Origin of the sequence: Paenibacillus catalpae, assembly GCF_900112695.1 — a bacterium.
Taxonomy (GTDB): Bacteria; Bacillota; Bacilli; order Paenibacillales; family Paenibacillaceae; genus Pristimantibacillus; species Pristimantibacillus catalpae.
Map to the genome: position 1 here is coordinate 879,567 of NZ_FOMT01000003.1, position 57,671 is coordinate 937,237.

Annotated in this window: 46 protein-coding genes and 2 pseudogenes (2 of these 48 cut by a window edge); 25 read left to right on the forward strand and 23 right to left on the reverse strand. The window is 47.2% G+C overall.

Annotated elements, in window-relative coordinates; all coding sequences use genetic code 11:
- Positions 1–164, reverse strand: the beginning of a protein-coding gene (locus BM200_RS17530; RefSeq protein ID WP_091187759.1) for a MerR family transcriptional regulator. It extends 211 nt beyond the left edge of the window; the window shows 164 of its 375 coding nt (coding positions 1–164); the start codon lies at positions 162–164; the stop codon falls past the left edge of the window.
- Positions 165–338: 174 nt separating this feature from the next.
- On the opposite strand from BM200_RS17530, the gene BM200_RS17535 reads away from it, so the two are divergent.
- Entirely contained in the window at positions 339–878 is a 540-nt protein-coding gene (locus BM200_RS17535; protein WP_091187761.1) for a GNAT family N-acetyltransferase, read from the forward strand.
- 45 nt (positions 879–923) lie between these two features.
- On the opposite strand, the gene trhO (BM200_RS17540) is transcribed toward BM200_RS17535, so the two are convergent.
- From trhO (BM200_RS17540) to BM200_RS17555, 4 genes are all read right to left on the reverse strand, one after another.
- Complete coding sequence (trhO, locus tag BM200_RS17540) at positions 924–1,808, reverse strand: oxygen-dependent tRNA uridine(34) hydroxylase TrhO (protein WP_091187763.1); 885 nt, start codon at positions 1,806–1,808, stop codon at positions 924–926.
- A gap of 4 nt (positions 1,809–1,812) precedes the next feature.
- Complete coding sequence (locus tag BM200_RS17545; protein WP_091187764.1) at positions 1,813–2,067, reverse strand: DUF1450 domain-containing protein; 255 nt, start codon at positions 2,065–2,067, stop codon at positions 1,813–1,815.
- Positions 2,068–2,073: 6 nt separating this feature from the next.
- Entirely contained in the window at positions 2,074–2,997 is a 924-nt protein-coding gene (gene trhO, locus BM200_RS17550) for an oxygen-dependent tRNA uridine(34) hydroxylase TrhO (RefSeq protein WP_091187766.1), read from the reverse strand.
- Positions 2,998–3,111: 114 nt separating this feature from the next.
- Complete coding sequence (locus tag BM200_RS17555; protein ID WP_091187768.1) at positions 3,112–4,005, reverse strand: LysR family transcriptional regulator; 894 nt, start codon at positions 4,003–4,005, stop codon at positions 3,112–3,114.
- Positions 4,006–4,112: 107 nt separating this feature from the next.
- Between BM200_RS17555 and aroC the strand changes: the two genes are divergently transcribed.
- The 3 genes from aroC (at position 4,113) to BM200_RS30650 (ending at position 9,930) form a co-directional block, all read left to right on the forward strand.
- Entirely contained in the window at positions 4,113–5,168 is a 1,056-nt protein-coding gene (aroC, locus tag BM200_RS17560) for a chorismate synthase (protein ID WP_091187770.1), read from the forward strand.
- Between the two features lie 90 nt (positions 5,169–5,258).
- Positions 5,259–5,942, forward strand: coding sequence for a TerC family protein (locus BM200_RS17565; protein WP_091187772.1), 684 nt, complete (start codon positions 5,259–5,261; stop codon positions 5,940–5,942).
- 295 nt (positions 5,943–6,237) lie between these two features.
- Positions 6,238–9,930, forward strand: coding sequence for a rhamnogalacturonan lyase family protein (locus BM200_RS30650; protein ID WP_091187774.1), 3,693 nt, complete (start codon positions 6,238–6,240; stop codon positions 9,928–9,930).
- Between the two features lie 50 nt (positions 9,931–9,980).
- On the opposite strand, the gene acnA is transcribed toward BM200_RS30650, so the two are convergent.
- Positions 9,981–12,689, reverse strand: coding sequence for an aconitate hydratase AcnA (gene acnA, locus BM200_RS17575; RefSeq protein WP_091187776.1), 2,709 nt, complete (start codon positions 12,687–12,689; stop codon positions 9,981–9,983).
- Positions 12,690–12,959: 270 nt separating this feature from the next.
- On the opposite strand from acnA, the gene BM200_RS17580 reads away from it, so the two are divergent.
- Entirely contained in the window at positions 12,960–13,973 is a 1,014-nt protein-coding gene (locus BM200_RS17580; protein ID WP_091187777.1) for an LLM class flavin-dependent oxidoreductase, read from the forward strand.
- A 217-nt stretch (positions 13,974–14,190) separates the two neighbouring features.
- Here BM200_RS17580 and fabV read toward each other — a convergent pair whose 3' ends face one another.
- Together fabV and BM200_RS17590 are read right to left on the reverse strand one after the other, a co-directional pair.
- Complete coding sequence (fabV, locus tag BM200_RS17585; RefSeq protein WP_091187778.1) at positions 14,191–15,381, reverse strand: enoyl-ACP reductase FabV; 1,191 nt, start codon at positions 15,379–15,381, stop codon at positions 14,191–14,193.
- Positions 15,382–15,593: 212 nt separating this feature from the next.
- The gene (locus BM200_RS17590) at positions 15,594–15,800 is read right to left on the reverse strand and encodes an alpha/beta-type small acid-soluble spore protein (RefSeq protein WP_091187780.1); all 207 of its coding nucleotides are present in this window, start codon (positions 15,798–15,800) and stop codon (positions 15,594–15,596) included.
- Positions 15,801–16,294: 494 nt separating this feature from the next.
- On the opposite strand from BM200_RS17590, the gene BM200_RS17595 reads away from it, so the two are divergent.
- Together BM200_RS17595 and BM200_RS17600 are read left to right on the forward strand one after the other, a co-directional pair.
- Entirely contained in the window at positions 16,295–16,594 is a 300-nt protein-coding gene (locus BM200_RS17595; RefSeq protein WP_091187782.1) for a phasin family protein, read from the forward strand.
- 14 nt (positions 16,595–16,608) lie between these two features.
- Positions 16,609–18,276, forward strand: a complete 1,668-nt coding sequence (locus BM200_RS17600) for an ABC1 kinase family protein (RefSeq protein WP_091187784.1) — start codon at positions 16,609–16,611, stop codon at positions 18,274–18,276.
- A gap of 254 nt (positions 18,277–18,530) precedes the next feature.
- On the opposite strand, the gene BM200_RS17605 is transcribed toward BM200_RS17600, so the two are convergent.
- From BM200_RS17605 to BM200_RS17640, 8 genes are all read right to left on the reverse strand, one after another.
- Positions 18,531–20,219, reverse strand: coding sequence for a CotH kinase family protein (locus BM200_RS17605; protein ID WP_091187786.1), 1,689 nt, complete (start codon positions 20,217–20,219; stop codon positions 18,531–18,533).
- Between the two features lie 20 nt (positions 20,220–20,239).
- Complete coding sequence (locus BM200_RS17610; protein WP_091187787.1) at positions 20,240–20,947, reverse strand: DUF4956 domain-containing protein; 708 nt, start codon at positions 20,945–20,947, stop codon at positions 20,240–20,242.
- 4 nt (positions 20,948–20,951) lie between these two features.
- Entirely contained in the window at positions 20,952–21,662 is a 711-nt protein-coding gene (locus BM200_RS17615; RefSeq protein WP_425434576.1) for a polyphosphate polymerase domain-containing protein, read from the reverse strand.
- Between the two features lie 175 nt (positions 21,663–21,837).
- Positions 21,838–23,304 carry a sensor histidine kinase gene (locus BM200_RS17620; RefSeq protein WP_091187790.1) on the reverse strand — a complete coding sequence of 489 codons (1,467 nt, stop codon included), beginning with the start codon at positions 23,302–23,304 and terminating at the stop codon, positions 21,838–21,840.
- A complete protein-coding gene (locus tag BM200_RS17625) occupies positions 23,301–23,978 on the reverse strand; it encodes a response regulator transcription factor (protein WP_175532909.1) in 678 nt (225 codons plus the stop codon). Before BM200_RS17625 ends, BM200_RS17620 begins: the two co-directional genes overlap by 4 nt.
- A gap of 129 nt (positions 23,979–24,107) precedes the next feature.
- Positions 24,108–24,800 (reverse strand): metal-dependent hydrolase, encoded by a 693-nt coding sequence (locus BM200_RS17630; protein ID WP_091187793.1) that lies wholly within the window; start codon positions 24,798–24,800, stop codon positions 24,108–24,110.
- A gap of 12 nt (positions 24,801–24,812) precedes the next feature.
- Positions 24,813–25,697: a VOC family protein gene (locus tag BM200_RS17635; RefSeq protein ID WP_091187795.1), complete on the reverse strand. Its 885-nt coding sequence runs from the start codon at positions 25,695–25,697 to the stop codon at positions 24,813–24,815.
- Positions 25,698–25,915: 218 nt separating this feature from the next.
- Positions 25,916–26,692 carry a Cof-type HAD-IIB family hydrolase gene (locus BM200_RS17640; protein ID WP_091187797.1) on the reverse strand — a complete coding sequence of 259 codons (777 nt, stop codon included), beginning with the start codon at positions 26,690–26,692 and terminating at the stop codon, positions 25,916–25,918.
- 216 nt (positions 26,693–26,908) lie between these two features.
- Between BM200_RS17640 and BM200_RS17645 the strand changes: the two genes are divergently transcribed.
- The gene (locus BM200_RS17645) at positions 26,909–27,838 is read left to right on the forward strand and encodes a manganese-dependent inorganic pyrophosphatase (protein WP_091187799.1); all 930 of its coding nucleotides are present in this window, start codon (positions 26,909–26,911) and stop codon (positions 27,836–27,838) included.
- 202 nt (positions 27,839–28,040) lie between these two features.
- Here the strand turns inward: BM200_RS17645 and BM200_RS17650 are convergent, their stop codons facing one another.
- Together BM200_RS17650 and BM200_RS17655 are read right to left on the reverse strand one after the other, a co-directional pair.
- Positions 28,041–28,544: a GNAT family N-acetyltransferase gene (locus BM200_RS17650; protein WP_091187800.1), complete on the reverse strand. Its 504-nt coding sequence runs from the start codon at positions 28,542–28,544 to the stop codon at positions 28,041–28,043.
- 112 nt (positions 28,545–28,656) lie between these two features.
- Entirely contained in the window at positions 28,657–29,145 is a 489-nt protein-coding gene (locus tag BM200_RS17655; protein ID WP_245773067.1) for a C40 family peptidase, read from the reverse strand.
- Between the two features lie 292 nt (positions 29,146–29,437).
- On the opposite strand from BM200_RS17655, the gene BM200_RS17660 reads away from it, so the two are divergent.
- From BM200_RS17660 to BM200_RS30440, 5 genes are all read left to right on the forward strand, one after another.
- Positions 29,438–29,914: a MarR family winged helix-turn-helix transcriptional regulator gene (locus tag BM200_RS17660; RefSeq protein ID WP_091187802.1), complete on the forward strand. Its 477-nt coding sequence runs from the start codon at positions 29,438–29,440 to the stop codon at positions 29,912–29,914.
- A gap of 3 nt (positions 29,915–29,917) precedes the next feature.
- Positions 29,918–31,645, forward strand: coding sequence for an ABC transporter ATP-binding protein (locus BM200_RS17665; RefSeq protein ID WP_091187804.1), 1,728 nt, complete (start codon positions 29,918–29,920; stop codon positions 31,643–31,645).
- Positions 31,646–31,698: 53 nt separating this feature from the next.
- On the forward strand, positions 31,699–33,519 hold the full coding sequence (locus BM200_RS17670) for an ABC transporter ATP-binding protein (protein ID WP_091187963.1): 1,821 nt from the start codon (positions 31,699–31,701) through the stop codon (positions 33,517–33,519).
- A gap of 779 nt (positions 33,520–34,298) precedes the next feature.
- The gene (locus BM200_RS17675; protein WP_091187806.1) at positions 34,299–35,585 is read left to right on the forward strand and encodes an IS110 family RNA-guided transposase; all 1,287 of its coding nucleotides are present in this window, start codon (positions 34,299–34,301) and stop codon (positions 35,583–35,585) included.
- Between the two features lie 505 nt (positions 35,586–36,090).
- Positions 36,091–36,747 (forward strand): hypothetical protein, encoded by a 657-nt coding sequence (locus BM200_RS30440; protein WP_245773068.1) that lies wholly within the window; start codon positions 36,091–36,093, stop codon positions 36,745–36,747.
- Between the two features lie 71 nt (positions 36,748–36,818).
- On the opposite strand, the gene BM200_RS17685 is transcribed toward BM200_RS30440, so the two are convergent.
- The 3 genes and pseudogenes from BM200_RS17685 to BM200_RS17695 all read right to left on the reverse strand — a co-directional run bounded on the left by BM200_RS17685 (position 36,819) and on the right by BM200_RS17695 (position 38,714).
- Positions 36,819–37,202 (reverse strand): hypothetical protein, encoded by a 384-nt coding sequence (locus tag BM200_RS17685; protein WP_091187808.1) that lies wholly within the window; start codon positions 37,200–37,202, stop codon positions 36,819–36,821.
- Between the two features lie 248 nt (positions 37,203–37,450).
- Positions 37,451–37,693: pseudogene (locus BM200_RS17690) on the reverse strand (VOC family protein); the annotation flags it as partial.
- A gap of 127 nt (positions 37,694–37,820) precedes the next feature.
- Positions 37,821–38,714, reverse strand: a complete 894-nt coding sequence (locus BM200_RS17695) for a LysR family transcriptional regulator (protein WP_091187810.1) — start codon at positions 38,712–38,714, stop codon at positions 37,821–37,823.
- A 101-nt stretch (positions 38,715–38,815) separates the two neighbouring features.
- Between BM200_RS17695 and BM200_RS17700 the strand changes: the two genes are divergently transcribed.
- Together BM200_RS17700 and BM200_RS17705 are read left to right on the forward strand one after the other, a co-directional pair.
- Positions 38,816–39,718 carry a DMT family transporter gene (locus BM200_RS17700; protein ID WP_091187812.1) on the forward strand — a complete coding sequence of 301 codons (903 nt, stop codon included), beginning with the start codon at positions 38,816–38,818 and terminating at the stop codon, positions 39,716–39,718.
- A 263-nt stretch (positions 39,719–39,981) separates the two neighbouring features.
- The gene (locus BM200_RS17705; protein ID WP_091187814.1) at positions 39,982–40,458 is read left to right on the forward strand and encodes an NUDIX domain-containing protein; all 477 of its coding nucleotides are present in this window, start codon (positions 39,982–39,984) and stop codon (positions 40,456–40,458) included.
- A gap of 2,438 nt (positions 40,459–42,896) precedes the next feature.
- On the opposite strand, the pseudogene BM200_RS17720 reads toward BM200_RS17705, so the two are convergent.
- Both BM200_RS17720 and BM200_RS17725 read right to left on the reverse strand, forming a co-directional pair.
- Positions 42,897–44,169 (reverse strand): annotated as a pseudogene (locus tag BM200_RS17720) (IS110 family RNA-guided transposase).
- A gap of 241 nt (positions 44,170–44,410) precedes the next feature.
- Complete coding sequence (locus tag BM200_RS17725; RefSeq protein WP_091187818.1) at positions 44,411–45,856, reverse strand: MFS transporter; 1,446 nt, start codon at positions 45,854–45,856, stop codon at positions 44,411–44,413.
- Positions 45,857–45,957: 101 nt separating this feature from the next.
- On the opposite strand from BM200_RS17725, the gene BM200_RS17730 reads away from it, so the two are divergent.
- The 10 genes from BM200_RS17730 to BM200_RS17785 all read left to right on the forward strand — a co-directional run.
- On the forward strand, positions 45,958–46,281 hold the full coding sequence (locus BM200_RS17730) for an ArsR/SmtB family transcription factor (protein ID WP_091187819.1): 324 nt from the start codon (positions 45,958–45,960) through the stop codon (positions 46,279–46,281).
- 757 nt (positions 46,282–47,038) lie between these two features.
- Positions 47,039–48,591, forward strand: a protein-coding gene (locus tag BM200_RS30840) for an IS3 family transposase (protein ID WP_425434577.1) whose coding sequence is annotated in 2 segments (ribosomal slippage) — positions 47,039–47,669 and positions 47,669–48,591 — 1,554 coding nt in all. Because the reading frame shifts where the segments join, the coding sequence is not laid out codon by codon here.
- Positions 48,592–49,226: 635 nt separating this feature from the next.
- Positions 49,227–49,838 (forward strand): flavin reductase family protein, encoded by a 612-nt coding sequence (locus tag BM200_RS17750; protein WP_091187826.1) that lies wholly within the window; start codon positions 49,227–49,229, stop codon positions 49,836–49,838.
- Positions 49,839–50,165: 327 nt separating this feature from the next.
- Positions 50,166–50,444: an SDR family NAD(P)-dependent oxidoreductase gene (locus BM200_RS17755; RefSeq protein WP_091187827.1), complete on the forward strand. Its 279-nt coding sequence runs from the start codon at positions 50,166–50,168 to the stop codon at positions 50,442–50,444.
- Between the two features lie 181 nt (positions 50,445–50,625).
- Complete coding sequence (locus tag BM200_RS17760; RefSeq protein WP_091187828.1) at positions 50,626–52,398, forward strand: SgrR family transcriptional regulator; 1,773 nt, start codon at positions 50,626–50,628, stop codon at positions 52,396–52,398.
- Between the two features lie 552 nt (positions 52,399–52,950).
- Positions 52,951–53,883, forward strand: coding sequence for an ABC transporter ATP-binding protein (locus BM200_RS17765; RefSeq protein ID WP_091187830.1), 933 nt, complete (start codon positions 52,951–52,953; stop codon positions 53,881–53,883).
- A 20-nt stretch (positions 53,884–53,903) separates the two neighbouring features.
- Positions 53,904–55,019, forward strand: a complete 1,116-nt coding sequence (locus tag BM200_RS17770) for an ABC transporter permease (RefSeq protein WP_091187832.1) — start codon at positions 53,904–53,906, stop codon at positions 55,017–55,019.
- The gene (locus BM200_RS17775; RefSeq protein ID WP_091187834.1) at positions 55,016–56,113 is read left to right on the forward strand and encodes an ABC transporter permease; all 1,098 of its coding nucleotides are present in this window, start codon (positions 55,016–55,018) and stop codon (positions 56,111–56,113) included. The genes BM200_RS17770 and BM200_RS17775 overlap by 4 nt, the downstream gene beginning before the upstream one ends.
- 45 nt (positions 56,114–56,158) lie before the next feature.
- A complete protein-coding gene (locus BM200_RS17780) occupies positions 56,159–57,259 on the forward strand; it encodes a sensor histidine kinase (protein WP_091187836.1) in 1,101 nt (366 codons plus the stop codon).
- Positions 57,237–57,671, forward strand: partial view of a response regulator transcription factor gene (locus BM200_RS17785; RefSeq protein ID WP_091187838.1) — the 5' portion only. 186 nt of this gene lie beyond the right edge of the window; the window shows 435 of its 621 coding nt (coding positions 1–435); it begins with the start codon at positions 57,237–57,239; its stop codon lies beyond the right edge, outside the window. Before BM200_RS17780 ends, BM200_RS17785 begins: the two co-directional genes overlap by 23 nt.

Sequence of the window (57,671 nt, forward strand, 5' to 3'; positions counted from 1 at the left end):
CAGCCAACCGTTACAAGGAGTGAGATTTGATCCTCCGAGAATAATCGCCTTCCCGCTTCATCACGTTTGATTAACGGAAGTAAGCCTTTTTTTTCGTAAAAACGCAACGTTGATTCCGGAATATTTAATTTAGCCGCAGCTTCACCAATCGAATAATAGGTCATCTGGAGTCCTCCAATATGTTGTCGACGAAATTATCATACGACTTAAACCTTGGTTTAAGTCAAGCGGATTGGACAAATAAATTTTACATAATCATCATGCAGATTTTATAAACCACGCCATGTCCTTTTATATACTTATTTCGTCGGATTAAATGGACTAGGGTGGTAGAGCCAATGTTGAAAAAACGTGATCTGCATGAATGTCATTCCCTGTACAACTTGATGATTGACCCTGCGGTGTATCCTTACGTTCGTTACAAATATCAATCTTATGAGCAATACTTATTTACGACCAAACAGCTAATCGTTGAAGAAGAGCAGAAGACGTGCATCTCCAGAACGATTCTTAATGAAATGGGACATCCTATCGGCACCATTGAGTTATATAACATTGTGAATAGAACAGGCTTCCTGGCCACCTGGATTGGCATTCCTTACTTCGGACAGGGCTATAACCAAAGGGCGAAGGAATCCTTTTTTGCGGAGCTGTTCCTGGAGCATGAGATTGAAACGGTATATCTGAAAATCCGGAAACAAAATATACGATCGAAGAAGGCGGTTGAAAAATTACCGTATGCCCGATTGGCCAATGATCTCAGCCAGGAAGTGTATCAGTTAATCAATCAAACGGAAGAGATTTATGATTTGTATCAGGTGGAGCGGGCATGCTTCCTGGAGAATAGTGCCGGCTTGCAGCAGGATGTTGCCACCTAACAAAAAAACGCCACAGGGAGATGTAAATCCCGTGGCGTTTCCTATTTAGTGCCCTTTGCACTCCTCTGAACAATGGCGCTGGTGCTCCGCTTCGCATTCCTCACAGCAGATGTGGCGCTTGTCGCAGGTCACATTCGCGCAGTTCACGTAACGGTCTTCCGGTTTGCCGCAATGATGGCATTTGCCGATAATAACATCTTCCTCTGTCCGGTTAATCGGAACCGAAATCCGGTCGTCAAATACATAACATTTGCCGTCCCATAAATGGCCCTTCACTTCTTCGTCCTTGCCGTAGGTGACAATACCGCCCTCTAGCTGGGCAACATCCGAAAAGCCTTCCTCGAGGAGCACCGCTGTCAGCGTCTCACAGCGGATACCGCCCGTACAATACGTAAGGATCGGCTTATTCTTCGCATCTTCCGGCAGGTTCTTGCGGATCCATTCCGGGAACTCGCGGAACGACTCGACCGTAGGGCGAATCGCACCGCGGAAATGTCCGATATCGTATTCATAATCGTTACGTCCGTCTACGATAATGACATCATCGCGCTGCAGCTGCTCGTGAAATTCCTTTGGAGACAGCCGTTTGCCGGTCCGTACATTTGGATCCATCTTTTTGTTATAGCGCAGGGTAACAAGCTCGTTCTTATGGCGGACGAACAGCTTCTTGAACACATGCCCGTCAGCGTCATCGATCTTGTAGATGATATCCTTGAAGAGCGGATGCTCATTCATATACGCCCTATAAGCATCGGTCTGTTCCACTGTTCCGGAGCATGTACCGTTAATGCCTTGGTCGGAAATGAGAATGCGGCCCTTAACGCCAAGCTGCTTACAGAATCGAAGATGCTCGGCCGTTACTTGCTCAGGGTTCTCCACATGCACATATTTATAATAGAGCAGAATGCGGTAAGGTTTATTTTCGGTCATTGGCTTACTCTCCAAAAAACTGTTTGATTTCCTCTTGCACAGCTTCTTCTACCTGCTTGAGGCATTCTTCCTTGGTGCTTGCATAGATGCGTGTCTCATTTACCATGGCATATGGTCTTGCCCGGCACAAATTGCACATATTCAAACAATCCGTGCGCATAACGGCCGCTTCAGGGAATTTCTCTTCCAGCTCCTCGAGAGGCAGAAGTGCCATTTCGTTGCGGGTGCACACCTCAACAACAACTAACCCTAGTCCCATCGCTGATCACCGGCCCGACAAAACTTTTAATTGTCGTTTCGGCTCGTCGTTCACCTTGCACTCTGGCGAGCAGTAGCTCTCATGTTCAGCTTCACATTCAGGGCAGCAAATATGCTTGCGGTGGCAAAGATCGTCCGCGCAGTTGATGTAGCGGTCTTCCGCCTTGCCGCAGTGATAACACTTGCCGACGATAATATCTTCATCGGTCCGGTTGATCGGCACGGAAATACGCTCATCAAATACATAACATTTGCCGTCCCATAGATGACCTTTTACTTCTTCGTCTTTGCCGTAAGTGACGATGCCGCCGTCAAGCTGGGCAACATCCGAGAAGCCCTCTTCAAGAAGTACGGCCGTTAATGTCTCACAGCGGATGCCGCCTGTGCAGTAGGTCAGGACAGGCTTGCCCTTCGCATCTTCCGGCAGGTTCTTGCGGATCCATTCCGGAAACTCGCGGAAAGATTCGACCGTTGGGCGGATCGCGCCGCGGAAATGGCCGATATCATATTCATAATCGTTTCGGCCGTCGATAATAATAACGTCATCGCGCTGCAGTTGCTCATGAAATTCCTTCGGTGACAAATGCTTGCCCGTGCGCACATTAGGATCCAGCTTCTTGTCGTAACGAAGAGTAACGAGCTCTTTCTTATGACGGACGAATATTTTCTTGAATACATGGCCTTCGGATTCGTCAATTTTGTAGACCATATCGGCAAACAGCGGATTCTCGCGCATATGCGCCATATAAGCATCGGTCTGTTCAATCGTACCGGAGCAAGTGCCGTTAATGCCCTGCTCGGAGATTATAATGCGGCCTTTTACGCCAAGATCCTTACAGAATTGAAGATGCTCTGCGGTAAGCTCGGCAGGGTTATCGATATGGACATATTTATAGTACAAAAGGATACGATAAGGTTTGTTTTCGCTCATTTCTAACGCTCCATTTTATTAAGATTATCATTATATGTTAAAACTCTTAAATCACTTAGTCAACAGCGATTCGAAGGCATTCTGTTGACAATTCATCCCTATATTCTGGTCTTCTCATTGGTTCGTTACCTCTTTCAGGAAAATAGACGAACTGGCCGGTAAAGTCGCGTCTTTCCGGGTGACTACGCCTATGGCACGAGTAGGAAGGGACTCCGTTAACCGAACCTCGAATAATGTTCCGTCATCGAGCTCCTGCTGGGCAAACCGGCGGGTAATAAAAGCCGTGCCGTAACCGCGCTGCGCGAACTCGATGATCATCTCGGTACTCGTCAGCTCAATGTCCGGTTCTTTATATATGCCATGACCGGCAAGCCACTGCTCGACAAAGAGCCGGGTACTGCTGCCTGACGTGGGCAATAATAAAGGAAGCTCAAGCAGCTGCCGGACGGAGACCGGTTCAGAAGCCAATTCCTTAAAGGCCTGACCAACAAGGAAACAGTCTTGAATCGCCATAAGCGGCTTTATCGCCAGCTCCTGGTCGTCAAACGGCAAATGGACAAAACCTAAATCGATATTTTCTTCCTTCAGCTGTTTCGAGATTTCATTGGTCTTGCTTTGCTGAAGACGGATCCGTACCTGCGGGTGCTCCGCGTGAAAATGCTCGATATGAGGCAGCAGAATATGTTTAATAATCGGTCCGCTGGCTCCTATCCGAAGCTCGCCGCCATGCAGGTTGGCCAGCTCAAGCAGCTTCCGTTCTCCGCGTTCAATAAGCTGGAACGACTGTTCGATATAATCAAACAGCGCTTTGCCTGCAATGGTAAGCTTTACTCCCTTGGAGCCTCGGTCAAACAATTTGGCGCCAAGCGAATCCTCAAGCTGCTTGATGGCATAGCTAACAGACGGCTGGGTGATGTGAAGAATTTGAGCCGCCTTCGTAAAATTACCTGTTCGAGCCGTATATAAGAAGATCCGGTAGCTTTCTAAGTTATTCAGTCCGTTTGGCATAAACCCTCTCTATTGCAAGGCTATTGAATTGTGATTTCATTTATCGCACATTTGAAATTATAATGAATTTATAGAAGATAGTCAAAAGAGAAAGGTTGGTTTTTCATATGTCAGGAAGCAGCTTTGGCACTCATTTCAAAATGACAACGTTTGGCGAATCGCATGGCGAGGCAGTAGGGGTTATTATTGACGGGGTTACACCGGGAGTTGAGCTTACGGAAGCGGATATCCAGGTGCAGATGGACCGCCGCAAGCCGGGTCAATCCTCCGTTACGACGCCGCGTAAGGAATATGACATTATCCGCATTCTGTCTGGTGTATTCGAAGGGAAAACAACAGGCGCGCCGCTTGCCGTAATGCTGAATAATACAGATATGAAATCGAAAGATTATGAGTCGAACCGCCGTTTGTTCCGTCCGGGCCATGCGGATTTCACATACGTGCAAAAATACGGACACCGCGACCACCGCGGCAGCGGACGCGCTTCGGGTCGCGAGACAGCGGGCCGTGTAGCGGCGGGCGCTATCGCGCGCAAGCTGCTGGAACGCCGCGGGGTGTCGATCGTGGCTTACACAAAAGAAGCGGGCGGTGTTAAATGCGAGACGTTTGACGAAACCGTTATTGAGAAAAATCCGATGCGTGCGGCCGATCTGAATGCAGCGGAGAGAATGGTAAACCGCGTAGAAGAGCTGGCTGCAGCGGGCAATAGCTGCGGCGGCGTAGTGGAATGCATTATCCGCGGCGTGAAGCCGGGTATCGGTGAGCCGGCATTCGATAAGTTGGATGCGGAGCTCGCGAAAGCAATGCTGTCGATCGGCGCGGTAAAAGGCATCGAGTTTGGCGCAGGCTTTGCGGCAACAACGATGCTGGGCAGCGAGCATAACGACGGTATGGACGCTAATGGCTTCATGACTAACAATGCCGGCGGTATCGTGGGCGGTATCAGCACGGGGCAAGATATTGTTTTCCGTATCGCGGTGAAGCCAACCTCGTCAATTTCGCTTCCTCAACAAACCGTTGATGAAGACGGCGTTGAGCATACGATTCAAACGATTGGCCGTCATGATCCATGTATCTGCCCTCGAGTAGTACCGGTTGTTGAAGCGATGGCTTGCATGGTACTTGAAGATTTGTACAAACGCCATACCGCTCTTCATGATTAATTTTAACAACAAATACTACATCCCTCGCGAAAAATAAACTATAATGATGGATATTATGGTTTATCATGCAAGAAAGAAGGGGAATTGGACTTGACGCCTTTTGAATTTCTAACAACTTTGTTGTCCATTGTATTTATTGATCTGATTTTGGCTGGCGATAACGCAATTGTGATCGGGATGGCAGCAAAGCGGCTTCCGAAGGATACGCAAAAGAAAGCCATCCTGTACGGAACGGTCGGAGCCGTTGTGCTCCGGATTGTGGCAACTGTGCTTGTTGTCTATCTGCTCGAAATTCCATGGCTGCTTGTGGCAGGAGGGCTTATGCTTCTCTGGATCGCGTACAAGCTCCTTGTGCAGGAAGAGGACCATGGAAATGTCAAAGCGGGTAATACGCTATGGGGTTCCGTATGGACCATTGTTGTTGCGGATGCAGCGATGGGGTTGGATAACGTCATTGCAGTTGCGGGAGCCGCGCATGGTCATACGCTGCTCGTCGTGATTGGTCTGATCATCAGTATCCCAATCGTTGTATGGGGAAGCACCTTGTTTATCAAGCTGTTGACCAAGTTCCCTTGGATCATCTATGCCGGCTCAGCCGTGCTGGCGTATACGGCTGCCAAGATGGTTACTCATGAACCGGTCTGGCAGGAGTGGTTCGAAGCTAATCAGGCTGTCAAATGGCTTGTAATCGCCATTGCAGTCGCAGCCGTGCTTGGCGCAGGCTTGTGGACGAATGAATGGAAGAAGAAGCATCCAACAGCGGCACATGAGTAAGGAATAAAGGGTTGTCCCAGAGAAGATATGGGACAACCCTTTTTTTGTCGTTCCTGAACTATCCGTACAGTCATTATCAAAAAAGCACTGATTTTTAAAGGTTTAGACCGGAAAATTGAGTAGAGATTTCCAAAAGAATCCCATATGATAGGGCTGGTCCAAATATTCGACGAGAAGAAAGCGCAGAGTGAAGTTCATGTAACAGACAGCAGACATCGGATAAGAAAGGAGGAGCTTGACCGGGATCCGTCTTTACCAATGACACTTAAGTTACTATGAATGGAGGCTAATAGGGATGCATCTTCTACGTAATAAACCGGCTTATGTTAAGTTGTTAATCGCTTTAATGGTCTTTACTTTATTACTCCCCTTGAACATCAACACGACTCCAGCATTTGCAGCTGACTCAGCTGTGGTTAATGAGGATTTCTCTACCTATCCTTTAGGTCCGCTCACAATTGGAAGCGGTAACAATTGGACGAAGGAAGGGACTGCTCCGGTAGTCGAGGTCGTTAATGATTCAACTGCTAATCAGAATTATGCCGCGATCAGCCATGATTTGACCGGCTCCTCTTATTTCGGACAACGGTTTGCGCCTCAGACCGGGGGCATGATCCTGCAGTTTGACCTCAATATGCCAACCAGCAAAGGCGGTACCTTCTGGGTGATGGAAGGGAAGGTTAATGCCACAAACGCAGCCGTCACGCGTATGGTGATGGATGGCGGAGCGTTTAAATTGCATAACGGCCCAACCCTCGTCACTTACGACACGACACACTGGTATCGTTTTACGATGATCTATAATATCCCTCAGAAAAAGTATGCTTTAACTATTCTTGATTTGACTACAGGCGATACAGTCACCTCGAATGAAAGCTTCTACAGTGCCAGAGAACGGATCAGCAGCTTCGGCTTCTTCACCAACGCCGGCGGAGGCCGTTACAATCTGGCTAATGTCAAAGTAACGGCGCTTGATCTCGCTCTTCAGAATATCAGGCTTAGCGCTGGAGACTTTATTCCTTCCTTCTCCTTTGATCCAACAATTAACAACTACAATATTGAGCTGCCCTATTCCTCGGATAACCTGACGGTTACGCCAACGGCGAGCAATGCAGATGGCGTCAGTCTGAAGGTCGGCGATTCAACGGTTGAAAGCGGTTCCTCCGTTACGGTCCCGATAAGCGGCTCCTCGTCATCCGTTGCTGTAAAGGTTGCTTCCAACGCCTATCCGGATGTGGCCCGTACGTACGCGATTAACGTTAATAAACTGGACAAGGCTCCGATAGTTACGGATCTGGCCGCGGAAGGGCGTGACGGCAAGGTGCTGATCGGCTGGAAGGCGCCGATTGATCCTGCCTACCAAGGGGTTAATATTTATACCGTAACTGAAGACGGTTCGGAAACGCTTGCCGCGGCAGCGCCAAAAGGAACTTACATGGCTGCTGTGGACGGTCTCAATAATGGCACTGAATATACGTTTTACGTCAAGGGTGTTTATGAGTATGAAGGCGAAGAGCCTTCGGAATCCGCTCCCGTAACCATTGCTGCAAAGCCGCAGCTGCTGCCTGCCCGTCAAATGGAGGATTTAGGGCGTGGTCTCGTTGCGATTGGGCAGGACGGCCATGTTTTCCTCTCTTGGCGCCTGCTTGGAACAGAGCCGGATAATCTCGGCTTTAACGTGTATCGTGACCGGGTGAAAATCAATTCCGCTCCCGTTATGAACAGCACGAACTATATCGATGAAGAAGGAACCGCCGATTCCTCATATTATGTCCGGGCTGTAGTGAACGGTGCGGAGCAGGGGCCATCCGAGACGGCACGGCCTTGGAATACCAATTATTTAAATGTGCCGCTTGATAAGCCTGCCGATGGAGTAACAAGTGCGGGTGAAGCTTATGCGTACCGTGCGAACGACGCATCCGTAGGCGATCTGGATGGAGACGGTGATTACGAGGTTGTCCTGAAATGGGATCCTAGCAATTCGAAGGACAACTCCCAATCCGGTATTACCGGCAATACGTATCTGGATGCTTATCAAATGGACGGAACGCGTTTGTGGAGGATCGACATGGGTCCAAACATCCGTTCCGGAGCGCATTATTTACATCCGATGGTCTATGATCTGGATGGAGACGGCAAAGCGGAGATTGCCGCGCGCACAGCTGACGGAACGATTGACGGGACGGGAGCCGTGATTGGCGACGCGTCAGCGGATTACCGAAATTCGGGCGGTTACGTGCTCGAAGGGCCGGAGTATTTCACGATTTTTGAAGGAACAACAGGTAAAGCGCTGGCTACCGAAGATTATGATCCGCCAAGAGGCAATATCGGAGACTGGGGAGATACGTACGGCAACCGGATTGACCGTTTTGGCGCAGCCATTGCTTATTTAGATGGTCAACGTCCAAGTCTTATTTTGCAGCGGGGCTACTATACCCGAATGGTATTAGTTGCGTACAACTGGAGAGACGGGGAACTAAGCAAGCTGTGGAAATACGATTCCCCGGCTAAGGCGTACGGACAAGGTAATCATCAGTTAAGCGTCGCGGACGTGGATAACGATGGCAAGGATGAAGTGATTACTGGTAATTCGGCAATTAATGAAGACGGGACTTTACTTTGGAGTACGAATTTGGGTCATGGCGATGCGATGCATCTGGGTGATTTGAATCCTTCTCATCTCGGGCTTGAGCTGTGGACGATGCACGAAGAGACCGGCGCCCCATATTCCGCCACCATGATCGATGCGCGGACAGGGAAGCCTTTATACGGACAGCCTCAGGTAGGTGCCGATACCGGCAGGGGCTTGTCGGCTGACGTGGATCCAAGATACGAAGGCGAGGAGTCCTGGGCAATTGACGCGACGAAGTCGGGAGCAACGGAAAGCAACTTGAACGGGTTTATGTTTAATAGCGAAGGGGAGAAAATTTCGACTCTCATACCAACGTCCAACTTTGCGATTTGGTGGGACGGCGATTTGAGCCGCGAGCTGCTGGATCATGATTGGAATGGGGCAACAGGCAACGGCGTTCCGAAAATTGACAAGTGGGATTATGAGAGCAATCAGCTCGTTCGGCTTGAAACGTTTAATGGAACGTCCTCCAATAATGGAACGAAAGGAAATCCGTCTCTGCAAGCCGACCTTATCGGCGATTGGAGAGAAGAAGTAGTTGTACGAACGGAGGACAGCAGCTCGCTTCGCATCTATTCAACGACGGATGTAACCGATCAAAAGCTTCGCACCCTGATGCATGATCCTATATACCGATTGGGCATCGCTTGGCAAAACACGGGCTACAATCAGCCGCCGCATACCGGCTTTTATCTGGGTAACGGAATGGAAACGCCGGAAGCGCCAAATATTTATGTAGTAGATACAACGGCGCCGGCAACAACGGATAATGCTCCTAGTGGATGGATGAACCATGATGTAACGGTTCAATTAACGGCTAACGATGCGGTATCCGGCGTTGCAGCCACTTACTATGCGCTCGATGGAGGCGCGAAACAGAAGGGAACGTCGATTCAGGTTACCGAGGATGGCGTTCATACCCTTGTTTATTGGAGCGAGGATCACGAAGGCAACGTAGAGGCTGCACATACGGTTACCATTCAAATGGATAAGACAGCCCCTGTTTTGAGCGTGACACTTGATAAAACGGAGCTGTGGCCAGCGAATCATAAGCTGGTTAATGTGAATGCAGGAGTAGAGGGTACTGATCATACGTCGGGCATTGCTTCCATTGTATTGACCTCGATTACAAGTAATGAACCACTTGCCGAAGGAGCAAACGCGGATATTCAGGGCGCCGATTTCGGCACCCTTGATCTGTTGTTCAACCTGCGGGCGGAGCATTCGGGGGAAGGAGATGGACGCACTTACACGATCACGTACACAGCAGTCGACAAAGCCGGTAATGTGACGGAAAACTCCGTTATCGTTGCAGTGCCTCATGATCAGTCTGACAAGAAAAAAATAGCAGGATAACAAAAAAGGTGAGCCGCTGAGGGCTCACCTTTTTCTATAGAAGGGATGAATTAGTTCTTAATCATTTGACGCAGAACTGTTTGCAGGATACCGCCGTTACGGTAGTAGTCAACGTCCACAAGGGAGTCGAGACGTACGATAACTTTGAATTCCAGCTGCGAACCGTCTGCGCGAGTTGCGATTACGGATACTTTGTCGCCAGGCTGAACTTCGTTCGACAGACCTACGATATCGAAGGTTTCGAAGCCAGTCAGACCAAGCGCTTGCCAGCCTTCGCCAGCTTGGAATTGAAGCGGAAGAACGCCCATGCCAACCAGGTTGGAACGGTGAATACGTTCGAAGCTCTCTGTAATTACGGCTTTAACGCCCAGGAGGAACGTACCTTTAGCAGCCCAGTCACGGGAGCTGCCTGTACCGTACTCTTTGCCGCCGAGTACAACCAGGTTTGTTTTGTCCGCTTGGTATTTCATCGAAGCTTCGTATACGGAAGTCACTTCGCCGGTAGGCTGGTAAGTCGAGAAGCCGCCTTCTGTGCCTGGAGCCATGTGGTTACGGATACGGATATTCGCGAATGTACCGCGAACCATAACTTCGTGATGACCGCGGCGGGAACCGTAGGAGTTGAAGTCTTTCTTCTCAACGCCGTTAGCGATCAGGTATTTACCGCCTGGAGCATCTGGACGGATGCTGCCTGCAGGGGAGATATGGTCAGTTGTAACCGAGTCGCCGAGAGCAAGCAGAGTTTTCGCTGCTTTAATGTCTTCAACGTCACGGATGCCGTCAGCAAGGCTGTCGAAGAACGGCGGGTTAGCGATGTAAGTGGATTTCGGATCCCACTCGTAAAGCTCGCCTTCCGGTACTGGAATTGCGTTCCAACGTTCGTTTTGCGTATATACGTTTTCGTATTTCGCGCGGAACATTTCCGGAGACAGCGAAGTGCTCATCGCGTCAGCGATTTCTTGGTTTGTTGGCCAGATGTCTTTCAGGAAGACAGGCTCCCCTTGCGGATCGAAGCCGATTGGCTCGCTTGCAAAGTCGATGTTAACTGTACCAGCAAGTGCGTAAGCAACAACCAGTGGCGGCGATGCCAGGTAGTTCGCTTTGATTTGCGCGTGAATACGGCCTTCAAAGTTACGGTTACCGGACAGTACGGCAGCAACAGTCATGTCGTTGTCAGCGATTGCTTGGCTAACGTCTTCTGGCAATGGACCGGAGTTACCGATACATGTAGCACAGCCGTAACCTGCAACGTGGAAGCCCAGAGCTTCAAGCGATTCAAGCAGACCGGCTTTTACGAGGTAATCCGTAACAACCAGGGAACCTGGAGTCAGCGAGCTCTTCACGTATTCCGGTTTCACGAGACCGCGAGCGACAGCTTTCTTCGCTACAAGACCTGCGCCAACCATTACGCTAGGGTTAGAAGTGTTCGTGCAGCTAGTGATAGCGGCGAGAACGACTGCGCCGGCTTTCATTTGGCTCACTTTGCCGTTAGCGTGGTTAATCGTAACGACTTCTTCTGTTTTCTCGTCAGACAGGCCATAGCCGCCTTTGTCGACTGGCTTGCGGACGATTTCGTTCCAAGCTTCTTTCATCGAAGTCAGCTCGATACGGTCTTGCGGACGTTTAGGACCAGCAAGGGATGGAACAACCGTCGACAGGTCGAGTTCAACAACTTCAGTGAAGACAGGGTCCGGCGTAGCGTCCGTACGGAACATGTTTTGAGCTTTGTAGTAAGCTTCAACCAGTTCGATTTGCTCTTCCGTGCGGCCAGTAGCGCGCAGGAAGTCGAGTGTAGTTGCGTCAACCGGGAAGAAACCGATTGTTGCGCCGTACTCAGGAGCCATGTTGGCAACTGTTGCACGGTCAGGAAGGCTGATGTTGGACAAGCCGGATCCGAAGAACTCAACGAATTTGCCGACAACGCCTTTTTTACGAAGCATTTGAGTGATAGTCAGGGCAAGGTCAGTCGCCGTAGCGCCTTCTGCCAGGCTGCCAGTCAATTTGAAGCCGATAACTTCAGGTGTTACGAAGTACAGCGGTTGGCCCAGCATGCCTGCTTCCGCTTCGATACCGCCAACGCCCCAGCCAACGATACCAAGACCGTTGATCATAGTCGTATGGGAGTCCGTACCTACAAGGGAATCAGGGAATACGAAAGTTTCGCCGTCAACCGTTTTTGTAGCAGCAACGGATGCCAGATACTCGAGGTTAACTTGGTGAACGATACCTGTATCCGGCGGTACAGCACGGAAATTATCGAATGCCGTTTGTGCCCAACGGAAGAAGCGGTAGCGCTCTGCGTTCCGTTCGAACTCGATGCGTTGGTTGATTTCAAGCGCGTCCGGGGAACCGAATGCGTCAACCATTACCGAGTGGTCGATTACGAGATCGACGGGTACAAGCGGGTTGATTTTTTTAGGGTCGCCGCCGGCTTTTTTAACCGTTTCGCGCATAGCTGCAAGGTCAACGACTACCGGTACACCGGTCAAGTCCTGCAGAACGATACGGGAAGGGATGAAAGGAATTTCTTTGTCATCGCGGTTAGCCGCCCAGTCAGCGAGTTGTTTTACATGCTCTTTTGTAATAGCACGGCCGTCAAATTGACGAACAGCGCCTTCGAGCAATACTTTGATCGAAAATGGAAGTTTGGAAATGTCGCCTAGTCCTTGGTTTTCAAGTCCTTGCAGGCTGTAGTAAGCATACGACTTGCCGCCGACTTCCAGGCTGGACCGTACGGAATAGTGGTCTTGATTTGCCATGTTCGGGTATTCCTCCTTGAATGGTGTTGACGATTTTGTTGTTTCATTCTGTGAAACTCTATTTCAAAAATCGTTATGACTCTATTATAGCTCGAGTTTTGGGGTTCGTAAAGCGGATTGAGACAGACATTGGCGGAATTTCACGGGTTTTCGTATGGAGTGGAAGGAAGAAGATTAATTGTTTTCCAGTAGTCACTTACTAATGTATAGCAGATGAAATAGAACTTCGTTATAATGGACAAGATGTCATTGTGAAAAGGAGAGTTAAACATGACCACAACGAAAAAGCTTGGCAACGTCAAGCTGTCTATATTAGATCTCGCGCCAATTGTTGAAGGCTCGACTGCTTCGGATGCCCTGCGCAACAGTCTGGATCTTGCCCGGCATGCCGAGAAATGGGGCTATACCCGATATTGGGTAGCCGAGCATCATAGTATGCCGGGTATTGCGAGCTCGGCCACCTCGCTTGTTATCGGACATATCGCCGGAGGCACTTCGACGATTCGGGTAGGCTCAGGCGGAATCATGCTGCCTAACCACGCGCCGCTTGTTATTGCGGAGCAGTTCGGCACTTTGGAGTCACTTTATCCCGGACGGATTGATCTTGGTCTTGGCCGCGCACCGGGCAGCGATCGTCAGACGATGATGGCGCTGCGCCGTGACTTGTATGGCGGGGAAGATTTCCCCGCGATGCTGGAGGAGCTTCGCGGCTATTTCCGCGGACCGGAATCGGAGCAGGCGGTACGAGCGGTGCCGGGTGAGGGCTTGGATGTGCCGATCTGGCTGCTTGGCTCCAGCGATTTCAGTGCACGGCTGGCAGGGCAGCTGGGCTTGCCGTTTGGCTTCGCCAGCCATTTCTCGCCGGACTTTACGCTGCCGGCACTCGATATTTACCGCAGCAGCTTCAAACCTTCGGCTTATCTGGATAAGCCTTATGCGATGGTTGGTGTGAATGCCATCGCTGCCGATACGGATGAGCATGCCGAGTGGCTCGGTACAACGCTGGAACAGCAATTCCTGAATCTGATTCGCGGCGGCGTACCAAGAAAAATTCAGCCCCCGGCTGATCTGGAAGGGTTCGCGAATCCGTATGAGCTGACGGCTGTACGCAATCAGCTGCGTACGGCAATGAAAGGAAGTCCGCAGACGGTAGAAACAAAGCTCAATGCATTCATTGAGCAGACACAAGCAGATGAAGTGATCATTAACTGTGCGATCTATGATCATGAGGAGCGGCTGAAATCCTACGAGCTGATTGCCAAGCTCGGGTTGAGCGGCAATTAGGAGTAAGCGGAGGTCACCGTGTGATTAAAGATGTACGGCATCGTTAAGCAGCATGAAAAGAGCATGTTGATCGGTCTTAACGATGCGCGACCTTCGTTAAGAGGCGGGGAGTCGCGAAGTATTCGCCAAATGGCCGAATTTTTCATCCTCGCTGATGCGGAGAAACACAAGAAAGCCTGAGTAGGCGAGCCTGCTCAGGCTTTTCATTTTATACCGCTTAGCGGAGGTTTGGAATTTCGACTTCCGGGCTTGTGTCTGCTTCATAATCGATACCGTCGGTTTCGAAGCCGAACAGTTGGAAGAATTCGCGGCGGTAGCCTTCGAGATCAGACAGCTCATATACGTTCTCCGTCGTAATCTCGCCCCACAGCTTGTCTACTTCAGCTTGCACGTCCGCGCGCATTTCCCAGTCATCCATGCGGATGAGGCCTTTTTCGTCAACTGGCGTTGGACCGTCGACATACAGGCGGGTTGCGAACATACGGTACATTTGCTCGATACAGCCTTCATGAATGCCTTTTTCCTTCATTACCTTGAAGAGGGCCGAGATGTACAATGGAACAACCGGAATCGCAGAACTCGACTGCGTAACCAAAGCTTTGGCAACCGCTACATAAGCGCGTCCGCCAGTAGGTGACAGCTGCTCGGTCAGGCGGTGAGCCGTAGCTTCCAGGTCGTTTTTCGCGCGGCCAATTGTGCCATCGCGGTAAACAGCATGCGTGATCTCCGGACCAACATACGAGTAAGCAAGGGTTGTTGCGCCCTCAGCCAATACGCCTGCGGCCTGCAACTCGTCGATCCACATTTGCCAGTCTTCGCCGCCCATAACGGTAATCGTCTGGCTGATTTCTTCTTCCGTAGCCGGTTCGATCGTAGCTTCTGTAACAACGCCGTTGTGGAAGTTAACCGTTTTGTTCGTATACGTTTGGCCAATCGGCTTAATAACCGAGTTAAACACTTCGCCAGTCTTCGGATGAACGCGGCGCGGTGCAGCTACGCTGTACACAACCAGATCAACCGAGCCGAGTTCTGTCCGAATCAGATCGATTGTTCTTGCTTTCGTCTCGTCGGAGAAAGCATCGCCGGAGAGGCTGAACGATTTCAAGCCGGCTTCTGCAGCTGCTTTCTCGAAAGCAGCGGAATTGTACCAGCCTGGTTTTGCCGTACGGGAGCCTTCGGCTCCTTTGCTGGTGAATACGCCAACCGTGTTGGCGCCTGCACCAAACGATGCCACGATACGCGATGCCAGTCCATAGCCGGTAGACGCGCCAATAACAAGCACGTTGCGGGGGCCTTCGAGTTTTGGCTGAGATTGTACATATTCCACTTGGCGCGCTACTTGCTCTGCGCATCCCGCCGGATGGGCGGTTGTGCAAATAAAGCCGCGAGATTTCGGTTTAATGATCATATGGTAAAATCCTTTCTTCATTAAAATCATAAGTATCAGGTTCTATCGCAATAAAACAAGCCATTTCTCATTTTACCGATTTTTAGCTCTAAAGGGAAGTTCACGCACAAAGGAATTCACAAAAAATAGGGCCAAGCCCATAGTAGCAGCTTATGCTGCAGGGTCAGCCCTTGTTGTTTAAGTATTTGGTGCAGCTCGAAGCTATGGCTCGGCTAGAAACGGCCGGCCATTTGCTGTTCGGCAATTTGAACAAGCCGTTTTGTAATCGATCCGCCGATAGAGCCTACCTCGCGAGTAGTCATATGACCGTAGTAACCGTCAGCGGGAAGCGTAATGCCAAGCTCCTGCGCGATCTCGTACTTTAATTGTTCGAGCGCGGCGCGAGCTCCAGGGATTAACAATGAGTTGCGGTTCGCCATTGGTTTTTTGCCTCCTTAAAAGAATCGTCACACGAAAGGTTAGGATTAGACTGTTCATGATGATTCTTGCATCGTAAGCATAAGCTTAAAGAATCGTCACACGAATGGTTAGGATTAGACTGTTCATGATGATTCTTGCATCGTAAGCATAAGCTCAAAAGAATCGTCACACGAATGGTTAGGATTAGACTGTTCATGATGATTCTTGCATCGTAAGCATAGGCTTAAAGAATCGTCACACGAAAGGTTAGCATCAGACTGTTCATGATGATTCTTGCATCGTAAGCATAAGCTTAAAGAATCGTCACACGAAAGGTTAGCATCAGACTGTTCATGATGATTCTTGACGTTATTATGCGAAGTGAAATAAAGGATTATTCGTTAATTTCTCCTTATTTTACCGATGATGGATGGTTTAAATGTCCGTGCATGACTGTAATTCGGCCAAGTTGCATAAACTGGATATATTCCATACTGTAGGAGACGTGATGCAGATGAAGGATCTGTTCGGAAGAGCCGTATCGTTTGGACTTGGGTTTGCGGTCACAAGTAAGGAGCAGGTTGAGAAGCTGGCGGAGGAATGGGTGCGAAAAGGGGAGATCACCAAAGCCGAGTCATCCGCTTATGTCGATGAATTGCTTCAAAAGGGCGAGGAAACGCGTAATAAAATAGAAGAGATGATCCGGGAACGCGTACAGTCGATCATCGGTGAAAGATACGTAACAAGGGAGCAGTACGAGCAGCTTGAGCAGCGGGTGGCGGCGCTGGAACATAAAGAAACACCTGCGGATTGAACTGAGGCGGATGTATGAGCGTAAGATCAAAATTCCGGCATTTGCAGCGTTATCGGGAGATTGCGGTCGCTTTTGTCCGTAACGGATTCGGGTTTATCGCCAAGGACTTGGGGCTGCCGGAAACGGGGCTGCTGCTGTATGGCGGTGAAAGACAAGGAATTCGAAGGCGCGGAGTGGGCGAGCGGCTTCGCATGTTTCTGGAGGAGCTTGGTCCGACCTTCGTAAAGCTTGGCCAAATGGCAAGTATCCGGCCCGACCTCATTCCTGCCGGAATTATCGCCGAGCTGGAGCGGTTGCAGGATCATGTTCAGCCTTTCTCGTATGCGGAAGCGGTACATATTATTGAAGATGAGCTTGGTTCGCCGATTGGCCGTTTATTTGCCGAATTTAGTGAAGAACCGCTGGCTTCCGCCTCGATCGGGCAGGTGTACCGGGCAAAGCTGATCGACGGCACTTTAGTGGCGGTTAAAGTGCAGCGTCCCTATATTCAGAAAATTATTGAGACGGATTTGGATATCTTGTCGGAGCTGGCGCGGGTAGCGGAGCATCGTTTGGAATGGGCGCGCAGCTATCGTCTTCGGGATATGATTGATGAGATTGCAAGAGCTCTCCGGTCTGAGCTTGATTATGGGCTTGAAGCCCGCAATGCGGAGCGGTTTGCCGCTCAGAGCGGCAAGCTTGACGGAATAATCATTCCCGCGGTTTATTGGGAGTATTCGAGCAAGCTGGTTCTGACGATGGATTATGTGGAAGGCATTAAGCTGTCTGACCGCGAGCGCCTCGACCAAGATGGCTATGATCACAAGAAACTTGCCGAACGGTATGCCAAGGCGATTTTTCACCAGGTGCTGGTGGACGGCTTCTTCCATGGGGATCCGCATCCGGGCAATGTGCTGGCTCTGCCTGACGGAAACCTGGCCTTTCTTGATTTTGGTATGGTCGGGCGGCTATCCCCGGATATGAAAAAGCATTTTGCTACCTTTGTTATTGGTCTGCGTAACCAAAGCACAAGCACGATTATCCGGGCGATTAACGGAATGGGCTTTATCCCCGATGATACTGACAGGAAGGCACTCCGGGCAGATGTGGATCAGATGAGGGAGAAATATTACAAGGTCCCGCTAAGCCAGGTGAAGATAGGCGAATCCGTGAACGAGCTGTTTGCGCTAGCTTTCCGCCATGGGATACGTATTCCGTCTGAGCTGACGCTGCTCGGGAAAACGTTCCTTACGATGGAAGGCGTGGTGACGGCGCTTGATCCAGCGTTTAGCGTATTTGATGTTGCCGAGCCGTTTGGCCGCAAGCTGGTAATTGAGAAGCTGGATCCGCGAAGGCTCGCACGCAAATGGGTGGATGATATTCCGGACTATCTGGAGCTGTTATCGGATGTTCCCCTCAGTCTGCGGAGTGTACTGAATACGATGCGCAAGGGCAGGCTGGGTCTGGATCTGGCGATCCCCGAGTTAAATGCGGTATTGAAAAAAATGGATCAGATCAGCAACCGGCTAAGCCTCAGCATTGTGCTGCTGTCGTTCAGTATCATTATGGTTGGCCTCATTATTGGCTCGTCGATGGGGCATCAGAGTACGGTGCTGTGGAATATACCGGCGATAGAGATCGGATTTGGGATTGCATCGATTCTGTTTGTATGGCTGATAGTGGCGATCATTCGGAGTCGGTAAATTACTAATTTCATTAGGGAATAACGGAATGTATCTCCTTGCTGTCCAACCGAATGTGAAACAGTTTATTATTCTGTCACACATTCGGTGGGGTTGCCAGTACTTTACATGAACAATTTATAAAAGTAGTAAAGTATATGACAAAGGCAAGCGCTGCGCTCCTCCACGAGATACATTGCCTCCATTCCATATCAATTTTTTGGGGAAGCCGTAAAAGGAGCAGGGGAAATTCCCTGCTCCTTTGCTTTTAAAGATTATAGTCTTCTGCTGTTGTAATACTTGATGAACAGACAGGACAGGAGAAGGATGATGATAGCTATGCCCGCTGTTATGGCTTCCCGGGAGTTATCCTGCTGGTCAGCCTGGGTACCCATTCCCATGCCGCCAAAGCCTCCGCCGCCCGGGAACCCATCCGGTGGCTGAACCATACCGCCAAATCCGCCGTCTTGGAAGTCTCCCGGCGGTTGTCCCATGTCGCCGCCCGGAAAGCCCATGCCGTCGCCACCTAGGAAGTCGTCAGGAGCTGCGCCTTGCTGCTGCGCGCCAGCGCCGTTGCCGCTTTGAGCCGCAACCGACACTGCGCCCTGCTGCTGCGCACCCGCGCCTTGCTGGCGGTTGCCGCCGCGCATGCCGCCACCGAAGCCGCTGCCGGAGCCGTCGCCGGAAGAGGCAATGGTGCCAGCGAGCTGCTTGGAAATATTGCTTACGGTGCTCGCATTGGTCGAGATCAGCGACTTAAGGCCAGCTTCATACTGCTCGTACGTATAAAACGAGGAAGGGTCTGCTTTGACATACGAGGCGATCATCGTGTTAAGCTCATTTACTCTTGCCTGGAATTTGGAATCGGACAAGTAGCCGTCGACCATCGTTTGAAGCATCTCATGGTACTTCTCTTTGTACTCGTCAACGGCGAGCAGCTTCGCGACCAGCGGCCGGTCGGCCACCGCGCTTTGGGTCGGCTCGTCGATCAACAGGCTGCTCGAGTTGGAATTGCCGCCTCCCATCATTTTTCCCATGCCTCCAAAGGCCATATTATAGTCCCAAGGCAGAATCGAGAAGACGCCGTCATCCTCGTACAAATAATAATTTTGCTTGTTGCCGCCAATGTAGCTGTCCATATTGTTCGTTGCAGCGTTTAAGGCAATATACCCTAAGGCATCATCGACATTGATATACTTCTCCAGATCGGTGCCGTTATTTAGCTCATTCAGCATATCGATCAGAATATCGTTATTGGAAGACTTGGACTTTTGCGCAAGACCCGGGTAAGAATCCAGCTTGTCATCAATCCAGAGCAGGTCGCTGCCCGTCCCCATGATCCCTTTGTATAGAGCACCATAGGCATTGCCGAAATTGCGGTTCAGATATTCATCCCCGACTTGTTCAACCGCGAGATAGAAGCCCCATGGCTCATCATTCACATATACATTTACGAACGAAAACTTTGGAGTCGGCAGGCCCATTTGCTCCGCCAGTTCATACGTAAGAAATTCCCGCATATAGGAAGCATCGCTGTAATTGTTGTTCAGGTTGATTTTGCTGATGCCGCCGAGCGTCTGGTTCACATACTCGTCAAAAGATAACTTGAAGCTGTATCGGTCAGAATCATCCATCTGCACAACGCTGAATAGGCTTAGATTGCCTTTGGCGCGAATGCCGACATTGTCGAAATGCTCCCCGTTATAATCCACGGATGCCGCATGGTATTCCTCCGCGCTGGCATTATCAATTATGTTCTGGAATTCATCCTTATCCATCGTAATTTTGACGTCAATAACCTTATCTTTCGGAAATACGTTCTCGTCTAAAAACTGCTCCTTCTTGGAGACAGCTTTGTTCTCGCCATTTTCTCCGTCATTATCAGATGCCGGCTTGGTGCCGCATCCGGTTATGCCAATGATCAGGATGATGGAGAAGAGCGATACTATAAACTTTGCTTTCATCTTAAGCACCATCCCGTCTATTACGATACATAGTCCCCGCTATAGCTGATCAGAACGGCATTGCGCACGCCGTCAATCTGGGACAGCTCATTCACAAAACGTCCCTCTTGATCGTTCAGGCGTACTTCAAGAGTAACTTCAATATTGCCTGCGGTAACGGTTTTTTGCTTCACGTTATAACGTTTGACCAGCTTGCCTACTTGATCATGAACGGCTTTCTCGGTCTGATCATCAGCGCAATGCACCACAAGCAGGAAAGGGGTTTCGACCTTGCCTCCCTTGACGAAGAGGAACAGAACAAGGCCAATAACAACAGAGCCAACGACCGCGAGAGTGAAGAAGCCTGCACCGGTTACGATACCTGCTGCTGCTGCCCAGAACAGGAAGATCAGGTCAGTCGGGTCTTTAATTGGAGTACGGAAACGAACGATCGAAAGCGCACCAACCATACCGAGGGACAGAACCAGGTTCGAGTTGACCGCAAGAATAACGACGGAAGTAATGATCGTCATCCCGATCAAGGACACGTTAAAGCTCTTGGAATACAGGACGCCGCTGAAAATTCTTTTATACAGCGTGTAAATAAAAAGTCCGATCAGAAAAGCGATACCTAGCGTAAGCAGCATTTTCCATATATCGATGCTGGTATTGAAGTTGTCGAGGACCGAGCTTTTGAAAAGGTCGGAAAACGTATTGGTGGTATCATTTGGGTTTGTTGTTGTATCCATTGGTTTAATAATCCTCCCACGAGTTATATTTCAGAAATTTGCGGCAAATGACGTACTTTGACGCCGACTGCCGGTTCAGGCCTTCAAGCTGCAGCACCGTCTGGATGTGGCCCGGAATATACTCATCGTATTTCACTTCCAGAATAATGAGATCTTCGTCAATCGCCTTAACCGGCGCCAGTTCGGGATCAAAAATATCTACCGCATGCAGACCCGTCCGCAGATCCTTATCGAACGTAATCCGGACGTTGCCGTTATGACAGACGTAAGGCTCCCGGACATAATCCACAATGACCTTCGGACGTAGCAGATTGTCATGCATTTCGTTATAAATCTCCATAAACAGCGGCTTGTCCGGTACATTAAGCACTTCATAATCGCCTGCCATGATCCGGTTGTACATCTCTCTGGTGAGAGGCGCCTTCAGCTTGGCAATATAGTCCATACGTTTGAGCTTTTTCTCGAAATGAATCACTTTATCTTTGCCGTTATAAATACGGATCCGGTATTTCTTCCGGTCACGGTAGCCGCCTAATTTGTCATGCAGAGCGGAATTACTGATATCATCAAAATACAAACTCCGGATATGGTATTCACCTGTCGGGCCGGCATGCTCATCAGGCAACATCAAATTTCTTAACCGCTGACGGATCGTGAAGTATTGCAGATGATTAATGAAAAATTTCAGCTCATGCCTGAATTTGATTTTGCTCATTATTACACCTCATTTCTCTCTCGTGTTCGTTTACATTATCTTAACAAAACTTATTGTATAGGCTGATTCTGATGACAATCTTAACGCTGGCTGAAAGAATGCTGAATGTCTGGATGGGCATAGAAAAAAGGCTATCCCTCATCTGTGGCATGAGTAGATAGCCCTTAACAAATAGTTAGGCGAGCGGCAGTCTGATCCGAAACGTACTGCCTGATCCTTGAACGCTGTTAACCTGGATAGAGCCTTGATGTATCTCTACCAGTGATTTGGTTATGGCAAGACCAAGACCTGCACCGCCGCTTTTGCGTGTGCGTGACGATTCGCTCCGGTAGAAGCGCTCGAACAGGTGGGGGAGATGCTCTTCTCCGATGCCGGATCCGTTGTCTGTCACGGTTATAACGGCTTCCTCATCCTCCGTATACAGTTTAAGAGACAGTACGCCGGCTGTCGGATCGGTATGCTGAACAGCATTAAGGAACAGATTCAGTACAGCCTGCTTGAGTTGATCGGGATGTCCGGACACCTGGATATCCGAAGAGTATATGTTCAGGCTACATTTTCGCTCCCCTCCCAGCAGACGTAGCTGGGGCTCCATCTCTAGTAATAGCTGGTCTAATCGGATATCGACCCGTTCGGGTGCCGGAGCTTGATCCAGCTTGGCGAGCAGCAGCAGATCCTCGACAAGCTTATTAATGCGTTTCGATTCCAGCTGCATGCTGGTTAAGGCTGAGCGAAGTTGATCGGGATTTGCGGCTGCGCCTCGAAGCAATACCTCAATAAAACCGTGAATAGACGTAAGCGGCGTCCGCAATTCATGGGAAGCATCCGCGATAAACTGTCTCATGCGCTCGGTGGTTTGCCGTTCTGCCTCAAAGGAATGGTCGAGACGCTCCAGCATCCCGTTAAAGGCGAATGCCAGCTGATCCATTTCCTGCTGTCCCTGATTCACAGGCAGTCTCTCGCTGAGGTTTGCGGCATCGGTCTGACTAACCGTCTGAACCATGCGGGACAACGGTTTGAGCGTACGTTGAAGAAGCGGGATGTAGAAGGAAAGACCGGCGGCCAGTGCAAGCACAGACAATCCGATAAAGATGGCAAGCTGGGTCATCAGGATCTGCTGCAGGGAAGCGGTATCCGTTCCGGCCTGTATAATCCCGTCCGGGCGGCCGGGAGGTCCCGTTACATGAAAGACAACAAGCTGCTGCGTGCCTTCGCTGTCCGTCATGATCCGGTAAGCTCCATGCTTATTGGGCCGCTGAATCATCTCCTTATATTGACTTGCAGATAAGGAGGGTGCCTTCAGTCCGTCCTTATTGGACAGATCCGTGAATTCCCCCTGGGAATTAATCGATGCAAGGGACAAGCCCGGCTGATAATAAAAAGGTGATGGAACAGGAGGCTGTCCTGGCGGAACAAAACCGGGCTTTCCGCCATCACCGTCCATGAGGCCGCCCTTGAACCATTCATAGGGCAGAGAGATCAATTGCGCTTCCAGCGCTTCTGCTTTATTTTTATACTGGAAATCCTTCATCAGCATATATTGCAAAATCCCGATCATAAGCAGAAGAGCAGCCAGCACAAACAGGGAACGCTGAAGAAGCTGAAATCGGAGGGAGCGGGGGGACCAGACGGATAGCCTCATGGCAGATCCATCCGGTACCCGACTCCACGGAGTGTACGGATAAGCCGGTGCTCCTTGTCGCCAAGCTTGTCCCGCAGTGAGCGGATATACACCTCAACGATATTTTCTTCTCCGCCAAACCGGTAGCCCCATACACTGTCCAGAATTTGCGCTTTGCTCAGAACAATGCCGTTATTCAGGACAATGTACTTTAGCAGCGCATATTCGGTAGGGGAGAGCTCTAATGTCTGCTCCTGGTAAATCAGTTCCTTCTTCAAATCGTTAATACGGAAAGGGCCATATGACGCCTCTCCCAGCAGACTTGGGAACTGGTTGCGAAGCCGGGCTTTAATCCGGGCAAACAGCTCTTCGAAGCTGAAGGGCTTTACTACATAATCATCGGCACCAAGGCTTAAGCCTTTCACCCGGTCCTCGATCTCATCCTTCGCGGTAAGCATAATGACAGCAACGTTCGCTCCGGTGTCTTTGACCGCCTGGCATACTTCGTAGCCGTTCATCTCCGGCATCATGACGTCCAGAATAAGAACATGGGGCTGAAATTCCTTAGCAAGCTGCAAAGCAGCTGCACCGTCCTGCGCCGTACGGATGTCGAACCCTTCATTTAACAGTCCCAGCTCAAGAAACTGTATAATATGCGGTTCATCATCGGCCAGCAATAATCGGATTCCGTTCATAATTGTGTTGCACCTCTTTTGTATTTCAAATCATTGTCTACTTATTATTAACGTTTTTAGCAGCATTTTCATTAATGGAAAATAAAAAAGCTGCCTTCCGTAACGGGAAGACAGCTGATGTGCTTTTGATTAGATAGACAGCTTCTGGCCTGGCTCGAGAAGCTGGCCTTTTAAGCCTTTTGCCTCCAAAGCTTGAACGAAGGCTTCCGCATCCTGGCGGATAATCGGGAACGAATTGTAATGGACCGGAATAGTCAGCTTGGCGCCAAACCATTCGGCTGCCTGAAGCGCGTCTTCAGGACCCATGGTGTAGTGATCGCCAATCGGAATAAGAGCCACGTCAATGTTATGGCGGTCGCCAATCATCTTCATATCGCCAAACAAAGCTGTGTCGCCGGCATGAAGGATCGTCTTGCCGTCCACCGTAACAATATAACCGCCCGGCATACCGCCATAGATAATACGCTGCTCTTCCGCGATCGTAATGCCCGAGCTGTGGAAGGCTTGAATCATCTTCGCTTTGGCGAAGCCCAGATCAACCGTGCCGCCGATGTTCATGCCAATGGTCTCAAGACCTTTCCAGGACATGTAGGTGGCCAGCTCTACGTTGGCGACTACAGGAGCATTATTCGCGCGGGCGATTGGCTCCGCATCAAGAATATGATCCATGTGGGCATGCGTCAGAAGGACGGAGTTTACTCTAATATCTTCCGGCTTGGTTACAGCCAGTTCATTACCTCTGAGGAACGGGTCGATAACAAGCGAGTTGTCACCTGAGGTAATTTGGACACAGGAATGCCCGTGAAAAATAATATCGGTCATTATAGCAGCTCCTTAACTGTTTTGTTGGACAAGTCTCGTGGTAAGTTTAATGCGTACGCTGGACGGATCGGTGACGTAGGCAGCGCCGTCCTGCTGCTGAACAGAAATGCCTGCGGCAAGAAGCCGTTCAAGGACCGAGGAAAGCTCGGCGGAATCAGGGAAGATGATGGTGAAGTAATCAAGACCCGTAGATTGAGGGGATGGAGCGGGGGCTCCGATTCCGGCCCATACATTAAGCCCGATATGGTGATGATAACCTCCGGCCGATATGAACAGTGCTCGCATCTGGGTGTAGTCCCCGACAATATCAAAGCCAAGCAAGCCGTTGTAGAATGCCCGTGATTCCGGAATGCCCACGGTATGCAGGTGGACATGACCCATAACGGTCTCAGGCGGCAGACCTTTCGTTATATCTTCTTCGCCAGCCTCCTGCAATAGACCTTCCCAATCGATTGGATCTGTCGCCATCACATAATCGCCGTTCGCATCACGTTTCCATTCGGAGCGTGGCCGGTCAGCATAGATTTCAATCCCGTTGTTATCAGGGTCGGAGATGTACAAGGCTTCGCTGACCAGATGATCCGCTTGACCGATAGGGATGCGGTGGGCAACCAGCCGTTTTAGGGCCAAACCCAGCTCTTTGCGGTTAGGAAGCAGCAAGGCGTAATGGTACAGCCCGGTTGTTCTTCTCCGCTCCGGTGCAATGATGGCATCCGGTATTTGCTCAAGCAGAACGAGAGCTGTCTTGCCATCAGCAGTCAAAACGGCTGTAAGGTCGGTCTGCTCCAGAATCTTCAGGCCTACAACCTCGGTATAGAAGCGTAATGATTGCGCAAGGCTGCTGATATTAAGCTTTACAGCGCCAAGGACGGTATCTGGATGGATGCTTATGGACATGATGAAGCCCTCCTTCTCTTGGTTACTTTTCGTAAATTAATATAGATAATATATTTAGTGTTGTCAAGTTATGGGTTCGTGAAGGCGGTGACTAGCGTGGGGGCCGGCAACTGGTTAATGCGTCATATGTACCTGAGTTAGTTTGGGATATTCTAGCTATTACGATACAACTGCCTGAAAAAAATAAAACCCGCGGAATCCGCGGGCTGCTCAATGAATTATTTAATAAGGCCGGCATGCACGAGACCGTTGCGGATCCCGCTGTCGCTGACATCAGTAGTAATGTAATTCGCGTATGGCTTCAGCTCTTCAACGGAGTTGCCCATTGCGATGCCGAGGCCAACAACCTCCAGCATTTCTTTATCGTTCAAGCCGTCGCCAAAAGCGACAGCTTCTTCCGGCGCAATGTTTAACAGCTTAAGCAAGGCTTTGATGCCTTGTGCCTTGGAGCCGTCGTTTGTAAGAACGTCCATTGCGGTATCGTGCCAGCGGATAAAGCGCAGACCCGGATTCGCCGATGCGTATAGATGTTCTTCGTCAGCGGTACAATGCAGGAAGATCTGATAGACGTCTTCGTTCTGCCAGAAGTTCGGATCAAAGCCTGGTTGCGCAACGCGCAAGGAAGCTACGGAATTAAACACATGCGGATGAGATTCGGTATTTCGGTAGAAAGAATCATGACCTTCGAACACAAGAGTGTGGCTGTTTGTAGAAGCATGGTTAACCAAGATTTCCACGTCTTCACGCGGAATAGGGCGCCGGTAGATCGCTTCTCCTTTGTACACCACATACGCGCCGTTTAGGCTGACATAAGAATCAATACCAAGCTGCTCGGCAATCGGAGCGAAAAAGTATGGCGCTCTGCCTGTAGCGATAACAGCAGGTACGCCGCTTGCTTGCAGGTCGCGGATCGCATCGATCGTATCCTGCGGTATTTGTTTTTCTTCATCCAATAACGTGCCGTCGATGTCAAAGAAAGCAATTTTATATGGCATAAGCTTACCTCTCCCATTCCTATTTACGGTTTCATCTTTATATGGACGTACTATACCATCGATTTCCGTTGTTAGGCAAGCTTCAAAGGCTGGAAGGTTCAACAACTTGATGTGAACATTTTGCATTAATCGGTGTAAAGAAGTAGGAGTTAAACGCATTATGCGATATAATCGTATGTGGGTTTCTATTATCGGGAAATAAGGAGAATGTACGCAATGGAAAAAACATTGATCTTCGGGCACAAAAATCCGGACACAGACACAATCTGCTCCGCGATTGCCTATGCGGAATTGAAAGCGAAACTTGGTTTTGACGTAGAAGCAGTACGCCTTGGCGACGTAAACGGCGAAACACAATATGCACTGGACTACTTCAAAACAGAAGCTCCTCGTTTTGTTGAGACCGTTGCAGGTGAAGTGAACAACGTCATTCTGGTCGACCATAACGAGCGCCAGCAAAGCGTTACTGATATCGAGAAAGTACGTGTAGTCGAAGTGATCGACCATCACCGTATCGCTAACTTCGAGACTGCAGGTCCTTTGTACTTCCGTGCTGAGCCTGTTGGCTGCACAGCTACAATCCTTAACAAGCTGTACAAAGAAAACGGCGTAGCGATCCGCAAAGAAATCGCAGGCCTGATGTTGTCCGCTATTATCTCTGACTCCCTTCTGTTCAAATCGCCTACTTGCACAGACCAAGACGTAGCAGCAGCTCGCGAGCTGGCTGAAATCGCTGGCGTTGACGCGGAAATTTACGGTCTGGAAATGCTGAAGGCGGGCGCGGATCTTCGCGACAAAACAATCGAGCAGCTTCTGTCGCTTGACGCGAAAGAATTCTCGATGGGCAGCGCAAAAGTGGAAATCGCTCAAGTAAACGCCGTTGATACAAACGACGTATTGGTTCGACAAGCGGATCTGGAAGCAGCAATCAACGAAACCATCGCGAAAAAAGGTCTCGACCTGTTCGTATTCGTTGTTACCGACATTCTGAATAGCGACTCGATCGCACTTGCTCTGGGTGCCAAAGCTAACGCTGTTGAGACAGCTTACAACGTAACGCTGGAAGGCAACAAAGCGCTTCTCAAAGGCGTTGTGTCGCGTAAATCGCAAATCGTTCCGGTTCTAACCGAAACTTTGAGCAAGTAATAACAGCTCGAAGTTTGCTGGTTCTAACCGAACCTTTGAGCAAGTAATAACAGCTCGAAGTTTGCTGGTTCTAACCGAACCTTTGAGCAAGTAATAACAGCTCGAAGTTTCTGGTTCTAACCGAAACTTTGAGCAAATAATGCGCTATATAATAGAAGAAAGAGGTTGTCCCTGGTGGACAACCTCTTTCTTTTGCTCTCGCTTATTTCAATCGCAGTACCATATTTTCCTCATCCCAGTATTGATCGCCGGCCTTCATGGCATTCCGTTCAATGCCGAATACCTCAAATCCGCAGCTGGCGTATAGGGCCTTCGCTGCGGCATTTTCCGAAATCACGGTCAGATTAATCTGCTCGAGCCCATCCAGAGTAGAAGCTTTTCTCACCAGCTCTGCAACCAGCCGCTTGCCAATCCCTTGACCGCGCGCCTCCGGTGCAACATACATCGCATAGATGTTTCCTTTGTGAATGATTTTGGGCTTGAATTCCCTGACGAAGGTCACACTGCCAACAAGCTTGCCTGCCTGAAAGGCGCCTAATGTAAACCGGCCATCCTCGGGCTTCAGCTGTTCACGGATTTCCTCAATGGGTCGTGCAGCTTGAATTTCATAGGTGGTAAGGAAAGCTTCGGGATTGCCCAGCAGGGATTGCAGCCGGAGCTTGTGGGATAGTTCCGCGTCACTTTCATTTAGTACTCTAATCTCCATCGTTTCCCCTCCGAATGGCTTATGCTGAAGTATTCTGTGCATCAAGTCTGCAATCCTCCGTCCAAACAAAAAAAGGGCTGAGCATCATCGCTCAGCCCTTTAATCTATTGTTTTAGCTCACTACGCGGCGCGCAGTCACATATTTATTCGCCCAATAAGAGCTGTTCATGTCAGTTACCGTTATGCCTTGGCTTGAAGAGCTGTGAAGAATTTTTTTCGAACCGGCATAAATGGCCACATGGCTGATGCTGATTCCATTCGTCTTGAAGAATACAAGATCGCCCGTGCTCAGTTCCGTCTTTGGAACCTTTTTGCCTACCTTAGCTTGCTCTGCTGCTGTACGAGGGAGGTTAACATCGAGCCCGGCGAACATGAATTTAGTGAAGGACGAGCAGTCAAAAGCATATGTAATGCCGACAGGGGCACCGTATTTGTAAGGTACGCCTAAGTAGTTTTTACCTTCGCTGATCAAGGCCAATGTTTTTTCTGTTGCAGCATTTGCATGATCGGTTGTTGTTGCAAGAGTGAAAGCCGAAGCGGCAATCGTAGCAAGTAAACTTAAGCTCATTATTTTTTTGAGGGATTTGAATTTGTTTTTCATGGTTGTATGGTTTCCTTTCGCTTGTAAATTCATCCGAATATAGATTCCATCTTGACTGGATTTACTATACCACATCCGAAACAGCATAAAATTTCCCAATTAGAGAGAAAGGTCAATGAATTGTAAAGAAAGACACCTTTATGAGAATTAAATGAGAATCCGTTTAGAAACGCTCTCATGAAAGTCTTATCATATTGACGGCTGAAGGATCGGTGCCATATAATTAGGTTGCCTATTATTATTAGTGCTAAAATAATTGGTAGCTTACATAATTAAAGGGTGAGGTGATCAAATGGCCGGCGGTGGAGAAGAGACCGCAGCGCGGAAACTGATTGAAGTGTTTATGCTGTTCAATAAGATGAACTGGAACCATCAGCCGCTGGATCTCAAACAGAAGCATAGTGAGCTTCGGCTGCTAGTTGTAATCAAGCGTATGGGCAAAGGGGACAAAGAAGGAATAAAAGTATCGGAATTAAGCAAGTTTCTTCGCGTAACCTCGCCAACTGTCACGCAGCTGCTTAACCAGTTGGAAGAGATGGGGCTTGTTGTTCGCAAAGAGGACCCAAAAGACAGAAGAGCGGTCCGTGTCTTTCTAACAGAAGAAGGCGATTTAACCGCCAAGAAAGCATTAAAGGGATTTCTAGATCGGATGAACGGCTTAATTGATTATTTGGGCGAAGAGGATACCGAAGAGTTGATCCGTCTGCTCAAGAAAACGACGACTTATTTCGAACAAATGAATCTGAACGATTCAGGTGGAGATGATTAATTCATGTTGAAATTATTCCGCTATTTAAAGCCGTTTCGGCTATTAGTAGTTGGTGTGTTAGTATTCGTCTTCCTGCAGACGCTATCGGACTTATATTTGCCGACCTTGATGGCTGATATTGTGGATAAAGGTGTTTCGCAGGGCGACAGGGCTTATATTTGGAAAATTGGCGGTTACATGCTGCTTGTTGCGGCAGCGGGCGGGATTTGCTCGGTGCTGGCCAGTTATTATTCATCAAAGTCCGCCATGGGGTTTGGGCGGGATGTCCGTACCAAGGTGTTCAGGCATGTCGAGAATTTCTCGCTGCAGGAATTTGATAAGATCGGGACTGCTTCACTGATTACCCGGACTACGAATGATATTACGCAGGTTCAGCAAGTGCTCATTATGATCTTGCGGATGATGATTACCGCGCCGATGATGTGTATCGGCGGTATTATTATGGCGATTTCGAAGGACGCGAAGCTGTCGCTTGTTTTTGTAGTTGTTATCCCGGTGCTGGCGGGAGCGATTTTCCTGGTTGTCCGTAAAGGCATTCCGCTGTTTAAGGCGATGCAGGTGAAGATCGATAAGCTGAATCTGGTTCTGCGCGAAGGTCTGACAGGGATTCGTGTAATTCGCTCGTTTGACCGGATCAGCTATGAGAATAAAAAGTTTGATGCAGCAAACGCGGATCTGACGGATACAGCGGTTCGTGTAAACAAAATTATGGCGGTTCTTATGCCGCTTATGATGCTCATTATGAACATTTCGACCATTGTCATTATCGCAATCGGCGGTATCCGTATTGACAATGGCAATATGGAGATTGGCTCTTTGATGGCTTTTATCCAGTACGGCATGCAAATTATGTTCTCGCTTCTGATGATGTCGATGATGCTCATTATGATTCCGCGTGCACAGGCATCGGCTGTACGTATTAATGAAGTGCTTGAAATGATACCAACATTGTCTGACAAAGACGTAACGAAAAAGAACAACGGCAAAGAAGGCTACGTTGAGTTTAAAGGGGTTACGTTCAGCTACCCGGGTGCCGAGCAGCCGGCATTGTCAGATATTTCGTTCCAGGCTGGACCCGGTGAGATAACCGCAATTATCGGCGGTACCGGAGCGGGCAAATCTACGCTGGTCAGCTTGATCCCCCGTTTCTATGATGTAGATGCCGGTCAAATCATCATCGACGGCATGGATATAAGAGACATGTCTCAAGAGGATCTTCGTCACAAAATCGGTTTTGTTCCGCAAAAGGCCGTTCTGTTCACCGGAACCGTGGCGGAAAATATCCGTTACGGCCATGAGGATGCTACGGATGAGGATGTTGCACATGCCGCGGCCATTGCGCAGGCTTCCGAATTTATCGGCAAAATGGAGCAGGGCTACGATTCGATGATCGCGCAAGGCGGAAATAACGTGTCCGGCGGTCAGAAGCAGCGCTTGTCCATAGCCCGCGCATTAGTGAGAAGACCGGAAGTCTATGTGTTTGACGACAGCTTCTCGGCGCTTGACTTCAAGACGGATGCGAAGCTTCGTGCGGCACTGAAGTCTGAAGTCGGCAATGCAACGGTTATGCTTGTCGCGCAGCGCGTAAGTACGGTCATGGATGCCGACCGCATCATCGTTCTGGATGAAGGGCGGATTGCTGGAATCGGCAACCACAGGGAACTTATGCAAACTTGCGAGGTTTACAAGGAGATTGTATCGTCGCAGCTGTCTGAGGAGGAGATCGCGTGAGCCAGCAAAAAGGAAATGGCCGACCGCCCGGCGGTCCCGGCAAAGGACCTGGCATGGGAGGACCCGGCGGGTTCGGGATGCCCGTGCAGAAGCCGAAAAATTTCAAAGGAACACTATTTCGTTTAATGGCTTATTTGAAGCCGCATCAAACCAAGCTCATGCTGGTACTGCTTACAGCAATACTTAGCACGGTGTTTAGCATCGTGAGCCCGAAAATTATGGGTAAAGCGATGACGAAGCTGTCCGAAGGCTTTTTTGGCAAGCAGACCGGCGGACCGGGGATTGATTTCGATGCGATCAATCAAATTTTGGTTATTCTCGTCGTCCTGTATCTCATCAGCTCCGTGTTCAGCTATATCCAGCAGTATTTGATGGCGGGCGTAGCGCAGAATACGGTTTATGATTTGCGCAAGCAGGTGAATGCGAAGTTTAACCGGCTGCCGCTTAAATATTTTGATTCCAAGTCTAACGGTGAAATATTAAGCCGTGTCGTGAATGACGTGGACAATATTGCCAACACCCTGCAGCAGAGCTTAACTCAGCTGATTACATCGGTCATTACATTGGTTGGTATTATTGTCATGATGCTCACGATCAGCCCGCTGATGACGTTAATCGTCTTCTTGACGATTCCGGTGAGCTTGGCCGCAACGGCTGTTATTGCCAAACGCTCGCAAAAATATTTCGTCAAACAGCAAGCGGAGCTTGGCAAACTAAACGGCCATGTGGAAGAGATGTACACCGGCCATAAGATCGTTAAAGCATTTGGCCGTGAGCGCCAATCGATCGAGAAGTTTAATGAAATGAATGATCAGCTCTATGATGCCGGCTGGCGTGCTCAATTCATCTCCGGTATTATTATGCCAATCATGAGCTTTATCGGTAATATCGGCTACGTCTTTGTCAGCATCGTTGGCGGTATTCTCGTAACGAAGCGCGCGATTGAAGTCGGTGATATTCTGGCTTTTATTCAATATACAAGACAATTCACCTGGCCAATTACGCAGCTGGCGAATATTTCGAACGTTATTCAATCAACAATCGCTTCTGCGGAACGCGTATTTGAAGTTCTGGATGAGGAAGAGGAAGTACCGGAGGCTAATCCGGCGAAAACCATTGCACGTCCGAAGGGTTCGGTGCATTTCAATCATGTGAAGTTTGGCTATACGGCTGACAAGACTTTGATCGATAACATGAACATCGACGTGCTGCCCGGTCAGACGGTTGCCATTGTTGGCCCAACAGGTGCAGGTAAAACAACGCTCGTTAACCTGCTCATGCGGTTCTACGAACTGAACGACGGGAAAATTACGATCGACGGCATGAACATTACGGATCTGAAACGCAGTAATTTGCGCGGCATGTTCGGAATGGTGCTGCAGGATACATGGCTCTTTAACGGAACGATCCGTGACAATATCGCTTATGGACGTGAAGGAGCAACGGAAGAGGATGTTGTAAACGCAGCTAAAGCCGCGCATGCGGATCACTTTATCCGGACGCTGCCGGATGGCTACGATACGATTCTGAATGAAGAAGCGTCCAATATTTCGCAAGGGCAGAAGCAGCTGCTTACGATTGCCCGGGCAATATTGGCTGATCCGTCCATTCTGATTCTTGACGAGGCAACCTCCAGTGTCGATACACGAACAGAGGTCTACATTCAGAAGGCGATGGGTCATCTGATGGAAGGCAGAACAAGCTTCGTTATCGCTCACCGCTTGTCGACGATCCGCGACGCCGATCTGATTCTTGTGATGAACCAGGGTTCGATTATCGAGCAGGGCACACATGAAGAGTTGCTTGTGCAAGGCGGGTTCTATGCGGATTTGTATAATAGCCAGTTTACGGGGAAGGCAATCGAGGCGGTGTAGGGTAATGGCTTTGGGAGAGGGCACTTCGGAAGCCTATGCTTTCCTCCATAGATACAAACCCTCCATCCCCTTACACCACGTATGCCCAAACAAAGCCTGCCCCCGCTCGTGGGGGCAGTAGAAGAAAGAGAAAGCGCTGTTTATTGCGCTTTCTCTTTTTATTTGAGTAAAATAAATTCCTCAATTGGCATGATATTTCCGTGATCATCATTAATATATAAGTTCCGGAGTTCCTGACGTAAAACAATTTTCAGTCTTTGTTCTCCTCGATATTTCATCATGCATCATCTCCGAAACTAACAACAATTTCAGTCGAGTCAATGACATCTGAACGAATTGCTCCCTCCTGTTTGATACTTGTCGGATGACAAGAACATTATCTCATTAAGGGCCGCGATTTACGCGGCTTCTTTATGTTATGGGATCAAGTTCTTGTCACAAGATAATGACAAGAACTTGATCTCATTCCCGACAGAACTGATTTATTGTATTTATGTAAGCTTATAGAAGCAATCATGTCATTAACATTTTTCAACGATGAAGACAATTGGACATCGTCTTTTTTTGAATTCATCTTAATCGAAACTGTGCAAGATCAATTGGTATTCTCAAAGTGGGGTGACACTTTAATATGGCACGATTTATTAAGCTAACGGGCAGCATTCCTATTATGAAGAAATACAAGATTTGAGAAACAAAAAGACTCCTTGGTATGATGTATGTGGGTCCCAGATGCTGGCCAGCGACCGGATCCAAATACAAACCAAGGAGAGTACAAAATGAATTTTACTCAAAATGAACGCATTAATCAAATCACTTCTTCTACATTAATTGTCGGTGTCGACATTGCAAAGTTCAAACATGTGGCCCGAGCGCAAGACTACCGCGGAGTCGAACTGGGGAGGACAATTACGTTTGAAAATAACCGAGAGGGCTTTGAATTGTTCGTTAGCTGGTTTCATAAAATTGCGACGGAGCAAGGGTTTAAGGACGTCGTTGTTGGCATGGAACCGACCGGCCATTACTGGCTGAACCTTGCGTGTTTCCTGCTAGAACAACAAGTTTTATGCGTCGTGGTTAATCCGTTACACGTGAAGAAAAGCAAAGAATTGGACGACAATTCGCCGACCAAGAACGACATTAAAGATGCCAAAGTCATTGCACAGCTCGTCAAAGACGGAAGATACGCCGTACCTAATCTGCCGCAGGGCATCTATGCCGAACTTAGGGAAGCGATGAAAATCCGCGATCATCTGTCCACTGACCTGCGTGTGGTGCAAGGCCGCGTTCATAATTGGTTGGATCGGTACTTTCCTGAGTTTCTCACGGTGTTTAAGGATTGGGAATGCAAGTCTGCACGCCAGATGCTCGGTCTTTGTTTGTTGCCGTATGAGCTGGTTTCTCAGTCAGAGGAATCCCTGCTGAGGCATCTCAGAGAGGTTGCCAAACGCGGTCTTGGTATAGAACGTATGAGGAGTTTGAAAGCAGCCGCAAGCCGATCCGTGGGTATAAGAGAAGGTGCAGCATTAGCAAAACTAGAGCTCAAGCTACTGTTAACACAGTACGAGCTGCTTGAAAGTAAGTTTGAAGAACTTGAAGTAAAGCTGGATGAGCTCCTGGAGCAAATCCCTCATGTGAAGCAATTACTGGCCATTAAAGGAATTGGTCGGGATAGCATCGCTGGTTTTCTCGCTGAAGTTGGTGACATTGAACGTTACCAACATCCTAAGCAAATTATTAAGCTGGCGGGCTTGAACCTAAAAGAAAATACCTCGGGTAAACACAAGGGACAGACGAAGATAACGAAGCGCGGTCGTAAGCGACTACGAGTGCTACTATTTCGCGTCATGATGCCACTGGTAGCAAAGAATTGTGCTTTTAAGGCATTACATCAGTACTATACAAAACGGCCAACCAATCCATTGAAAAAGATGCAGTCACTCATTGCGCTTTGCAGTAAGCTCATTCGGATTCTCTTTGGTGTCATAAAAAAGGGGCATTGGTTTAGTGAAGAAAAGATGTTGCAGGATATCCCCCGGTTCACGGAAGTATCGTTAGCAGCTTAGATTCACGTTTTTCATAGAAGAAGAAAGCCAATACAAAGTTACAGACAAATGAAGCACGGATGAGTCGGAACAAAACTAACATACGGACGAAGATCCTGTCGGGCAGCATATCCGACCTCCACCTCATGGATAGGTTGAATGAAGGAATGTGGGAGCGTAGACTCTGTGAGACATGGGAGGGTTGACCGCCATGAGCCAATGTGGAGATCCAAAGGTGCGACCATACATTTCCGAAATAGCCACTTTTTTAATGGAGTGGTTTAGGAGAGTGTATTCTTGCCTTTTATTCGCCCCAGAATTTACATCATCTTGAACTTCATCCCATCCACTTGTTGTTTTGTAGTTGTAGAAACACGTTATAATTCTACGAAAGCAGGAGCATTTAAGAGAAAAACGATTCTCCATAGAGGGAGGATAGTTCCAATTATGCTAAAATTAGGTTTATGGTGTATCGTTTTAATCTAAGAGCCATTAAGTATGAATTTTTACGGAGGTTTGGATATTTATGTTTCAATGGCTAGTGGAAATTGAAAAGCCTAATCTAGATGAAAGTATTTATCAAAGCTCCTTTCAAATGAAGAGGTTTGAATCCTCCTTGGAACCAACTGACATCAGTGAAGTGGGACAACTATTTGCTGCATATTCTGTGATAATTGGCTCTGATGCAATGACTCAAATTCCAACACCAAATGAGACTTCAATCAACCTAATTAGTACAGAAATCATACCGCATTATACAAATGTTAAAGGTGTTTACAATGACGGTGTGCTGCAAAGGATTAATGTAAGGGGATTAAAGCCAACTTCAAAAATGATTATAGAAAATAAGCTTAAAGACGGGATTTATCCAGTTGTAACAGATTTATATCGAAGCGATGACTTGAACCTGGCAACTTGGAGACGGAGTTTAAAGTATTTTTCTATTCGAAAAGAAGATATTATCCCACTAATTACTCGTGAAACTGAAAAGTTGCAACACTTTTTCCAAAACACATTTTTTGCTGATACAGGTTCTGTTTTTCTATCTCCCACAGGATGGCTTCTAGAAGAGAAATTACGTGAATCTGTCGCTATTCGTACTTTCGTTGTTTTTGCAAGTTCTCTTGTTCTCGTAGTTGATGAAGGCGATAATCGCATTGTCGGGCTTGATATTTACGCATAACCGATTAATCTAAAGAGGAACTTTAGTTCAACAACAAAACAGCTGCCGGCAATCATTCGGCAGCTGTTTATTCATAAGACTTCATTAACCTTAATGGCTTCGATTCTATATTCACACAGCTCTAAAAACGAACCTAAATCAAAGAGGAAGAGCTTGATTTCGTCGTATCTCTGGCTCTTACGTATAGTAAGGAATTCGAGAAAAATTAGCGTATCAGCTACTTGATGTGTTTTAAGTTTAAAAGCCTTAATTCTTCTATCTTCTCCCCAAGTCCAAAAAGATGCTAAAGAGGAAACCATGTTGGAATCTATGTCATCAAGCGGTTTATGAGTCTTTATTTCGATAGTAAATATTGTTCCCTTCTTATGTATGAAGTTGGGGGATTGGTAATATTTCAGTATCCCTGTCCACTCAAATTCTTTGTCTGTATAGTAGTCAAAATTATCTTTAGTCATCTTTTTGCCCCTTTATTAGCCCATTAATCAGATTAAATTACATCATCTAACACAATTCAATTTAGCATGCATTGTTTCGCTTTTATACTGGATATTTTTATCATCTGTGATTTCAACTAACGAGGAACGATAGTTCAACAGTGTGTATTTCTCAAAAAAAATGAAGAACCTAGATAAAATGAAGAGACCATAGCTCGTTGCTATGGTCTCTTTCTATGAAGCGCTCAGTAAATCATTTCAACTATCCGTCAACGTCTACCGCTGAACCGTTTGATCGCTTCCTCGGTCATCGGCGTGAAGAGGTTAACCAGATTGCCGTCGGGATCGCGAAACAACACAGTGCGGTTCCCCCACGGCATAGTGGTTGGTTCCTTTACCCACTCATCAACAAACGACTTCAAGCGCTCGTATTCGGCATCGACATCGTGGACGCGGAACTCGATGATGACAGTGTGATTGTCAGCCGCCACTGCTGAACCAGCGCCGAAATTTTCTTTAGACAATTGGAAGCCAATCTCTACTTTGTATACTTTAAAAGGCGACTGATCATACCTTTTCTTTAGTTATTCGGGGTACTGCGATGTTTTGAGAGTATTCTGTAATGCGTAAAGATGCACATTATTGGATCCGATCCTCAGATAAATACAGCTCTCTTGCAGTCCGAATGAAGAGTTTCACCCCGTGCGAAGACTCCTTTAAAGAAGGAACAGCCAGGTGAATCTCTCTAACGGGTTGCGGATCAATTGTCCTGACGCGAACATTAGGCGGCAGTGACGATAGTGACAAAGATGTTCTCGAAACGATCGAGACGCCAAGCCCTTCTTGAATCATACTCAACGCCGTGTTTATGTTGTGGCCGTTATATTTGGCGTGCAAAGTGGTTCCGAATTCTTTGAATAACTCGATAATCGGCGTTACAAAACCACCTTGGCACACAATCATAGGCTCATTATCTAAATCCGTTATATGAATTGTTTGACGACTTTGCAATGGATGATCATCCCGGTGGACCAGACATAATTCATCACGAAAGAAAGGAATCGTTTCAAGTTCGTTGCATGGCGGAATAATCCATCCGACATCGATTATTCTGGATTCTAGCCATTTTTTAATCTCTTCGATTGTCCCTTCAAACAGTTCGAATGTCAGCCCTGGGTGTTTCTCCCCAATGATTCGCAGTATTTTCGGCAAGAAGTGCGCGGACACAATTGGGAATACACCAACACGAACGGTGCCAACTTCAAAGCCTTTTTCAGCGGTCACCTCCTGCTCAACCTTATTAAATCCATTTAAAATCTCTCTGAATATGACAAGCAGGCGCGCGCCAATATCGGTAAGATGAATAACCCCGTTTCTTCGTTCCCGTATCATGAGAGTAACTCCTAATTCTGATTCAAGTGTAGAGATGGCGCGGCTTACAGCAGGTTGCGACATATGCAGTTGTTCCCCAGCCTTGGTAAAGCTACCGGTCTCAACGATCTTCACAAACAATATGAGTTGAGAAATATTCATAACAAATTTGATATCCCCTTAATGACAATAATGCATTTTATTTATTTTTTGAGGTATTGTACCATAAGTGAACACCATTATACAAAGGGGACTGATAATTCATGCAGCTTTCAAAAGCACATACTTTTTTGCTTTTAACGTTTTTAGTAGCGATGTGGGGGGTGAACTGGCCGTTATCTAAATATGCGCTCGAATTTGCAACACCATTGCTCTTCGCCGGTTTGAGGATCACGATCGGAGGTTTCATTTTGCTTCTGTTCGCTTTACCACGTTATAAATACATTAATTTGAAGGATACTTGGCATATTTACCTGATCTCCGCATTGCTAAATATTATTCTCTTTTTCGGCTTTCAAACGTTTGGACTGAATATGATGCCTGCCGGTTTATTTTCGACGATCGTTTTTATGCAACCCGTTTTACTTGGAATTGGAGCTTGGTTGTGGTTGGGTGAATCCATGAACGGTTTCAAAATAGTTGGCCTTATTCTAGGCTTCATAGGAGTTGCTGTTATCAGCATAACCGATGGCTCTAGTAATATTTCGATCCTTGGCATCTTGCTTGGTTTAGCCAGCACAATTACGTGGACATTCGGTACGATTTATATGAAGAAAACATCTACTAAAGTCGATGCGATCTGGTTGACTACTCTTCAGATGATCTTTGGTGGAATTGTATTGTTAGTTGCGGGGACAACCGTTGAGAATTGGACGGATATCATTTGGAATCAGCAATTCATCTCGACATTGTCGATTATTGCGGTCTTCTGTACGGCGCTAACCTGGCTTGTTTTCTTTTTGCTTGTCAGATCAGGCGAAGCCGGAAAAATCGGATCGTTTAACTTTCTGGTCCCACTCATTGCTATAGTGATCAGCGTTTTCTTTTTGGGAGAAACGATTACTACGAAGATGGTGGTGGGACTTGTTCTAATTATCTTAGGTATTGGACTGGTAAATCTCAAAATGAAATCACTGCAAAAGCATAGCAATATGCACAGGGGATAATACCTACCGTTCCGACGCCGGTAAATCCTCAAGAATCGTCGTAGATCATTGCGCTAACGGGGAACGTTAGTTCAGCCATCCACCGGAGCAGTTTGTCACAACGGCAGCTGCTCTTTTTTATTAAGCTAAAGGGCAGTTATGCTTAATAATCGCCTCTTCTTTTATTATAGGTTATTCAAATAAAAAGATAGGTTTTAATTATTTAACACTATAATGGTCATAGGTTATAATTACCATAAATTAGTTGGCGGAGGTGTGTGGAGATGAACGTATCTTGTACTGCAGCTGGTTTAATTGTAGAAGACGATCATGTTCTTCTTGTAAAAGTTACTTATGGCGCAAATAATGGGCGCTGGATGTTACCAGGAGGTTTTGTTGACGAAGGAGAAACATTTCAGGAAGCCGCAATAAGAGAAGTGCAAGAAGAAAGTGGATTGACAGCCAAAGTAAAAAGCCTTATTGGTATGAGAGATGGGATTAGAGCTATTCCGAATGGTAGTGAACATGGAATATATTTAGTATTTGAAATGGAAGTAACTTCGGGTACTGTTTGTAGCGATGGTAATGAGGTTTCTGAAGCTAGATTTATATTAGTAGAAGAAGCATTGCGAGATCCATTGGTAATCGATTTAACGAAAGAAATGATACTTGCATATCGTTTGAATAATAATGGGTTGCGTCAACTGCAGAAAGAAGTCCAAACTAACAATAGCTGGACTAAGTATGAAGTTTTAGCTTGAAATTCGATTGAGGCATTAAGCTATCGGAGAACGTTAGTTCAGAGCCCATCCAGGAGCAGCTCGCTACCACGGCAGCCTGCTTTTTTTGTCATTAAGCTGTTGGACAGAATAGTTTCAATATGTGGTATTATTTATTTGTAGTAAATAACTTATAAACACCATTAAAAGAAATTTACGATTTTAGTCTATACATTCTAATGTACTTATTACGGAAGAGGCGTCCGAGGAGATTATACACAAATAAACACGATATTTGATAAAATAACTAACCAATTGGAGAAAACCCATGAAACTGCGCATTCCGTTATATTTCACATGTGCGTGTATGATATCACTCTTTTCCAACACACTTATTGAGAAATGGGTACCTGACTTGAAGCCCCTTATCTTTGGTATACTTCTTGGGCTTTCTTTCTTCGTCGTTGAGAAGAGTGGCAAGTCAAATAAGCAAGTATCTAAACCACTAAGTATATTAATTATTGGATTAGTATTTGTCGTAGGTACGTCATTAAATTATTTTTATTATGCTTAAAACCATTAGAATTATCGGCATTGCTGGCAAGGAAGGATGAATGATTAAGCTAAAGGGGAACGATAGTTCCACAAGATACGACGGCAGCCAGCACATGATCGGCTGCCGTTGTTCTTTGAAGTAACGGGCAGGATAGCGTGGTAGTTTTATGGTATAAATGGTTAAGTGAAGTATGAATTGTCGTGGTATTTTGCAGCAATAATGCAGATTGAAGCGTTGATAAAAGGCTTTGAGAGGATATATCCAATGTCCAGTTCATTGGAAGGTAAAAGACATTATGGTGAGAAGGACTGCCTATTGACAGTCCTTCTGGGGGGTAACTCAGTAAACATATTGTTTCGGATAGAATGAGGCAAGAGGCGGATATGAGTAATATGGCTGGTAAGGCGGAGCAGGGAGATAGCAAGGGGGACAGCACCACCGCTGTCGCCCTATATCGTCCGTACAAATTCTACAACACAAGTCCAAGAGATTTTGTTTTTGTGAATTTAGATACTGCTGAGTCCTCCGATAACAATCCATACATGTGGAGAAATAGAGTATTAATAGCGATATATAATGTGACACATTATAAGTGTCCACGACAACAACATCTATACAATCAAAGTCGCATATACAGCGGCTTTTTTTATTTCTTGTATAGAAGTTCTTGTCGTCAGCTCAAGACAAGAACTTCTATACAAAGCCGTATTTAGACAAGAACTTCTATACAGCCCCGAGACCCCCGAAAAATGCACGATTTATTAAGCTAACGGGCAGTATAGTTGAATTTCTGATACAATCGCCATAGGCGATGCCAATGACTTTTTAGAAGGTGTTTAGAATTGAAGTACATGGAATATTTGAGGTCAAATAACGGAATCTTCCAAGAATATAGAAAACACCTTAGAAAATCATCAAACTCAACCAGTAGGGTCTGGATATATAGACATAATTAGTGACCCGATGTTAGTCGAGAGTCTTATAACTGAGCTCACCACGATTGGTATTGCCATTTACGGTGTATCTTGGTGGTGTTTTTGTTCAGAGGAAAATCGGGAGAGGTACGGTTGCCCTCATGGAATGGCAGGTCCTAAAAGTGTTTACAGAGAAGGTTGGTATAGTGAAATGGGGTTAGATTACGAGAGCTTTGACATCCCCCTAGACGTTTATGATAAGTTTGAACATAGTAGTGTTACTATTGAGGATGTAAGAACTCTAAATGATTCAATTAGAAATTACATTCAGAAGTTCTCACATGATAAGCGTTATGATAAATGCTTCAGTCCTGTGTTTTGGCTACATGTACCAAGGGAATGGAAGAGAATAAAGTACATGAAGCATTGAACTTTTTGTATAGAAGTTTTGTCGTGGTGTCAGATGACAACAACATCTATACAATCGAAGTCGCAAATACTGAGGCTTTTTTATTTTTTGTATAGAAGTTCTTGTCGTGAGCTCAAGACAAGAACTTCTATACAAAGCCGTATTAGGACAAGAACTTCTATACAAGGCCGTGATCCCCAAAAGCATCAGATCGAGTTATTAAACTCCCTCGGTACGATTTAGTTTTCTCACGAATGCTCGCTTATTCGCAGGATCTCACCAAAAGATAAATCATAAGCCGGATAGAATGGGGCGCGAGTCGTCTAAATGAGTAACCGGCGAGCATGCGGGAACAGAAGGGGCGAGTTTTCGCTCCTTTTTTGTTGGTCTGCTGCACGCTGCTCCACGCACCTCCGGAAGCTTTCACTCCCATTTCTCGACGGGTCGATGCCCTTTCATTCCTTCGTTACGCCTATCCAGAGGGTGGAGGCCGGTAATCCTAACGGTACGGGTCGATGCCCTTTTGTTTAATGCAATCCGGTACTCCGTGCAATCTTGAAATCCTGTGAATAAGCCAGTTTTTGTGCGGAGCGTGAAACGATTAAGCAACCTGTTTCATAGGAAGAGGAAGAGCTCGATCCGGTTCATAAGCCTCACCGTTGCGAGCTATGGCAACCAGAATACGAACCAGCTTGCCGCAAAGCTTCATCACTGAGCGCATTGGCTTCATGCTTTTCGTCTTTACATTCACTTCGTGCTGTCGTTTAAACGTTTCATCGTTCATAATGAGGGCCATGGTTGCCATGAACAGGGCATGTCGAAGTCTTGGTCGGCCACGTTTGCTGATGGACAATTGTCCCTTCCACTTGCCCGAACTTGCTTCAGCTAGGTTGAGACCTGCATGCCAACGCATTGCCATGTGCATAGCCGCTGAGATCTCCAGCTTCACCTAGAATGCCGGCGACAGACAAGATACTCATCCCCTTCATTGCGAGCAGCGGTTTGGCCAGTGGAATACGGGCCAGAGCAGTCGCCACTTCATCCTCGATTACCTGTAGCTGCTCCATAGCCAGATCATATTCGGCCAGCAGCTGATGTATATGAAGCTTAAAGGCTTTCTCGGCATGCTTTGCGCCGACTGAGCGAGCTGCCAGCGCCAGCAGTTCACCAGCTCTTCGTTCACCACTGTGACGTTTCATGACTGTTCTCCAGCCGTTGATTACCTGGCGAATGGTGAGCTTTTGAAGATCAGCAGGCATTGGAAAGAGACGCAGTGTAGCGAGTGACCCGGAGCCAATGAGGTGTTTGTATACCTGCCTCAGCTCTGGAAACACAATGTCGACCCAGCGATGGATATGGTTCTTGACGCTGACAAGACGATGGACGATTGTCTCCCGGTTCACCATGAGCACTCGCAGTTCTAGGAACACTTTACTGGTTTCTTTAATGATAGTATAATAGCCGTTTTTCACCATGTCGGCGATAACCAAGGCATCCTTAATGTCGCTTTTGGAAGGTGTATTATCTCGGTTTTCCTTGTTCTTTTTGACGAGATGAGGGTTTACCAGCACGACCTCGAGGCTCCGGTCACTGAGCCAGGCAGCGAGGCTGAGCCAGTAGTGGCCGTTTGGTTCCATACCGATGATGGTGTCGTTTAGTTGGTGCGTTTCCTGCAAATCTTTCATCCACTGCAGCAGTTGGTTAAAGCCAGCATCGTTGTTGGAGAAGTGAAGCGGAGTGCCGAGTGTGATTCCACGGAAGTTGACAGCGCGAGCAACATGGGACTGCTGGGCGATGTCGATGCCGACGACAAGGTGCTGGGTTGAAATGCGTTCTAGTAGTTGATTTTGTTTGGCTTGAGCTTTAAAATTCAAGATAGAGCGACCTCCTTAAGATGGCTAAAGGGCTATGACCCGTGACTAACCCATCGTACCGGAGTCGCTCGTTTTAATGCAAAGTGCAAAATTAACGCTCTACAGGAATCCTAATTGGGTTTGTTAATTCAATTGAACAGCGGCAGTCTAGAACTTCATTTTTCAGTCCAAGGCTACCGCTGTTTTTATTTTAAAGAAAGTCTATTACTTACTATCCTATGACACCTGCAAGGGTGTTGTTTCAGTAATGGTTTCGTCTTCGCGGCAAAAACAATGCAACCAGAGCGCCGAGAAGAATACCCAATGCTGCTAGGTAGATAGCTGTCCGTTCGCCTGCGGCGACGGCTTCGAGCAGTACTTCCCCACTTTTTCCATGAATCCCCTCGTTGGCCACGGCGATTAGAATAGCAAGTCCCACAGCGTTGCCAATGTTTAACGTGGTTGAAGCAATCCCGGAAGCGACGCCTTGGTATTCTTCGGCTACGCCGCTCGATGCTGCGACCCACATGCCGGTCCAGGTAATACCTTGGCCAATCCCCGATATCACGAGTCCCGGAACGATGCTGAGATAATTACTTTCGATATGTGCGCCTATCGGAATCAGCAGCGTACCGGCAACGCCGATAAGCATGCCGATCAGCAGTGTACTTCGAGCCTCGAAACGGGTTGCCAGCCGTTCGCCGAGCTGAGTGCCCACGGCTATTGCCAGGGAAGGAATAAGAAAGGCGAGCCCAGTCATCAGAGCGCTGTATCCATGCACGTTCTGAAAGAGGATGGTAAGGAAATACGGCAGCGCGCCGAACGTCCCCATGAAAATAAAAGTAATCATGACACCCGCAGCCAAGCTGCGGTTGTGAAACAGATGAAGCGGCATTAAAGGGTCGACGCTTCGTGCTTGAATTACGGCAAAGACCACCAGTAGTATCAAGGAAAGGATGGCGCAAACCAAGATACTTGGGGAAGTCCAACCGAACTCGGGGCCCTGCACGAGAACATATACCAGGAGGGTGGCGCCTGTGGTCACTGTAACGGCACCGGGGATATCGAAGCGGCGCTTCTCTTCTTTCGACGCGTCGTGAGGGATGAGGAAGATGGCGGCCAATGCAACGATCCCCGCAAGCGGCACATTGACATAAAAGACGGCTTCCCAACCGAACCCATCAGTTAACAATCCCCCTAACAACGAACCGATCGTCAGTCCGCTGGCCCCGGCACCTCCCCATACGGCAAGCGCGCGATTCCGGCGGGGTCCCTCATCGAACAGTCTGTTGATGAGGGACAAGGTAGCCGGGAAAAGGAATGCGGCACCAACGCCTTGGATAGCTCGAGCGATAATAATGACCAGCGAGTTCCATGCAAGTCCACCGAGTAAGGACGATATCGCATAGAGGGCTAAAGCGAAAATAAACATCCGTTTATGTCCAATTAAATCGGCGGCGCGCCCCCCAAGAAGCAGGAATCCTCCGCAAAAAATCGTATACGCACTTACCACCCACTGCAACGACTGCTTAGAAAATCCGAGCGCTTGACCGATCTCCGGGAGGGCGACGAAGACGATGTTGATGTCAAGCGAATAGATGAGCTGGGCCAAGGCGAGCAGCGCTAGGATCCACCCTAAGGCTCGCTGTTTCGAGGCAGGGATATCGGGCGATGCGGGATGAAACCGGGCTTGCGGATCTGAAGACATGAATAGATCACTCCTATATTTCAAATTATTTTGAAATGTACTAGAGCGATTATATTTCAAATAAAATTGAAATGTCAAGGAATTTCTGATATAGTTTTTTCATGAGACAAAATGATGAAAATGCGGTAGCCAAAGCGGCTAAAGTACTCAGCGATCCAATAAGGCTAAAAATACTGATGCTGCTGAAAGAGGGCAGACAGCAGGGTTACCAGGCACCTGTTTGTTCGGCGTTCGCTAATGCGATCTGTCCGGAGGATCTGAAGCTTCGTTTGGGTGATATTTCGTCGTCCAAGCTGTCGTACCATCTGAAGGAATTGAAGGATGAAGGATTCATTCAGGAGTGCAGGGAGGGGAAGAGGATTTATTACCTCTTGAAGGTGGACCGTTTTAAGGTATTAATTGAATCGCTCCAAGGGTTTTATTAGACGTGCGAATAACGGACGGCAGCCATCGGCAGCTGTTTTCTTTCTCACAGGTAGATCGGCCAAAACCAACACGGAAAGTTTAACAGAATTTACGTCATAAGAAACCCGGATAAGCTTATACGGGTTTAGGAAGTCGAATGCTAAGCTGCTTTGTTATTTAAGTAATCGAGGGAGTTTAATGCGGGCTGCTGGCACGATCCGGCGGCCCGAGTTATCTCACGCATTTGCGTAGAGAGGTCGCTAATAGGATTATTGAATTATTTTAATAATTATCATAAGAAATGCTCAATGAGACGACCATAAACGCTCTATTAAAAGCCGCCCATTATTGAATGCGATAAGAAATTGTCAGAGGACAAGAACATATTTGCATTAGAAACCGCGAAGATCGCGGTTTTTTTGTTATAACGATATAAGTTCTTGTCCAAAGTCAAGGACGAAAACTTATATCGTTAACCGAAATGGACAAGAACTTATATCCTTAGCCGAATTAAAAAAAAAATCATGCCAGCAAATAACCCAGTAATAGTAGTTGTCGAGAGTTATTGCGATGATCATGTATCAGCGTCAAAAATCGCATTGTAGTTATAAATATCATTTTTTGGATCATCCCTAGACAGGCAGCGGACTATACCCGGAGTGACTGAAATGGAAAAGAGTTCATTTAAAAATTAGAAACGGCAGCCGTGATTGATATGCTCCCCCTACGGTAGACAGGTGAAAAAATAAAACCTGTTACTGTAAGGGGAGCTTTTTCATGGCCAGGGAAAAATATAATGCAATAGAGAAATTCAATATCATTGAAGAAGTTTCTAGGGGAGAAATTGGTTTTCTAGCTGCTTCTAAGAAATATAAGATTAACAAGACCACTTTAATGAGATGGCAGCGACGCTACAAATCGTCTGGTTATGAAGGACTGGAAAGCCGTAAAAGAAATCGGAGTTATAGTGCAGAGCTTAAACTTCTAGCGGTGAAAGATTATCTTGAGGGCGGATTGTCTCAATACCAGATTATAGATAAATACAAGATCTCAAGCACGAGACAGCTCTCCGACTGGATTAAGAAGTATAATGGTCATAGCAGCTTAAAAGCCTACAGAGGGGAAGCAAAAGCTATGACAAAGGGTCGCTCTACAACGTGGAAGGAACGGATCGAGATTGTTCAGTATTGCCTGATGAATCAGCATGACTACCAACAAACAGCGGAACAGTTCAAGGTTTCTTACCAACAAGTATACCAATGGGTGAAGAAGTTCGAGGATGGTGGTCAGGATGCGTTAAAAGATGGCCGAGGGAGAAAGAAAGCACCTGAAGAGCTAACAGATGCCGATCAACAGAAACTCAAAATGAAACAAATGGAGTATGAAATTGAGCGGCTTCGGGCCGAAAATGCATTCTTAAAAAAGTTAGAGGAACTCGAAAGAAGGCGACGCTAGGTCATAGACGACGAGAGACGACTTACCTTGCTGTTCAAGCACTTCACAAGGATGAGTCAATGAGTATACAGCTTCTCTGTGAGATTGCAGGAATTGCACGCTCAAGTTATTACAAGTGGTTAAGTCGCCAACCCAGCTCTCTTGAGCTGGAGAATGAACAGTTGGCTCAGGTGATGATGAACATCTACGAAAAAGTAGAGCGTACCTTTGGGTACCGTCAATTAACCCTACATATACGTAAACAAACTGGAAAACAGATTAACCATAAGCGCATATACCGGCTAATGAAGCTACAGGGGATTCAGTCCGTTATCCGTAGGAAGAAACCGAAATACATGCGTTCTACTCCACAACAGGTGGCAGAGAACCTTTTGAACCGAGAGTTTCAAGCAATAGCTCCAAATGAGAAGTGGGTAACAGATGTGACCGAATTCAAATATGGACAAGGTCAGAAAGCCTATTTAAGCGCTATTCTAGATCTCCATGATAAATCTATTGTCTCTTATGTTTTGGGACATTCAAATAACAATCCGCTGGTATTCCAAACCCTAGAACAAGCTGCCCAATTAGCTCCAGGAAGCAAACCGATGCTTCACAGTGATCGTGGTTTTCAATACACGTCGCTGGACTTCAAGAAGCTTTTGGACGAAAACAAGATGTCACAGAGCATGTCTAGAGTTGGTCGTTGTATCGATAACGGTCCAATGGAGTCGTTCTGGGGGACTTTAAAGTGCGAGAAATATTACTTACATAAATATGAAACTTTTGATGAGCTTAAGAAGGACATTGAGGACTACATCTTTTTTTATAATAAGCGATTACAAGCAAAATTAAACGGCCTTAGTCCGATGGAATTCAGGAACAAGGCCGCTTAACTGTTTTTATTATTTGTACTGTCTACTTGACGGGGTGCTGTTCAAATCGTCTGCCGTTATTTGTCGTCTTGTCAACTGTCATAAGCGTTTATCAGCAAGTTAATAAACTGCTCCAGCGCTGGAGTAATAAATTTATTTTTCGAAATCACGATTTGCGTATCGTTTTGATTGTGATCGTCGCGCTTCTCATTAACAAACTGGACGCTAAGCGCCGCTATCCGACCATAACGTAATGATATCGATGAGGAGGAAGTATCATGTCAGCAAACAAATAATATTCAAGCGCATCAACAAGACGTGGGTAAAGCCATTCATGGGTTATTATATGGGCAAGAACTGCATGAAGAAGGATTTCAGGTGAAAATTCTTTTTGACATCTCCCTTTTGCACAGTACAAGAAGGATGGATTCATCCCGATTGTGCTTTAAGCGTACATCTTATTACGAAACCATTATGGAGTTGGGGGCCGCTTCCGGCCTCTTTTTTACTTCGATGATAATTTTTAGTTTGAAAGAGGCCTCCATTACCGGGATGCATTTTCGAAATCTTGCTGTCTTATTCCGTATCCCTATACCCCGTCAAAGGCGTGTGATAAATTAATGGAAAATTGATCTTAGAGGAGAAGTGAGTTTGTTATGCATACGGTAATCGAACCTAAAATTCTTTACTTTGGCACCTCTGTCGTGCTTATAAGTACTATTAATGAAGACGGAACGCCAAATTTGGCTCCGATATCCTCTGCATGGTGGCTCAATCAATCGTGTATGCTGGGTATAAGCAGCAAGTCTCAGACCGTTCAGAACTTAATCCGTGAACAAGAGTGTGTACTTAATCTCCCATCCATTGACTTGATTCCTGCTGTTGAGCGGCTAACCCTATTAACAGGACGTAATCCGGTGCCAGAATCCAAAGCATTGAGAGGCTATAGGTATGAAGCAGATAAATTCGGTATCGCAGGGTTAACCCAACTTCCGTCACAACTTGTTGAAGCACCACGTGTCAAAGAATGCCCCGTCCATCTGGAAGCTAAATTTGTGAAGATACATCCATTCGAACAACCAAGTTCCCTTGCTGCCATTGAAGTACGTATCGAAAAAGTTCATATCGAAGATTTTCTTCTAATGAATGCTAACTCAAACTATGTCGATCCTTCGAAATGGAATCCGATGATTATGAATTTCTGCGAATATTTTGGTCTTGGCGAGCAACTATCTGAATCCAAATTAGCACCGGTATTCGGACCGTAATCTGTAAAATAGGCTTGTAAATAAAAGTGTAATAAACCCACTATCTGAATGGAGGTGCAGTAAGGTTGAGCCATAAACCTTTACTAGTCATCGTCGGTTCTGGACCAGGAGTAAGTGCCGGCATAGCTATGGAAGACCTCCGACAGGCACATATTGAATTCCACGGAGTTTGAAGAGGGGCTCTCGTGTATTCTCTACGTACCTTTTTTTTGTACGGTTGACCCAGCAGTCTTAATATAGGGATTCTCCGCCAGAGGATCCCTTTTTCTTCGAAATTTGTTTCGTTATGTGAAAAAAGTGCGTTTCAATGGGAGAGGGGATAGGTGGATGGAGTTCGCAGGCAAAGTTGTCGTGGTTACCGGTGCAGGTAGAGGCATTGGAGCAGCGCTGGCGTCTGCTTATGCCGCAGAAGGCGCAATAGTAGCGGCTGTTGATCGTGACAGCTCGTTAGTGAACGAGACGGTCAGCCAAATTACTGCTGCGGGTGGACAGGCGGCTTCTTTTACCGCAGATATCAGCAGACCAGAAGAGATTGAAGCGGTATTCAAGGCTATTGATGAGCGGTTCGGCGGCAGCATCGATGTGATGATCACACTATGGACTTAGAGGACCACATGCACGAGGCTCCGGATTCCGATGCCTCTCAAAAGCTGGCAAAGAGAATCAGCGAGTATGCTTCATTGTTATCTAATGGAGATGAACAACTTGCTGGGAAGTATTTTTTGGTGCTAGAAAGTGTATACTTGCGCCAACCACAATCCTTGACTGAATAAGGAGGGCTGCAGACATGTTACTGGATGAGAGGTATCTGACGCTATATGAACGTTTCGGCGGCGAATCGGCTCCTGTTGAGGTTACTCTGGAGGAATTGTCCGAGCTTCTATATTGCACTCCGCGTAATGCGAAGCTTATTCTGAAGAAGCTACAGAGCGAGCAGCTCATTGATTGGCTGCCGGGGTTGGGCAGAGGTCACCGGTCTAGAATCGTATTTCATACCGACAAGGAACCTTATTTGTTAGAATATGCCACACAGACGGCGGTACAAGGAGATTATAAACGGGCATTTGATCTTATCGCTCAATACGGAGATGGCACTAATGCCAAGGCCAAATTTTTAGAATGGCTGGACAATCAGTTTGGTTACAAAAAGGAAGAGGCTGGTGAGGGTGAGCAATGCCGGGATTCACTTACTTTTCCTATATTAAAAGCACCTCTAACTATTGATCCTGCCGACCTGCTATATTCCTTTGATTCCCACCTGATCCGCCAAATTTTTGACAGGCTGTTAAGGTTTGATGAGAAGCAGGGCAAAATTGTGCCGATGCTCGCCCATTACTGGTGTTCCAATTTCAATTCTACGGAATGGACATTTTATTTACGTAAGGGTGTCCGGTTCCATAATGGTCAAGAACTTACTTCGAGAGATGTACAATTCACACTGGAACGACTTTGGAAGGGAACCGCCAACAGCTGGCTGCTGCGTGAAGTCAAGAGTATAGAGACAATTGGCCCTCGCGTGCTGCGCATTAAGCTTAACCGGGTCAACAGGATCTTTGACCGTTTTATGTGCTCTGCTGCAGCTAGTATTCTTCCATTCCGTTTTGTTGGCATGGAAGAGGAAGCGTTTTGGAAGCAGCCGATCGGGACTGGGCCTTTCCAACTTACAAAGTGGATGAATGGACGAATCAGACTGGATGCCAATGAAAATTATTTTGAAGGTCGTCCTTATCTGGATGAAGTGGAAGTCGTAATCATGCCGGAAGACTGCAGTCAGGATATGGATTTCCTTGCGAAGGTTCATCATAGTCTGGATACGATGAGGATGGACCAGCGGGCAACACGGGAAGAGTGGCAGGAGCTCGAGAAGCTCTGCCAGGGTTGCGTTCTTCTGAATTGGAATGTCGCAGCAGAAGGGCCGCAGCAGTCTGAGGCCTTTCGTCAGGCTGTGCGCCAAATTCTTCACCCCGGTGATATGATTGCCGAGCTCGGGGGTGAAAGAGCGATCCCTGCTTTTGGATTCAGGCCGGAAGCAAGCAGCCCCCATGTTCCGGAACCGATAAAGCCTGAGCAAATCCGCAGTCTTCTGGTAGAATCCGGTTATGGCGGAGAGATTATGCGATTTGCTTTTCATCCTAAATATCATGAAGACGGTATATGGATCATGAACCGTTTGGCCGAATGGGGAATTCATACGGAAATGCTGCCATACGATTGCTTGATGCAAGTAGACTTCTGTATTTCCGGACTCGTATTCCCGGAGGATGAAGTTTGTGAAATTGAAGCGTATGAGCATCGCGATTGCGTCATGCAGAACTTTTTTGACACGGAATGGAAAACATGGATAATCAGCCGGATTGATGCGGCAGTAGCAGCCGATTCCACGGAGGAACGCCGAGCGCTGTTGAAGGAAATAGAAGAGACTCTCCGTCAGGAAGCATTGATCATATTCCTGCAACACAGGCGTTTAAGTACCTATCTGCATCCATCCGTACGCGGGGTAAGTTTGAATCCGCTCGGCTGGATTGACTTCAAGGATGTTTGGCTGGAGGAGCATGATTAATAGAAGAGGTTAATGCAACAACAAGATGGCAGCCGGCGTATTACGTTCGGCTGCGTTTTTGTTGAATTATTTCAACACAGAATTCTATCGACCGACTTGAAGGGTTCGTAAGAGCAATCCCCGCAATGATTGAACAATTGTCATGCGATCATATGAGGGCTCCGCGGTCCGAAGGGAAATGGTCCAAACTGCAAATCCTGGGTCATCGTTGCGATTCGGCTATTCATAATTTGATTCGGTTCATGTCGACTGATTCTGGTTTGCTCTGGGCCAGACGGCTTAGGCCGGTATTTGAAGTACGCACATTATTTTCAGGTACTTACCAAAAGGTAATCGTCGTCTTTACAATAACCGGCCAGAGTTCAGCATATTTTGGGTCGCGGAAATCGCGGCTTTTTTTGTTTTGTTTAAGAAAGCACACTCAATGATGAGCTATTTCATAAGCAGATATGACAATTGTCATGTCAGTTCATTCCTCAGATCACTGTGAGCACGTTCTTTACAGGAGTAAGATGATTACAGAAACAAATAAAAAAGTGAGGAGCATGAGGGATGATCATAGAGGTGAGAAATTTGATTAAGCGTTATAACGATTTTTTGGCACTGGACCATATCAGTTTTTCGATTAGGGAAGGGGAAATCTTTGGTTTGCTGGGTCCAAACGGAGCAGGCAAATCGACGACGATCAGCATCCTTTCAGGATTGACGGGATTTGACGGCGGAGAGGTTCTATTTCTGGGGAAAAAAATCGGCAGAAATGAGATGGACTCCAAGCGCGAGCTGGGGATTGTCCCCCAGGATATTGCCTTGTTCGAGGATTTGACCGCACAGGAGAATTTGGATTATTTTGGACGCTTGTATGGACTGAAAGGCAAACTGCTAAAGGACCGGGTCAAAGAGGCGCTCGCATTCACAGGCCTTACGGAACGGAGAAAAGATCGGCCTAAAGGTTTCTCGGGCGGGATGAAAAGGAGGCTCAATATCGCCTGCGCGATCCTGCACCACCCCAAATTAATTATTATGGATGAGCCCACGGTAGGCATTGATCCTCAATCAAGAAATCACATCATGCAATCGATAAAAGAACTGAACCGCATGGGTTCGACGATCATATACACCTCACATTATATGGAAGAGGTCGAAGAGATTTGTACGAAAGTTGCCGTTGTGGACCGTGGCCGGGTAATTGCTCAAGGTACGAAGGAAGACTTGAAATCACTTGTATCTTCGGAAGAGAAGATCATGGTCGAATTATCTACAGTTAATTTCACCATGGTGGAGGGCATCAAAAAAATCGAAAGTATCAGCGAGTGCGTTGTAAACGGGAACCGCTTAGATGTGGTAGGCAAGAAAGGTGAAAAAAATGTTAGCCGCATCATACAGGTCATATCCGAATCGGAAGCCGATATTCTGTCCTTAAATGTTGAGAAGCCAAGCCTGGAGGCCGTTTTCTTGACGTTGACCGGCAGGTCGCTCCGAGATTAATCAAGAGGGGAGGGAACGGAATGAAAGTATGGACGATTGCTTTTTATACGGCTTTGCGACATGTACGTGATGTTAAAGCGATGGCAGCCTTTCTGCTGTTGCCGCTGGTCATGATGCTGCTGCTCGGCACTATGCAAAGCAGCAAATTTACGCCAACCATGGTAGAGCCCGTGAATGTAGGGTTCCTCAACAAAGACGAAGGTGGAGTAGGTGCCGAACTCAAAAACTATTTGCTCTCTCAGAAGGTTCAGGGACTGGTTCATTTGGTTCCCGTTTCGGATCTTGCCGAGGGCAACGAATTTATGAGTACTGGTAAAATCAACAACTTGATCCATGTACCGATTCATCTATCTGAGAAGCTCCTGGATGGAGAGGAGGTACAGGTGGAGTTTTACGGTAATGAGGATCACCCCTTCGTCCAGCCTATCGTGGAAAGCGTTATCCGAATGAAAAATTTACTTTTAACCGTGGAACAAATAGAGAATCCGGCTGCAGGTGCAGCAGCCGATTCGGACATTCGTGAGGTGAATCTGGAAACGGCAGGGGAAATTCCGACCGGTGTTGATTATTATGCCATTACAACCATGTTTCAATTTCTGCTGCTTGGCGCACTATTTGGCGTATTTGCTGTAACGAAGGATATCGGCAATCACACTTACTCCAGATTATTAACCGCCCCCGTGTACGGCAGCCGGGTAACATTAGGTAAGCTGTTGGGCAGTTTGATCACTTTGTACGGGATTTCAATGTTTCTGTTTCTAGTATCCAAATATGTGTTTCGTGCGAACTGGGATACAAGTTTGTGGATAATTATGCTGGTTCTGCTCTTGTTCGCTGCAATTTCGGTTTCGTTAGGGATGATCATGGCGTATTTAACCAAAAGCACGATGATTTCTTCGCTTTCTCTCTTTATTCTTTCGTTTGTATTCACTCTGATCTCAGGCGGTATTACACCGATAGATGGAGCTGTATTTGACATGCTAAGCCGGTATGCGCCAAATTCATATGGTCAGAAAGTACTGTTTAGCAGTATTTATGATGGAAGCTTCATGTTATCTGGCCTGTTCGGTTTGATCTTTTATATGGGGATTACCGTCGTGCTGGCCATGGTTTCAGGAAGGAGGAGAGTGGCATGAGCATTTTCAAACATACGATAAAACGAATATTCCGGAATAAAATTCAGCTTATCTTCATTATTCTATTCCCGCTTGCTTACATGTCGCTTGGGTTAATAGACGATCAGCGGCCGCTTAAAGCGGCGATCATTGATCATGATCAAACGGAATTAACAGAGCGGCTAATTCGCGGCTTGGAGACAATGGCCGAGATGAAGGCCGTAAAAGAGGAAGATATCGAACGTGACCTAAAAGCTTTGAAGGTTGATTACGTTCTTGTGATCGATCAAGGGTTCACAGAGCAGCTCATCCGAGGGGAGAGCGGAGGGCTGAGCGAATATACCGTTAAGGAATCGAATGTGTCGCGGCCGTTAAGCTTCTATTTGAGACAGTGGGCGGATCAAGTCGGGACGATCGCCACGGCTGCCGATCATCAGTCCGATGCATTCTACACCTCTTACAAGCAATATGAGGATCGTGCTCCTCTCAAGCTGGATAATCGTCCTATTGAAAATCAACAGGAAGAGAAGTCGCGCAAGGTACTCGGTTTTCTTGTCATCCCTATGCTGTATACGTCATTGATTGCAGGACTGCAGATCATTTCGAACCGAAATAATCATACGCTATACCGGACACTAGCTGCGCCTGTCCGCATTCGCAGCTATATGCTCCAAATGATCGGGAGCTTTTTAGCTGTGGCTTTGATTCAACTCACCTTCGCCATGCTTGTATTGAAATGGGGCTACCGGGTTCCTATGAATGATTCGGAATGGGGGATATATGCGCTCCTGATATTGTTTTCGGTGGCTGCCGTCTCTTTCGGAGTGGCTGTCAGCTCCATCTCGAAATCGATCCTTCAAGCCTGTCTGATCGGCATCTGCCTCATTGAGCCGATTTCCATGCTGGGCGGGGCATACGGCCCGCTGGACTGGGCGCCGGACTTCGTCAAGACAATAAGCCAATTTACCCCTGTTTATTGGGTGATGGACGGAATCGATCAACTTTTGCACGGCCAGTCACTTCTTGAGCTTGGTAAGGAAGCGGTTATGATCATACTGTTCGCGATTATCTTTTTCCTATTCGGAACGATAAGGAAAACAGATATCGCCAAATAGGATCATTTGATATACTATCTCCAAATGTATTTGGAAAGGTCTGTCATGAACTATATTGTAAAAACCGTCATTTTCGGATTTCTGATCATCGAGTTGATCTTGGGAGGAGATATTCCTTATGAGCAACTCCTGATAGTCATGATTGCAATTGTCCTGCAGCTTGTAAAGGAACGATATTACGATTCCATTTGGTTAACCATCGCAATGCTCCTGCTTACTTGTGCAGGCATTGCGATGGACTTTCATTTCTCAATATGGTTTGCGGTCGTTATCTACGATTTTATGCTAAAAAAAGGATGGACCGGACCGCTTGCCGTTCTAGTATGTGTTGCCTTTTTCCTGACCTACGCACCGCAATTTTATTGGCTTGTTGTATTCATTTCCCTTTCCGGTATGCTGGCTTATCAGATCCGGAGGAAAAGGGTGGAGGCTAGCCTCTTTACTTTGACGCTTGACAATGAGCGGAGATTACGTTATGAGCTGGAGCAAGCGAAGGCGCAGCTTTTGCATGCCTCTAAAGAAATTGCCGGGATTACCGAGGTGAAAGAGCGCAACCGGATCGCACGCGAAATCCATGATAGTGTCGGGCATAATCTGACGGGTATTTTTATTCAACTGCAGGCTGCCCAAAAAATACATGACAAAGATGAGAACAAATCGAGGAGCATAGTCAAATCGTCCATCGATGGTCTAGCAAATACGATTGAACTGCTCAGGGATACCGTACATAATATCAAGCCGCGGGCAAGCCTCGGTGCGGATTACTTTCAAGGAATAATTGAAAACTATCAATTTTGTCCCGTGGATCTGCAACTGAGTGGAGACTTCAATAGTGTACCATCTGCACATTTGGAGCTTCTGAGCGCCACGATCAAGGAAGCACTGACCAATACGGCACGATATTCCCAAGCGACGAAGGTAGAAATAAAAATTGATGCGAATATGAACTATACCCGATTGTCCGTTAAGGATAACGGAATCGGCAGTGCAAACATCAAGGAAGGATTAGGGCTTAGCGGTATGAAGGAACGTACCCGCAACTTGGGCGGAAGTTTCAGTTTTCACTCGCTAGACGGATTTATGATCATATGTGTCATTCCAAGGCAGAAGGGAGGCGAAATGTTTGAGGGTACTTATCGTGGATGACGATGCATTAATTCGGGATGGACTCAAGATTTTGATGGAAATGGAGGACGATTTCGAAGTAATCGGTACGGCTGCCAATGGGCAGGAGGCTTTTGAGATGTGTCAACTGAACAGGCCTGACTTGGTGCTAATGGATATACGCATGCCTGTTATGGACGGCGTTCTGGGAACCCAACTAATCAAACGTCATTTTCAGAATATGAAGGTTGTGCTGTTGACAACCTTTAAGGATGATGAATATATCAAAGAAGCTGTAAAATCCGGAGCAGAAGGATACATATTGAAGAATCAGAGCTCTGACAGCATTATCGAAAGCCTTCGTGCAGTAGGAAAAGGAAATACCGTTTTTGAGAAAGAAGTCGCCCAAGCCTTATCCGGCTTACTGAAAGAAGATAAGAAGCCTGTATCAACT

Excerpts from the sequence above, each read along its gene's own strand:
- BM200_RS17730 (WP_091187819.1), top strand. The coding sequence starts at position 45,958 with ATGAGACAAAATGATGAAAATGCGGTAGCCAAAGCGGCTAAAGTACTC.
- BM200_RS17650 (WP_091187800.1), bottom strand. The coding sequence starts at position 28,544 with ATGGAGATTAGAGTACTAAATGAAAGTGACGCGGAACTATCCCACAAG.
- BM200_RS30440 (WP_245773068.1), top strand. The coding sequence starts at position 36,091 with ATGTTTCAATGGCTAGTGGAAATTGAAAAGCCTAATCTAGATGAAAGT.
- fabV (WP_091187778.1), bottom strand. The coding sequence starts at position 15,381 with ATGATCATTAAACCGAAATCTCGCGGCTTTATTTGCACAACCGCCCAT.
- BM200_RS30650 (WP_091187774.1), top strand. The coding sequence starts at position 6,238 with ATGCATCTTCTACGTAATAAACCGGCTTATGTTAAGTTGTTAATCGCT.
- BM200_RS17695 (WP_091187810.1), bottom strand. The coding sequence starts at position 38,714 with ATGAATATTTCTCAACTCATATTGTTTGTGAAGATCGTTGAGACCGGT.
- BM200_RS17610 (WP_091187787.1), bottom strand. The coding sequence starts at position 20,947 with ATGGATACAACAACAAACCCAAATGATACCACCAATACGTTTTCCGAC.
- BM200_RS17765 (WP_091187830.1), top strand. The coding sequence starts at position 52,951 with ATGATCATAGAGGTGAGAAATTTGATTAAGCGTTATAACGATTTTTTG.
- BM200_RS17655 (WP_245773067.1), bottom strand. The coding sequence starts at position 29,145 with ATGAAAAACAAATTCAAATCCCTCAAAAAAATAATGAGCTTAAGTTTA.
- BM200_RS17725 (WP_091187818.1), bottom strand. The coding sequence starts at position 45,856 with ATGTCTTCAGATCCGCAAGCCCGGTTTCATCCCGCATCGCCCGATATC.
- BM200_RS17555 (WP_091187768.1), bottom strand. The coding sequence starts at position 4,005 with ATGCCAAACGGACTGAATAACTTAGAAAGCTACCGGATCTTCTTATAT.
- BM200_RS17635 (WP_091187795.1), bottom strand. The coding sequence starts at position 25,697 with ATGTCCATAAGCATCCATCCAGATACCGTCCTTGGCGCTGTAAAGCTT.
- BM200_RS17665 (WP_091187804.1), top strand. The coding sequence starts at position 29,918 with ATGTTGAAATTATTCCGCTATTTAAAGCCGTTTCGGCTATTAGTAGTT.
- BM200_RS17660 (WP_091187802.1), top strand. The coding sequence starts at position 29,438 with ATGGCCGGCGGTGGAGAAGAGACCGCAGCGCGGAAACTGATTGAAGTG.
- BM200_RS17760 (WP_091187828.1), top strand. The coding sequence starts at position 50,626 with ATGTTACTGGATGAGAGGTATCTGACGCTATATGAACGTTTCGGCGGC.
- BM200_RS17670 (WP_091187963.1), top strand. The coding sequence starts at position 31,699 with ATGGGAGGACCCGGCGGGTTCGGGATGCCCGTGCAGAAGCCGAAAAAT.
- BM200_RS17590 (WP_091187780.1), bottom strand. The coding sequence starts at position 15,800 with ATGGCGAACCGCAACTCATTGTTAATCCCTGGAGCTCGCGCCGCGCTC.
- BM200_RS17705 (WP_091187814.1), top strand. The coding sequence starts at position 39,982 with ATGAACGTATCTTGTACTGCAGCTGGTTTAATTGTAGAAGACGATCAT.
- BM200_RS17640 (WP_091187797.1), bottom strand. The coding sequence starts at position 26,692 with ATGCCATATAAAATTGCTTTCTTTGACATCGACGGCACGTTATTGGAT.
- BM200_RS17545 (WP_091187764.1), bottom strand. The coding sequence starts at position 2,067 with ATGGGACTAGGGTTAGTTGTTGTTGAGGTGTGCACCCGCAACGAAATG.
- BM200_RS17750 (WP_091187826.1), top strand. The coding sequence starts at position 49,227 with ATGCATACGGTAATCGAACCTAAAATTCTTTACTTTGGCACCTCTGTC.
- BM200_RS17625 (WP_175532909.1), bottom strand. The coding sequence starts at position 23,978 with ATGAACGGAATCCGATTATTGCTGGCCGATGATGAACCGCATATTATA.
- BM200_RS17615 (WP_425434576.1), bottom strand. The coding sequence starts at position 21,662 with ATGAGCAAAATCAAATTCAGGCATGAGCTGAAATTTTTCATTAATCAT.
- BM200_RS17700 (WP_091187812.1), top strand. The coding sequence starts at position 38,816 with ATGCAGCTTTCAAAAGCACATACTTTTTTGCTTTTAACGTTTTTAGTA.
- BM200_RS17620 (WP_091187790.1), bottom strand. The coding sequence starts at position 23,304 with ATGAGGCTATCCGTCTGGTCCCCCCGCTCCCTCCGATTTCAGCTTCTT.
- BM200_RS17755 (WP_091187827.1), top strand. The coding sequence starts at position 50,166 with ATGGAGTTCGCAGGCAAAGTTGTCGTGGTTACCGGTGCAGGTAGAGGC.
- BM200_RS17535 (WP_091187761.1), top strand. The coding sequence starts at position 339 with ATGTTGAAAAAACGTGATCTGCATGAATGTCATTCCCTGTACAACTTG.
- BM200_RS17770 (WP_091187832.1), top strand. The coding sequence starts at position 53,904 with ATGAAAGTATGGACGATTGCTTTTTATACGGCTTTGCGACATGTACGT.
- trhO (WP_091187763.1), bottom strand. The coding sequence starts at position 1,808 with ATGACCGAAAATAAACCTTACCGCATTCTGCTCTATTATAAATATGTG.
- BM200_RS17675 (WP_091187806.1), top strand. The coding sequence starts at position 34,299 with ATGAATTTTACTCAAAATGAACGCATTAATCAAATCACTTCTTCTACA.
- BM200_RS17595 (WP_091187782.1), top strand. The coding sequence starts at position 16,295 with ATGAAGGATCTGTTCGGAAGAGCCGTATCGTTTGGACTTGGGTTTGCG.
- BM200_RS17780 (WP_091187836.1), top strand. The coding sequence starts at position 56,159 with ATGAACTATATTGTAAAAACCGTCATTTTCGGATTTCTGATCATCGAG.
- BM200_RS17775 (WP_091187834.1), top strand. The coding sequence starts at position 55,016 with ATGAGCATTTTCAAACATACGATAAAACGAATATTCCGGAATAAAATT.
- BM200_RS17630 (WP_091187793.1), bottom strand. The coding sequence starts at position 24,800 with ATGACCGATATTATTTTTCACGGGCATTCCTGTGTCCAAATTACCTCA.
- trhO (WP_091187766.1), bottom strand. The coding sequence starts at position 2,997 with ATGAGCGAAAACAAACCTTATCGTATCCTTTTGTACTATAAATATGTC.
- BM200_RS17605 (WP_091187786.1), bottom strand. The coding sequence starts at position 20,219 with ATGAAAGCAAAGTTTATAGTATCGCTCTTCTCCATCATCCTGATCATT.
- acnA (WP_091187776.1), bottom strand. The coding sequence starts at position 12,689 with ATGGCAAATCAAGACCACTATTCCGTACGGTCCAGCCTGGAAGTCGGC.
- BM200_RS17600 (WP_091187784.1), top strand. The coding sequence starts at position 16,609 with ATGAGCGTAAGATCAAAATTCCGGCATTTGCAGCGTTATCGGGAGATT.
- BM200_RS17645 (WP_091187799.1), top strand. The coding sequence starts at position 26,909 with ATGGAAAAAACATTGATCTTCGGGCACAAAAATCCGGACACAGACACA.
- BM200_RS17685 (WP_091187808.1), bottom strand. The coding sequence starts at position 37,202 with ATGACTAAAGATAATTTTGACTACTATACAGACAAAGAATTTGAGTGG.
- aroC (WP_091187770.1), top strand. The coding sequence starts at position 4,113 with ATGTCAGGAAGCAGCTTTGGCACTCATTTCAAAATGACAACGTTTGGC.
- BM200_RS17580 (WP_091187777.1), top strand. The coding sequence starts at position 12,960 with ATGACCACAACGAAAAAGCTTGGCAACGTCAAGCTGTCTATATTAGAT.